The following is a 54,625-nucleotide window of genomic DNA, read 5'->3' as shown; positions in this document are numbered from 1 at the left end:
GAGCGTGCCGAAGCCGGTGACCACCGCGTCGCCGGGCACCGGCTTCTCGCGCCGGATCTCCGGCTCGGCCAGCGCACCGATCTCGAACCAGGTGCCGGCGTCGACCAGCGCCCCGACCCGCTCGCGCACCGTCAGCCGGCCCGACGCGTGGTGCCGCGCGATCGCCTGCTCGCCGCCCATGGCCTCGGCGGCGGTTCGGCGGCGGTCGAGCTCGGCCTGGGCGGCGTCCATGCCCGCGCGTGAGGTGGACACGCCGTTCGCGCGCCCCCCGGCGTGCTCGACCGGCACGATGGCCTCCCGCGTGACGTGACGTGGCTCTCGTAGCGACGGTAATCTACCATCCGGCCGTTTGGTAGATGAGTCCTCTGGAGGTCCGGATGACCCGCACCGTCCTCGTCGCCAACCGGGGTGAGGTCGCCGTGCGGATCGTGCGCGCCTGCCGTGAGCTGGGCCTGCGCTCGGTCGCGATCCACACCGACCCGGACGCGGGGTCGCTGGTCACGCGGCTCGCCGACGCCGTGGTGCGGGTGCCCTCCTACCTCGACGTCGACGCCGTCGTCGCGGCCGCACGGGGCGCCTGGGCGGTGCACCCGGGCTACGGCCTGCTCGCCGAGGACGCCGGGTTCGCCCGCGCGGTGACCGGGGCCGGGCTGGCGTTCGTCGGTCCGCCGGCCGAGGTCGTGGCGGCGATGGGTGACAAGGTGCGGGCGCGGGCGCTCGCGCGCGACGCCGGGGTACCGGTGCTGGACGGGACCGACGCGCCCGTGTCCGCGGGACACGCCCGCGAGGCCGCCGCGCGCATCGGCTTCCCGCTGCTGGTCAAGGCCGCCCACGGCGGGGGCGGGCGGGGCATGCGCGTCGTCGCCGGCCCGGACGGGCTCGACGACGCCCTCGCCGCCGCGGAGCGCGAGGCGACCGCGGCGTTCGGGCGTGGCGAGGTGTTCCTCGAGCGCCACGTCGCCCGCGCGCGCCACGTCGAGGTGCAGGTCCTCGCCGACCACCACGGCGCGGTGGCCGTCCTCGGCGACCGCGACTGCACCGTGCAGCGCCGCCACCAGAAGCTGCTCGAGGAGGCCCCGGCGCCCGACCTGCCCGACACCGTGCGCGCCGAGCTGCACGAAGCGTCCCGGCGGCTCGCGGCGGCGGTCGGCTACCGGGGCGCGGGCACCGTCGAGTTCCTGCTCGACCGCGACACCGGCGCGCCGGCGTTCCTGGAGATGAACACGCGCCTGCAGGTGGAGCACGGGGTCACCGAGCTGGTCACCGGGGTGGACCTCGTGGTGGCGCAGCTGCGGCTGGCGGCCGGGGAGGCGCTGGCGGCCGTGGTCGGCGACGTCGCGGTGCGGGGCCACGCGATCCAGGCCCGCATCGCCGCCGAGGACCCGGGTGCGGGGTTCGTGCCCGCGCCGGGGCGGGTGCACGAGCTCCGGGCCCCGACCGGCCCGTGGGTGCGCGCCGACCTCGGCGTCGAGGCCGGCGACGCCGTGCCCGGCGAGTACGACTCCCTGCTCGGCAAGGTCCTGGCCTGGGGCCCGGACCGCGCGACGGCCGTGACCCGCCTCGCCGGCGCGCTCGACGACCTCGTCGTCGCGGGCGTGCCCACCACGGGGCCCTACCTGCGCACGGTGCTCGACCGCCCCGGGTACGCCGCGATGGCCCACGACACCGGGAGCGTCGAGCGCGACTGGGCGCCCGCTCCGACACCCGCGACGACCGCCCCTGCGACCGTGGCAACGCGCCGAGTCCGGCTCGCCACCGACCGCGGCACCCTGGCGCTGCGGGTCCCGCGGCACCGGGGCGAGGCCGTGGTCGAGGAGGCGGCGGCCTCGGCGGTCGCCGCCCCGACCACCGCCCCCGCGACCGGCGACCCCGTCGCCCCGATGGACGCCACGGTCGTCGACGTGGCCGTGAAGTCCGGCGACGACGTGGCCGCCGGCGCGGTGCTCGTCGTGCTCGAGGCGATGAAGATGGAGCTGCCCGTGCGGGCGCCGCACGCCGCCCGCGTCGACGCCGTGCACGTCGCGCCGGGCGACCGCGTCACGGCGGGCAGCGCGCTCGTCGTCCTGGCGTGACCGGCATGGTCCGGGCCACCGCGCCGGAGATCACGAGCACCTCATCGACGTCGCACGGCGCCGCACGGTGCACCCCGCGCCCCTGATCGCCGCGGGGCGAGGGACGCGGAACCCGGGACCGCCCTCCCCAAGATCACGAGCACCTCATCGACCTCGCACGGCAGCGCACGGTGCACCCCGTGCCCCCTGATCACCGGCGCGCCGGGCCGACCCGATCACCGCCCCGTGATCAACGGGGACTACGGACGCCTAGAAGCAGCGAACAGGGCGTTCGTTGCGACCCCTCACGCGCCGACCGCCGCACCCCGCGCGGCGAGGGCGTCGGCCGTCGCGACACCGTGCACGGCCATGGCCGCGAGTTGCACGCCGATCTCCTCGGGGGTCGAGGGGCCGTCGGGGCGGAACCAGCGGTACACCCAGTTCGTCGACCCGAGGATCGAGAGCCCGGCGACGCGGGGGTCGACGTCGGGGCGCGCGAGGCCTTCGCGCTGGGCCTCGGCGACGAGGTCGCGGAAGACGCCCTGGTAGGCGTGCCCGGTGCCGAGGATCTCCGCGCGGCGCGCCGTCGGCAGCGACTCGAGCTCGTGCAGGAACACCGCGGTCGGCACGAGGTTGCGGCACGCGTGCTCGACGTGGGCGCGGATGGTGCGCTCGAGGCGGTCGAGGGGGTCGCCCGGCCCGGCGGACGCGGACGACACGACCGCGAAGCCCTCGCGGTGGACCTCGCTGATCACCTCGAAGAGCAGGTCCTCCTTGGACTGGATGTAGTAGTACAGGCTGCCCTTGAGCATGCCGAGCCGGTCGGCGATGTCCTGCAGGGAGGCGCCGTCGTAGCCCTTCTCGTAGAACATCTGGGTGGCCACCTCGAGGAGCTGGGCCCAGCGTTCCTCCCGGGGCTTGCGCTCCCCGGCGGCGCGGCGCTCGCTGCGCCCCGCCGGGCGGCGGTCCTGTGCCATGTGCTGCTCCCGGTGCTCGCTCTCCGTGACCACCATACGGTCGGTAGGTGGACCCCGCGCAGCTCACCCCGCCGTCAGGTGACGACGCGACAGCCGCGGCGCCTCGGTGATCCCCCGCGACACGAGGTCGGCGGCGATCCGCTCGCGCAGCACGCCCTTCTGGACCTTGGTGCCCGACATCGGCCAGCTGTCGACGAACTCGACGTAGCGCGGTGCCTTGAACGTCGCGAGCGTCGCCAGGCAGTGGTCGACGAGTTCGCGACCGAGCTCCTCCCGGTCGGCGCCCCGGAACGCCGGCGCGAGCTCGACGTACGCCGCGGCGACCTCGCCGAGCCGCGCGTCCGGCGCGCCGACCACCGCCACCACCCCGACGGCCGGGTGCTCGGCGAGCCGGCCCTCCACCTCGGCGGCCGCGACGTTCTCGCCGCCGACCTTGAGCATGTCCTTGAGCCGGCTGACGAAGGTGTACCGGCCGGCGGCGTCGCGGCGCACCAGGTCGCCGGTGTGGAACCAGCCCTCGGCGTCGATCCGCTCGGCCGTGGTGTCCGGGTCGCCGTGGTAGTAGGCCATGCGGGACACCCCGCGGTGCAGGAACTCCCCGATCTCCCCCGGCCCGCACTCGCGGCCGGTCTCCGGGTCGCGCACCGTCGCCTCCATGTCCCGCAGCGGCACGCCGCTGGTGCCGGCGCGGGCCTCGGGCGGGTCGTCGACCGACCCCACGCAGCAGAACCCGGCCGCCTCGGTGCCCCCGAGGCACGAGATCTGGATCGACCCGGGCATCCGCGCCTGCATGGCCGCCATCCGCTCGGCCGGGCCGACGTTGATGACCGTGCGCAGGTCGGGCACGCGCGCCGGGTCGTACCCGGGGTGGTCGAGCACCGGCAGCCAGATCGTGTCGAACGCCGGGAACGCGACGCTCGCGCGCTCGTCGACCAGCTGACGCCACGCCGTGTCCGGCGTGAACGCCCCGACGTGGACGAGCGTGCAGCCCGCGGCGAGCGACCCCACGAGCAGGTCGATCCCGCCGCAGTGGTGCATCGGCAACGGCGTCCAGAAGCGGTCGTCGGGCGTGAGGCGCAGGCGCTCGACGAGGTTCTCGCCCAGCGCGGTGTACGCGCCGTGGGTGTGGACGCAGCCGCGCGGACGTGACGTGGTGCCCGACGTGTAGAGCAGGATCATCGGGTCGCCCGGCGCGACGTCCACGACCGGCGCCGCGGACGGCTCCCCCACGACCTCCGCGGGCGTGACCGCACCGGGCCCCGCGAGGTCGAGCAGCTCCGGCGACGCGACCACCACGGCCGGGTCGGCGTCGCCGCGCAGCCAGGCGGTCTCGTCCCGGGTGCCGCGCGGGTTGAGCGGCGTCGGGATCGCCCCGAGCATCGTCGCCGCGACGATCCCGACGACGACGTCGAGCCCGCCCGGCAGGACGAGCAGGACGCGGTCGCCGCGGCCCGCCCCGCGCGCGTGCAGCCCGGCGGCCCAGGCCCGCGCGGCGTCGCGCACGGCCGGCCACGACGCCCGCTCGTCGGGGAACGCGACCTCCCGCGTCGGCGACCGCGCCACCGCGTCGTCGAGCAGGTCGGGCAGGGTGCGCAGCACCCTCACGCCGACACCTCCTGGCCCGGCATCGTCACCGTGCCGCCGAGCGCCTCGACGAGCGTGACGGGGTCGAAGTACTCGGCGAACCACGCGATCGCCCCGCCGCGCACGCGGAACCGCGCGATGTAGGAGTTCCGGTAGGGCCGGTCGGTGGTCAGGATGCGGGCGTCGCTCGCGTACTGCGCGAGGACCGAGCCCGGGTCGTCGGCCAGCACGTCGAGCCGGTAGTCGTGGAAGCGCAGCGGCGTGATCATCGCCGGCAGCCCGGCGAAGAACGCGGTGACGTCGGCCTTGCCCTCGACCCGCCGCGGGAAGCCGGGCGGGGCGTAGGGCAGGTCCATGACGACGTCGTCGGCGAACGTGTCCGCCAGCGCCTCGAGGTCCAGCGCGCCGACCGCGTCGAGGTACGCGCGCACGACCTCCTCGGGATCCCTCACGCCTCGAACCCCTCCATCTGCGGGGTCGTCAGCGGCGTGATCACGCGGCTGGCGATCTTCCACCCGTCCGCCGTGCGCCGGTAGGTGTCGACGTTGAACGCCGCCGCGCGGATCGACGCCCCGCCCGTCGTCCGGCCCTCGGCGAGCACGTAGTTCGTGCCGTGCGCGTGGTCGTCGTCGTCGAACTCGACGACGTGGTTGGTCATGATGTGGAACTGCTCGGACATCGACCCGGCGTCGCGCTCGAAGAACGCGAGGACCTGCTCGCGGCCCTCGTAGCGCTCCAGGCCCACGCCCGTCGCGTCCCACACGGCGTCGTCGGTGTAGGCCGACAGCGCCTCCTTCGGGTCGAAGCGGTCCAGGCCCCGGGCGTAGAGGTGGGTGGCCTGGACGATCTCGGCGCGGTCGTCCGCGTTCGGCATGGTCGCCCCTCAGTCGTAGATGATCACGCCGCGCACGTTCTTGCCGTCGTGCATGTCGCGGAAGGCCTGGTTGATGTCGTCGAGCGCGTAGGTGCGCGTGATCAGCTCGTCGAGCTTGAGCTCGCCGCGCAGGTAGAGGTCGGCGAGCAGCGGGACGTCGGTGCGCGCGTTCGTCGTCCCGTAGAGCGAGCCCTGGATCCGCTTGCCCGAGAGCACGACGGTGAAGATGTCGAGCTTCACCTCGCGCTGCAGCGCCGGCGACACCCCGGTCAGGACGAGCACCCCGCCCCGCGTGACGAGCTGCTGGGCCTCCTCGAGCATGTCGCCCTCGACGACGCCGACGGTGAGGATCACCCGCTCCGCGCCCTGCCCGTTGGTCAGGCCGTCGACGACCTCGCGGGCCTCCGCCCAGTCCGATGCGCTGTGGGTGGCGCCGAACTCCATGGCCTTCTCGCGCTTGAAGGCGACCGGGTCCACCGCGACGATGTTGCGCGCACCCTTGAGCCGGGCGCCCTGCACGGCGTTCATGCCCACCCCGCCGGTGCCCACCACCACGACCGTGTCGCCGAGCTGGATCTCCGCGGCGTACACCGCCGAGCCCCAGCCGGTGGGCACGCCGCAGCCGATGAGCGCGGCCTTGTCCAGCGGCATGTCGTCGGGGATCTTCACGACCGCGTCGAGCGGCGCGCACACGTACGGGCTGAAGGTGCCGAGGTAGGACATGCAGCCGACGCCCTTACCGCGCGCGTGCACGCGGTGGGTGCCGTCGGGTGCGACGCCGGAGAGGACGCCCGCGGCCAGCTCGCAGAGGCTGCCCTTGCCCTTGACGCACATCGCGCAGCGCCCGCAGGACGGCAGGAACGACAGCACCACGTGGTCGCCGGGCTTCACGTACGTGACGCCGGGACCGACCTCCTCGACGACACCCGCTCCCTCGTGCCCGCCGAGCAGCGGGGCCCACGGCAGCGGGATGTCGCCGGTGTCGATGTGGTCGTCGGAGTGGCAGATGCCCGAGGCCGCGAGCTTGATCAGCGCCTCGTGCTCCTTGGGCGGGTCGATCTCGATGTCCTCGACGCTCCAGCCCGAGCGCGTACCGGGCTCCCAGAGCAGCGCACCTCGTGTCTTCATGATCGTCCTCCCGGGGTCACTTGATCGCGGCACCGGCGTCGACGGGCAGCGTCGCGCCGGTGATGTAGCGGGCCTCGTCGGAGAGCAGGAAGAGCACGGCGTTCGCGACGTCGACCGACTCGATCCACGGGATCTCGAGCGCGTTGAGCGAGGTGAACCCGGGGATCGCCTTCTCCTGCGTGGGTTCCGGGTCGCCGGGCGCGAACATGCCCCAGGTGCCCGGGTTCTGGATCATGTGCGTGTCGACGTTCGTCGGGTGCACGGTGTTGACGCGCACGCGGTAGGGCGCCAGCTCGTTGGCGAGGTTGCGCATGAGGCCGACGACCCCGTGCTTCGCCGACACGTAGTGCCCGACCTGCTGGATGCCCTTGAACCCGCCGATGGAGCTGGTGAACACCATCGCCCCGCCGCCGGCCTCGATCAGCTGCGGGATCGCCGCCTTCGCGGTGTGCCAGACGCCGGTGAGGTTGACGTCGATCATGTCCTGCCACGTGGTCTCGTCGAGCTCCCACGCGCGGCCGTAGCTCGCGATGCCGGCGTTGGCGACGACGCCGTCGAGGCGCCCCAGCTCGGCGACGCCGTCGGCCACCGCGCCGTCGAGCGCCGCCTGGTCGCGCACGTCGGCGACGCGGGCGACGATGCGCCGGTCGTGCTTCTCGACCAGGGCAACGGTCTCGTCGAGGTCCTCGCGGGTCGCCGGCGGGTACTTGCCGACGACGGTGTCGATGCCGTCGCACAGGTCGACGGCGACGACGTCGGCGCCCTCCTGCGCGAGGCGCACCGCGTGGGCGCGGCCCTGTCCGCGGGCGGCCCCGGTGACGAGGACGACCTTGCCCTCCATGCGTCCGGTCACGGTGTGCTCCTGATCTACACGGAGCGCCCCTGCTCGCCCCAGTACGGGGCGCGCAGGTCGCGCTTGAGGATCTTGCCGGTGGGCGCCTTCGGCAGGGCGTCGACGAACTCCACCGAGCGCGGCTTCTGGTACGACGCGAGGTGCGCGCGGGCGGTCTCGACGATGTCGGCCTCGGAGGCGGTGGTGTCGGGCTTGAGCACGACGAACGCCTTGACGCTCTCGCCCCACACCTCGTCGGGCACGCCGATCACCGCGCACTCGAGCACCGCCGGGTGGTGGTTGACGGCCTCCTCGACCTGCACCGAGTAGATGTTCTCGCCGCCCGAGATGATCATGTCCTTGGCGCGGTCGACGATGAACACGTAGCGGTCGGCGTCCCAGGTGGCGAGGTCGCCGGTCCACATCCAGCCGTCGCGCAGGGTGTCGGCGGTGAGGTCGGGCCGGTTCCAGTAGCCCGCCATGTTGGCCTCGGAGCGCACGACGATCTGGCCGACGGTGCTGCCGTCGGTCGGCACCGGGTTGCCGTCGACGTCGACGATCCGCACCGACGTCACGAACCCCTCGCGCCCGCACGACTGCAGCCGTTCGGGGTGCACCCCGTTGACCGCGGCGTGGTGGTCCTCCTGGGAGAGGAAGCACATCGTGGTGCCCTCGGTCTGCCCGTAGCCCTGGATGAGCGTGCACGGGAAGGCCTGCAGCGCGTTCTTCACCACGGCCGAGGGCATCGGCCCGCCGCCGTACTGGATGTTGCGCAGGCTGGCGATGTCGTACCGGTCGAAGCCGGGGACCGCCATCATCCAGTTGAGCATCGTCGTGATGCCGAGGAAGGCCGAGACGCGCTCCGCCTCGATGATCTCCAGCGACCGCGTGGCCTCGAAGTTCATCAGCACCAGCGGGCAGCCGTGGCGCATGTAGTTCATCGAGAGCACGACCGGGATGTGGTACATCTGCCCGGTCAGCATGTAGACGTCGGTCGGGACGATGCGCTCGGCGACGGTCTGGTTGAGCATCCCGAACGACGCGCTGCGGTGGGTGTGCAGCGCGCCCTTGGACGCCCCGGTCGTGCCGCCCGTGTAGAGGATGAAGAACGGGTCGTCGTCGCCGACGCTCGCGCTGTCGGCCGGCTCGGCGTCCGACGCGGCGGCCAGCAGGTCCTCGTAGCTGCCGTCGCCGCCCGGCCCGTACGAGAGCCAGTGCTCGACGTCGACCAGCCCGCCGAGCTCGCGCCCGACCTCGGCCCACTCCCCCGCGACGACGATCGCCCGCGGGCCGCCGTCGGCGACGATCCGGGCGAGCTCGCCGGCCCCGAGACGCCAGTTCAGCGGCTGCACGACCAGCCCCGCGCGCCCGGCGGCGTAGTAGATCTCCTGGAACTCGGTCGAGTTCTTCGCCAGCACCGCCACGCGGTCGCTGCGCTGCAGCGCGAGCCCGTCGGGGCGCGGGCCGCGCAGCCCGTTGGCCAGCCGGCGCACGCGCTCGTCCAGCTCGGCCCAGCTCGTGCGGCGCTCGGTGGTGGTGTCGACGACGGCGTCCCCGCGCGGGGTCAGGGCCGCCCACTTCTCGGGGATGCGACCGATGTTGACCATCAGTACGGCAGGTCCAGGTAGACGTACCGGTCGGCGATCAGCCAGGTGCCGTCGCGGTGGACGAGCTGGTCGCGGTACCAGCCGCTGGAGAGCACCGTCACCGTGCCGTTCTCGATGGAGAGCAGCGTGAGGTTGGTGGTCGCGACCGCCTCGTCGTCGCTCTCCTTCTCGAACCAGAGGTTGGAGAGGTTGTGGCGGCGCTGGTCGGTCTGGGCGGCCATCGAGTCCGCGTGCAGCTTGCGGATGGCCTCGCGCCCCTCGAACGGCCCGATCAGCTGACCGTCGCGGCCGATGCGCAGGCTCATGCGGGCGTCGGCGGTGAAGCAGGACGCGATGAGGTCGGGGTCGGCCTCGTCGTAGCCCCAGGAGGCCTTGCCGAGGAGGTTCTCGATGTGGGGGCGAACGGGCACGGGAGGTCCTCCTAGCGGGGGGTGAACTCGAGGAGCAGGCGGCCGGGGGCGCGCGTGAACACCCCGGTCTCCGGCGGCGCCTCGCCGCCGGCGAAGCGGATGTCGGCCATGGCGTCGAGGAGGTCGTTCATGCCGACCTCGATCTCGAACAGCGAGAGCAGGGCGCCGACGCAGAAGTGCCGGCCCAGGCAGAACGCGAGGTGGTCGGCGGCGGCGGAGAAGGCGCGCGAGTGGTCGAGGTCGGCGCGCAGGACGTCGAAGACGTCGGGCCGGTCGAACCGCCGGTCGTCGCGGTTGGCGGCGCCGATGAGGCAGGTGACCGTGCGCCCGGCCTCGACGACCCCGCCCGAGAGCGTCACGTCCTCGGAGGGCTGCCGCATGATCATGTGGACCGGCGGCGACCAGCGCAGCGTCTCGGCGAACGCCGCCGGGATCAGGGAGCGGTCCCGCCGGACCGCCTCGAGCTGCTCGGGGTGGGCGACCAGGTCGGCCATCAGGCTGGTGATCGCCTTGTCGGTGGTCTCGCCGCCCGCGGTGAGCAGCAGGCTGCAGAACGCCTTGATCTCCTCGTCGGTCATCGACTCGCCGTCGATCTCGGCGGCGCACAGCGTGGAGAGCAGGTCGTCGCCCGGGTTCTCGCGGCGCTCCCGGATGCGCGGGATCATGTAGTCCTCGAACTCGGCCTTGGTGCGCAGGCCCTCCGCGGCCACGGCCTCGTCGCCGGCGAGGTTCCCGAGGAACCCCATGATCGACGTGTACCAGCCGTGGAAGCGGTCGTGGTCGGTGCGCGGCAGCCCGAGCATGTCGACGATGACGTTGATCGGGAACCGCGTCGCGTAGGCGTCGACGAGGTCGACGTGGCCGTCGGCGCGGAACGCGTCGACCAGCTCGCGCGAGTTGCGCCGGATCGTCGGCCCGAAGTGCTCCTGCAGCTCCTTGCCGCGGAACGCGGGGGCGACGAGCGAGCGGTGCGTGGAGTGCTCGCGGCCCTCCATCTGCAGGATCGTGCGCCCGTGCACCGGCTCGAGCTGCCAGGCGTAGTTCTCGCTCGTGAAGACCGGGTCCTTGAACGCCCGCTGCACGTCCTCGTAGCGACTGATCACGTACGTCTGCATGCCCTCGTGCCACACGAGCGGGAACTCGTCGCGGAGCAGCCGGTAGGCGCTGTAGGGATCGCGCGCGAACTCCGGCGAGAGGATGTCCGGCGGTTCGAGTGTGGCCGTCATGGGTCCCCCGACCTGCGAAGACGTCGTTGGCGGCGCACCTACCGATCGTTTGGTACGCAGGGGGAGACTAGCATCACACCCGGTCGGGTCAAGGGCGTCGGCGGCGGTCTCGGGTCCGTCTCGCGGGCTCGGTCCGGGCGGTCCGACGCGACCCGGGGCCCGGCTCGCCGTGCGGGTCGGCGTCCGGGCGCTCCGGTGATCACGAGTACGTGGTGCACGTCCGGCGGGCTACCGGGGTGGACGAGGTGCCCCTGATCTCCGGGACCGGAGGGCGCCCGAGGTGGACGTCGGCGTGGCGGGAGATCACGAGCACTGGGTGCACCGCGGGTGGCCCGGCGAGGTCGATCAAGTGCTCGTGATCTCCAGGATCGAGTCCGGGGGAACCGTGAGCGGGGCGCCGGCCTCCAACCAGGTATGGACCTCACGAAACCCTTCCGCGGCAGCGCCGCCGTCCGCGCCGGCGCGACCACGTGGCGCCGGCTCGACGGGCCCGGCTTCGACCGCCTCGACCACGACACCTACGTCGCCGCCGGCACGGTGCTGGACCTGCGCGGACGCGCCACCGCCGCCGCCCTCGCCGTCCCGGACGCGGTGGTGGGCGGCTATGCGGCCGCGACGATCCTGGGCGCCGACTGCGCGCCGCGGGAGGCGGTCATCGATCTCGTCGTCGGTCGCCGACGGGTGCGCCCCCGCGACGGCGTGCTCATCCACCAGGACGTCCTCGGCGACGAGGAGGTCTGGTTCCACGAGGGCGTCTCGGTGACCTCGCCGCTGCGCACGGCGTACGACCTCGCCCGCGCGCTCGACCACGACGACGCCGTGGTGGCCGTCGACGCCCTCGCGCACGCGCACCGTCTCGACGTCGGCGCGCTGCTCACCTACCCGGCGGGCCGGGACAACCCGCGCTGGAGCCTGCGGGTTCCCCGCGTGGTCGCGGACGCCGACGCCCGTGCCGAGTCCCCGCCGGAGACCCGGGCGCGGCTCCTCATGCGCCGTGGCGGCCTGACGCCCGTCCCGCAGCTGCCGGTGTACGACGAGGTGGGCGTGTTCGTCGGCCGCCTGGACTTCGCGTGGGAGGACCTCAGGCTCGGCGCCGAGTACCAGGGCGACCACCACCGCACCGACCGCGACCAGTGGCTGCGGGACGTCTCCCGTGTCGCCGAGTTCGCCGCGTGCGGGTGGACGATCCTGCCGATCACGTCCCGCGACGTGTACCGGCACCAGGCGGAGTTCGTGCGCCGGATGCACGGTGCCGTCGACGCCCGCCGCCGCGAGCTCGCCACCCGGGCCGCGTGATCACGAGCGCGTCAGCCACCTGGCGGGCGCTCTCGCCGCGCACCAGGTACTCGTGATCACCGGCGGCGACCGGGCGCGCCCCAGCGCACGCCGGCCCCCGGAGATCACGAGCACCTCAGGCACCTCACACGCAATCTCGGCGTGCACCAGGTACTCGTGATCACCGGCGGCGACCGAGCGCACCCGAGCGCACGCCGCCCGCCCGAGGCCCCGGAGATCATGAGCACGCCAAGCACCTGGCGGGCGCTCCCGACGTGCACCACGTACTCGTGATCACCAGGCGCCGGGCCGGGCCGGGTCGGGCCACCGAGCGCGACGCCCCGCGACGCGCCGCCGTCACGCCCGCAGCGGCGCGATGACCTGTTCCGCGAAGCGCAGCACCGGGTCCACCGACGCCGGGTTGCCGAAGTCCATGACGAAGTGGTCGACGCCGACCTCGCGCTTCGCGGCGAGCTCGTCGACCAGGCGCTCGGAATCCGAGTCGCTCTCGGGCAGGGCGCGCTCGAGGGTCACCGAGACCTCGATCGCGTCCGGGTCGCGGCCGGCCTCCTCGGCGGAGCGGCGCACGATGTCGCGGCGCCGGACGAAGTCCTCCGCCTCACCCTTGAACGGGCCGTTCCACATGTCCGCCAGCCGCCCGACGAGAGGCAGCCCGATCTGCTCGCCGGCGGCGCCGATGCAGACGCGCGGGGGCGGGTCGGTCAGCGGCGGGGCCGCGGCGCCGGCGATGCGGAAGTGCCGGCCCTCGAACGACGGGTCGGCCTCGGTCCACATCCGCCGGCAGATCGTGATCGCCTCCTCGAGCTGGGCGAAGCGCACGGCGGGGCGGGGGAACTCGTAGCCGTAGGCCTCGTACTCGGGCTCGCGCCAGCCGGCGCCGATGCCGAGCACGAAGCGCCCGCCGGACAGGTACTGCAGCGTCGCGGCCATCTTCGCCAGCAGCGGCGGGTGGCGGTAGCCGACGCCGAGCACGTGGTGGCACAGGTCGACCGAGGGATGGCGCGCCGCGAGCCAGGTCAGCGTCGTCCACGCCTCGAGGAAGGGGTCGGTCTTCTGGTCGAAGCCGTAGAAGTGGTCGGCGATCCAGAGCGAGTCGAAGTGCGGGAGCGCCGTCGGGAGGATCGCGGTGTCCTGGTCGGCGGCGATGGGGCGGTGGTCGCTCCACCTGTTCCCGATCACCGGGGAGAGCCAGCCGAACTTGGGGGTGGTCGCCACCGCGGCATCATGCCAAGCCGCTTGACCGCGAGCACGACGACTTGCCACGCTGTCGAACGGTCGTTTGGTAGACGGGAGGCCCGGGTGGCGAAGTACGACGTCGTGGTCATCGGAGCCGGCGCGGCGGGGCTGACGGCCGCGTCGCTGCTCGCCGTCGAGGGCAAGAGCGTCTGCCTGCTGGAGCGCTCGCCCTACCTCGGCGGGCGCGGCATGGCCGTGCCCGACGAGGGGTTCACGGTCAACGTCGGCGGCCACCTCGTCGAGGACCCCGGGTCCGGGCTGACCAAGGTGTTCGAGCACGTCGGCAAGACGCTGCACCACGGCGAGGTCTCCGCCGAGATGCCCGTCTGGGACCACGAGAAGAACCGTTGGGGCTCCATCCGCGACCGCTACTCGGGCAGCAAGGGCGAGCTGAAGAAGGTCATCAAGGCGCTGCTGGACACCGAGTGGGACGAGCTCGACCGCTGGGACGACAAGCCGCTGCGCCAGTGGCTGCACCAGTACACCGACGACCAGGGCGTGATCGACCTCTTCGAGTTCATCACCGTCCTCGAGTGCATGACCGACAACTGGTGGGACCACTCCGCCAGCGACAACCTCTTCCCCCGCAAGATGCACTTCACCGAGCGGAATACCGCGGCCTACTCGTGCTGGCCCGGGCAGGGCTGGGACGGCATGTGGGCCGACCTCGCCGACGCGTTCCGCACCGCCGGCGGTGACCTGCGCCTGTCCACCCCCGTCGAGCGCGTCGTCATCGAGGACGGCGTCACGAAGGGCGTCGCGATCGCCCGGCAGCCCCGCGTGCTGCCCAACGAGTTCTTCGAGGAGGAGATCCTCGAGGCCGACCACGTCATCTGCACCCTGCCGGTCTGGCACGTGCTGAACGTCGTCGACGAGACCGACCTGCCCGACTGGTACGCCGAGCAGATCAAGTTCCTCGCCCAGGACAAGTTCCGCATCGCCTGGCTCGGGCTCTATCTGGCGACCGAGGAGCCCGTGCACCAGTACGACCCGCGCGAGCTCTCGACCTGGCTCAGGACCCCGAACACCGAGCTCGGCGGCTTCATGTTCAACCAGACCGCCATGGACCCGACGTGCTCGCCCGAGGGCACCCAGCTGCACGTCATGGGCGGGGTGTTCCCTGGCGAGAAGGGCCGCGACCGGGCCTGGCTGCGCCGCGAGATGGAGCGCTTCGAGGCCGACGTCGTGACGATGTGGCCGGGGTTCGCGAAGACGGTCTGGCGCCGCCGCCACCTCGTCTTCGAGCCCAGCTTCGGTGTCATCCAGAAGCCCGGGCTGGTCGGGCGCTACCGCCCGCACTGGCGCCCGCCGCGCCCCGAGGGCCTGTGGTTCGCCGGCGAGACGTTCCGCAGCCGCGGGGTCGGCACCGACCGGGCCGCGCGGGCCGCCCTCACCGTCGTCGAGGAGTACCTGGGCCGCCGCCTCGCGACCTTCGGTGACGGGTGGCGGTACTGATGCCCATCGAACTGGGCGTGCCCGGCCAGATCATGCCGCCGGCACAGGCGGCGGTGAAGTTCGCGAAGCGCAGCGAGGACGAGGGGTTCGACGCCGTCTGGTGGCCCGACCACCTCATGGGCTGGCACCCCGACACCATGTGGACGCCGGACCTCACCCCGCTCGCCGAGCACCAGCCCAACCCGCACGTCTACTTCGACCCCGCGGTGATGATGGGCGTCGTCGGCGCGGCCACCGAGCGGATCAGGGTGGGCGTCTGCGTCACCGACCTCATCCGCCGCCACCCCGCGATGGCCGCCCAGACCGCGCTCACCCTCGACCACGTCACGCAGGGCCGCGCGATCATCGGGCTGGGCAGCGGCGAGCAGCTCAACGCGACCCCCTACGGGATGCCGTTCGACCGGCCCGTCGCGCGGCTCGAGGAGGGCATCGACGTGATGCGCCTGCTCATGACCGCCGACGGCCCGGTCGACCACGAGGGCCGCTTCCACCGCCTCGACAGGGCGGTCCTGGGCCTCCAGCCCTACGGCGCGGCGCCGCCGGAGATCTGGACCGCCGCCCACGGCCCGCGGATGCTGCGCCTCACCGGGCGCAAGGCCGACGGCTGGCTGCCCACCAAGCTCGGCCCGGCGGAGTACGGCGACGCGCTGGCCACGATCCACCGGTCCGCCGAGGACGAGCAGCGCGACCCCGACGCCATCACCCCGGGCATGCTCGGGTACGTCCTCATGGGACCCGACGCCGAGACCGTGCAGCGGCTCACCGAGGCCCCGCTCGTGCGCGCGCTGTGCGTGCTGCTGCCCGCCCAGGTGTTCCGCGACCTCGGCGTCGAGGGGCCCTACCCCGACGGCTCCGGGTTCCACGACTTCATCCCGACGGCGATCGACCGCGCCGAGTCGCTGCGGATCATCGACGCGATCCCGCCCGCCGTGGTGCGCCACTACGCGTTCTGCGGCACGCCGGACGAGGTCGCCGAGCAGGTCGAGGAGTACGCCGAGAAGGGTCTGCGCCACCTCGTCATGTGGAACATCACCGCGTTCGGCGACCCGTCGCTGGCCCGCTGGTCGTTCGGCGCGATGTCGGAGCTGCGCAAGAGACTCGGCGCATGACCCCGCCCGCGATCGAGCGCTACTTCGCGGCGGTGAACGCCGAGGACTGGGCCGCGATCCGCGAGGTCTTCGCCCCCGACGCGGAGCTGCGCACGGTCGGCGCCCCGACGCGGCGGGGTCGCGACGAGATCGCCGCCCACTTCCCGCAGGTCCTGGCCGCGCTGCCGGTGCACCACGACGAGGTCACGAGGGTCGTCGTGGCGGACACCGTCGTCACCGTCGAGATCCGGTTCGTGGGCCGGACGGCGGACGGCCGGGACGTCACGTTCGACGCCGTCGACGTCTTCGACCTCTCCGGCGACGGCACGACCATCGAGAAGCTCTCCACCTGGTACGACACGGCCGCCGTGGCGCGGATGACCAGATGACCGTCCTGCGCGGCCTGGGCGTCACCCTGCCCGTCGACGAGGGCCTGTCCGCCGGGCAGTACCTCGACCTCGCGCGGCTCGCCGAGGACGCCGGGTGCACCGACGTGCTGGTCGGCGAGGTCGCCGGCCCCGAGGTCTTCGCGATGCTCGGCATGATCGCCGCCTCGACGAGCCGCATCCGGCTGGGCAGCGGGATCGTCGGGGTCTACCCGCGCACCGCGGTGCTCACGGCCATGGGCTTCACGACGCTGGCCTCGCTCGCGCCGGGACGCGTGCTGGCCGGGCTCGGCGCCTCGAGCCCGATCATCGTCGAGCAGTGGCACGGCCTCGGGTTCGACGCGCCCCGCGCGCGCCTCGAGGAGTACGTGGCCGCGCTGCGCACGGTCTTCCGCGGCGAGCGCACCGACCTCGACGGCCCCCACGTCCGGTCCCACGGGTTCCGCGCCGGCCTCGCGCCCGTCGACGTGCCGATCCTCGTCGCCGCGATGAACCCGCGGATGCTGCGCCTCGCCGGGGCGATCGCCGACGTCGCGTTCCTGACCTGGACCCCGCCCGACGAGTACGGACCGAAGATCGCGCTGGTGCGCGAGGGGGCGCGGGCCGCGGGTCGCGACCCGGACGAGGTCGGGATCGCCGCGTCCTTCTGGGCCTACGCCGGCGACCGCGTCGACGAGGCCCGGGAGCGCCTGCGCCGCTTCGTGCTGCAGTACGCGATGGTGCCGACGCACCGGCCGTCGTTCCGGGCCAGCTTCGCCGGGCTCGACGAGGCCGCGGACGCGTGGGCCGGCGGCGACCGGAAGGCCGCGCTGCACCTCGTCGACGACGACGCCGTCGCGGCGATGTGCGCGCTGGGGTCCGGCGACGACGTGGCCCGCCGGGTCGCGGCGATGCGCGCCGCGGGCGTCGACCTGCCCATCGCGCTGACCCCGGGCGCGGTGCCCGGCGACCCCGAGGGACCGGCTGCGACGATCGAGCGGATGGCCGCCGGCACGAAGGAGCACGCGTGACCGAGGGCGTCACCTCCCCGATCCCGACGGACATCCCGTCCGACGCCGGCGTCCTGCGCCTCGACCACGTCGCCGTGGCCGTCCGCGACGTCGGCGCCGCCGCCGCGCTGTTCTCCGGCGCGCTGGGCGGGCGGTTCCTCTTCGGCGGCGACAACGACCACCAGGGCATCCGCGTCGCCCAGTTCGTCCTCCCGGGCGGGATGAAGATCGAGCTGATCTCCCCGCTGCGCGACGACGCCCCGGTCGCGCGGTTCCTGGAGCGCCGCGGCGAGGGCGTGCACCACCTGACCCTGCTCGTCGAGGACGTCGAGGTGGCGGTCGCGCGCCTCACCGGCCTCGACTACGAGGTCGTCGACGTCGACCTGACCAGCAGGCACTGGCGCGAGGCGTTCGTCCGCCCGCGCTCGGCGTTCGGCACCCTGCTGCAGCTGGCGGACACCACGACGCGCTGGGACGAGCCCGCCGCCTCGGGGATCACGCTCGACGACGTGGTCGCCGGCCGGGTCGTGTTCACCGAGGACGAGCGGGCCGTCCTGCGCGAGGGGTGAGCTACTCCCAGGTCTGCTGCCGCTTGTACTGCGCCATGATCTCGTGGGGCAGCGGGCCGTTGGCCGGCACGGCCATGCCCTTCTGACGCGCCCACATCCGGGCGGCCTCGACGAGACCGTGGACGTTGCCCTGGCGGACGGGCTCGTCGGCGTCGTGCCGCTCGCGGGGGGCGGTGGGTTCGCGCTTGGCGTCGGTCATGCGAATACCTCCGATGACGTCGCTGTCACCGTTGCGTCGCGTCCCGGCGGTCGCCGGACCGCTGTGACCCACGTTACGCCCCCGTCCTCGCCGCGCTCGCGCGGTGCCGCCGCACCGCGTCCCGGTTGGCGCAGGCGGGCGTGCAGTAGCGCTGCCGGCCCGTGCGCGAGACGTCGGCGAACACCTGGTCGCAGCCGTCGGTGGCGCAGCGGGCGAGCCGGTGCATCCCGCGGGCGGTGAGGTGCAGCGCGGTGCCGACGCTGACGAGCGAGCGCAGGAGCCCGGCCAGCGTCATGTCGTCGTCGCGGTAATGGATGTGCCACCCCGTGCCGGCGTGGTCGGTGAGACGCGGGTGCGCGCTGGAGGTCGCCAGCAGGACGTTCACCAGGGCCGCCCGCGCCGGGGGCTCGGTGGTGTCGACGACCGCCGTCCAGCGCTCGAGATACGCCCGGACGGCCGTCAGATCAGCGTCGACGGCGGGGCGCTCGACCACCAGCCCGGCCTCGCGGCACCGCTCCTCGAGCTCCGCAGCGGTCGCCGGCGGGCGGTTCACGAGGTCCGTGGCGAGGAGGACCGCGTCACGCCCGTAAGGGTTGAGGTGCACAAGACCATGACACCACGGTGGAGCGCATGAGAGAACACCAGTGGTCGACCGTGTCCACCCACCGCAGCGCCGAGGGGCTCGTGCGCTACCAGCGCTGCCGGTGCGGGCGGTGGCGCACGCTGCAGGGCGCCGAGGTCCTCGCCGCGCCCGTCGCGACGTGCCGCCCGCTCGGGCGCGCGGCCTGATTCAGACGCCCGCGGGCGGCCGCCACCCCGGCGGACGCAGCACGTACCCGACGCGCTCGCGCCACCCCCGGGCCGTGCGCACGTCGCGCGCGATCGCCCCGAACTCGCGGTACTGCAGCCCGAGGATCGAGCGCGTGCCCACGGGGTGGGTCAGGCCGTAGGTCGGGCGGTGCGCCTCCTCGGCGAACGTCCCGAACAACCGGTCCCAGACGATGAGGATGCCGCCGTAGTTCCTGTCGAGGTACTCGAGGTCGCTGGCGTGGTGCACGCGGTGGTGCGAGGGCGTGTTGAACACGAACTCGATCGGCCGCGGCAGCCGCCCGACCCGCTCGGTGTGCACCAGGAACTGGTAGACGAGGTTCACCGAGAACGCCGTGAAGATCATCCAGGGCGGCACGCCGAGCAGCGGCAGCGGCGTCCAGAACAGCACCTCGAACCACGGGTTCCACTTCTGGCGCACGGCGGTGGAGTAGTTGAAGTAGGTGCTGTTGTGGTGCGCCTGGTGCGCGGCCCACAGCAGGCGGATGCGGTGCGAGCTGCGGTGATAGGCGTACCAGAGCAGGTCGACGGCGAGCAGGACGCCGACCCACGTCGTCCAGTGCGCCGGGTCGAGGCGCAGCGGGGTGACCTCGTAGAGCGCCGCGTAGCCGATCAGCGCGAGCCCGCGCGCGATCGCGGTGAAGACCAGCGAGCCGAGGCCCATCGTGATGCTCGTCGCGGCGTCGCGGCGCTCGTAGCCGCGCAGGTCGTTGTCGGAGAAGACGTGGAACGACACGGCCCTCGAGCACGATGAAGACGACGAAGACGGCGCCGCCACGACCACGGGGTCCCGCAGGGTCTCCGCCAGCATCGCGCCACGGTGATCGTCGGCGGGTCGCGGGGCAAGACCGATGACTCGGGGCGCCGCGCGGCGTCACACCGTCATGACGCCCGATCTGACGCCCGCCGCCCTCGCCCTGGGGGCGCTGGTCACCGACCTCGACGACGACCGGCGGGCCCGTCCCACCCCGTGCACGGGCTGGTCGGTGGCCGACCTGCTCGACCACCTCGACGTCGTCGCCACCGGCTTCACCGCCCTCGCGCGCGGCACCGAGGGCGACGGGCGGCACCGGCCGCTCCCCGACGCCCTCGACGAGATGGCGGTGGCCTGGCGCGACCCCGCGGCGTGGACGGGCACGGCCGGCGCACCCGGGCCCGAGCTCCCCCGCGCGACCTGGGGCCGCATCGGGCTCACCGAGCTCCTCGTGCACACCTGGGACCTCGCGCGCGCCCTCGGGCGCCCGCTGCCCGCCCTGCCCGACGACCTCCTGCGCGTGGCGCTCGACCACGTCCTGGTGTTCGTGCCGCGGGCGCCGCTGCCCGAGCTGTGGGGCACGCCGGTCGCCGTGGCGCCCGACGCCCCGCTGTGGGACCGCCTCGTCGGGGGCACGGGCCGTACACCCTGATCACGCCGATACCTCCGGACTGTCAGGATCGTCGGCGTGGACGTCGTGCTCGAGCTCGGGCTGGTGCTGGTCTTCGTGCTGATCGGCGGCTTCTTCGCCGCCGCCGAGATCGCGCTGGTCTCGCTGCGCTCCGGGCAGGTCTCGGCCCTCGCCGAGCGGGGGAAGCGGGGCCGCGCGGTCGCGCACCTGCGCGGTGACTCCAACCGCTTCCTGTCCGCGGTGCAGATCGGCGTGACCTTCACCGGCTTCTTCGCCTCGAGCTACGGCGGCGCGACGCTCGCCGGGCGCCTCGAGCCGGGACTGACCGGGATCGGCCTGCCGGTGGCGCTCGCCGCGACGCTCGCCCTCGTGCTGGTCACCGCGCTCGTGTCCTACCTGTCGCTGGTCGCGGGCGAGCTCGTGCCCAAGCGGCTGGCCCTGCAGAACCCGGAGGGCGTGGCGCTGACGACCGCGCCGGTGCTCGACCGCCTCGCCTCGCTGACCCGCCCGCTGATCTGGCTGCTCTCGGTCTCGACGAACGCCGTCGTGCGCCTGCTGGGCGTCGACCCCCGGCACACCGAGGACGAGGTCAGCGAGGACGAGCTGCGCGACATGGTGCGCACCACCAGCACGCTCACCGACGACGAGCGCCGCCTGCTCACCGACGCCTTCGCGGCGACCGACCGGGTGATCAGCGAGGTCATGGTGCCGCGCACCGAGGTCGACTTCCTCGACGCCGACCTCACGGCCGCCGAGGCCGTCGCGCAGATCTCCGACCGCCCGCACTCGCGCTACCCCGTGATCGGGGAGTCGGTCGACGACGTCCTGGGCTTCGTCCACGTCCGCGACATCCTCACGGCGCACGTCACCGCGGAGGGCACCTCGCCCCCGCTGCGCGACGTGGTCCGCCCGATCACTGTGCTGCCCGGCAGCAAGCCCGTGCTCGACACCCTGTCGCTGCTGCGCCGCGGCGGCGGCCACCTGGCCGTGGTCATCGACGAGTACGGCGGCACCGACGGCATCGTCACCGTCGAGGACCTCGTCGAGGAGATCGTCGGCGAGATCCGCGACGAGTACGACCCGAAGGCGGTCGCCACGCGGGAGTCCGACGGCGCCTTCGAGGTCGACGGGCTGCTGCACCGCAGCGAGGTCGCCGAGCAGACGGGCATCGAGCTGCCCGACGGCTCCTTCGACACCCTCGGCGGCTTCGTCCTGCAGCTGCTCGGGCGCACGCCGGAGGTCGGCGACGCCGTCGACGACCTCGACCACCGCTTCGTCGTCACCGCCGTCGACGGGCTGCGCGTGTCCCGCGTGCGGATCACGCCGCTGGTGCGGGAGGGGACCGGGTCCGGCGAGCCGTGATCCCGGTGCGCCGGCTCACCGGCACCGGTGGCGCCCGAGGAGCAGGATGGGGAGCGGGTCGGGGACCGGGCACGCGGGAGGAGACGGATGGACGACACGGGTGAGGTGCGGGAGGACCCGGAGCGCGGGGCCTTCGTCCTGACCGTCGACGGCGCGGAGGCGGGCCACGTCGACTACCGGCGCCGCGCGGCACCGGCCGCGCTCGTGCTGCTCCACACCGAGGTCGACCCGGCGTACGGCGGACGGGGTCTCGGCGGGCGGCTGGTGCGCGCGGTGTTCGAGGCCGCGCGGGCCGAGGAGATCCCCCTCGTGCCGCTCTGCGAGTACGCGCAGCGGTGGGTCGGCCTGCACCCCGAGTACCTCGCCGACGTCCCGGCGCACGATCGCCAGAAGCTCGGCCTTCCGGAGCCCCAGATGGCGGGAGAGGACCAGTGACGAACACCCAGGAGATCGACCCGCACGCCGAGCCCTCGGGCACCGGCTGCCTCGAGTGCGACCAGGCCGGCGGCTGGTGGTTCCACCTGCGCCGGTGCGCGGCCTGCGGCCACATCGGCTGCTGCGACTCGTCGCCGAGCCAGCACGCGACGCGCCACGCGCGCGAGCAGGGCCACCCGATCCTCACCAGCTTCGAGCCGGGCGAGGACTGGTTCTTCGACGACCGCGACGGGTCGGTCGGGCACGGGCCCGTCCTCGCCGGCGCCCAGAACCACCCCGAGGACCAGACCGTGCCGGGACCGGCCGGCCGCGTCCCGAAGGACTGGCAGCGCCGGCTGCACTGAGCGGGACTAGCCCGTCGGGCCGAACCGCTCCACGCGGATCGTCCCGGCGGGCTGGCCGGCGTCGACGAGCAGCGTCTCCATGGCGCCGGTGAAGCGCGCCGAGCCGCAGAGGAAGACGGTCACGTCGGGGTCGACGAGCGCGGCGATCGCGGCCATGTCGAGACGGCTCCCGCCCGGCGCGCGGGTCAGCGCGATCCGGGCGCCGGCGGCCTCGAGCTCGTCGGCGTAGGGCAGGCGGTCGCGCGTCGTCGCGCTCACCGCCAGCCGCAGGCGCTCCGGGTGGCCCAGGTCGGTCGCGTGACGCAGCATCCCGACCAGCGGGGCGACGCCGCTGCCGCCGCCGATCGCGACGGCCGGGGCGCGCCCGTTCCACACGAACCAGCGCCCGATCGGCCCGCGGACCTCGAGCTCGTCGCCGGGCTCGACGACGTCGGCGAGGTAGCCCGACACCTCGCCGTCGGAGATGCGCTCGACGAACAGCTCGACGAGGTCGTCGGCCGGCGCCGAGGCCACCGAGTACGACCGCTGGGCGGTGTAGCCGTCCGGCGCGCGCAGGCGCACCACGTAGTGCTGCCCGGGGTGGTGCTGCACGCGCTCGGGCACGGCGAGGCGCAGCACCACGGCGTCGGTCGACGGGTGCGCCACCTCGACGACCCGCGCGTCGCGCCACTCCGCCGCCGCCCGGCGGTCGTTCGGCCCGCCCGCGCGGTCGTCGGGGACGGCGTAGCGACCGTCAGTCCCCGTCGAAGCGCTGCTCACGCCAGGGGTCGCCTCGCTCGTGATAGCCGTTCACCTCCCAGAAGCCGGGCTCGTCGTGGTCGAGCAGCGTGATCCGCTCGATCCACTTCGCGGACTTCCAGAAGTACAGGTGCGGCACGAGCATCCGCACCGGCCCGCCGTGGTCGCGCGTCAGGGGCTTGCCCTCGTGCTCCCACACCAGCCACGCCTTGCCGCCGCGGACGTCGTCGATCGGGAGGTTGGTGGTGTAGCCGGTGGTCGACGTCTCGACGATGAACTTCGCCCCGGGCTGCACGCCGACCGCGTCGAACAGGGTGTCGAGCGAGATGCCGGTGAAGTTCGTGTCGAGCTTCGACCACGTCGTCACGCAGTGGATGTCGCCGGCGTAGACCGACGGGGGCAGCAGGCGCAGCTCGCGCAGCGTCCACGTCGTCGGGGTGTCCACCAGGCCGTCGACGGTGACGCTCCACCGGTCGGCGTCGACGCGCGGCGTCGCCTCGGCGGTGAGCACCGGCCACCCGGCCCCGACGTCGTACTGCCCCGGTGGCAGGCGCGGGTCGCGCTCCCGCCGCCGCCCGAGGAACCCCCGCGTGGTCGCCACGATGATCACTCCGTCCCGCGTCCGGGCCCTGCGCCCTCGGTGACCTTAGCCAGCCCGACCGCCCGGCGATTCCCGCGAACGGCGCAGCGCGCTCGTGACACGGGCGACCTCGGGCGGGGGAAGGCACCCGTGCTGGACGCACGTGGACCGCCACGACCACGATGGAGGGCCCTGCCGCGAGGAGCCCGCCATGCGCTCGATCGAGACCGTGACCCTGGACGACGCCCGCCGCGTGATCGCCGCCGGCGAGCAGGAGGCGGCCGACCAGGGCCAGCCGATGAACATCGCCGTCGTCGACGCGGGCGGCAACCTCGTCGCGCACATCCGCCAGGACGGCGCGTGGATCGGCAGCGTCGACGTCGCGATCAACAAGGCGTTCAGCGCGCGGGCGTTCGACGTCTCCACCCAGGGCCTCGGGGAGAACGCCCAGCCCGGCGGGCAGTTCTACGGCATCCAGGACTCCAACCACGGCCGCGTCATGATCTTCGCGGGGGGCGTGCCGCTGATGTCCGGCGACGCCGTGGTCGGGGCCGTCGGGGTCAGCGGCGGCACCGGCGAGCAGGACCAGGCCGTGGCGGCCGCGGCGGCCGCGGCGCTCTGACGGGGAACACCGCGCGCCGGGCGGCCGTTGCGACGACCAGACCGGCCGACCGCCAGGAGGACCCGCCGTGCCCACTCCCGACGTCCCGCTCGAGAAGCTGGGATTCCTGACGCTCGGACTCTTCGACGGCGACGACCCGGGTCCCGGCATGGAGAGCACGCTCGAGGTCATCGAGCTGGGCGAGCAGCTCGGCTTCGACAGCGCCTACCTGCGCCACCGGCACTTCCAGACCGGCATCTCCTCGCCGATCGCGATCATGGCGGCGGCGTCGCAGCGGACGTCGACGATCGCGATGGGCACCGCGGTGACGCCGCTGGGCTGGGAGAACCCGCTGCGCATGGCCGAGGACCTCGCCACCGTCGACATCCTCTCCGGCGGCCGGCTCGAGCCCGGCTTCAGCGTCGGCCCGCCCATCCACTGGGACGACGTCAAGGGCGCCCTGTACCCCGACACCGCCGACACCGAGGACCTGACCTACGAGCGGGTCGCCCGGCTGTTGCGCATGATCCGCGGCGAGGCGGTCAGCACCTTCTCGGGCACCGCGGGCTTCGAGGAGTTCTCGGCCCGGGTCGAGCCGCACTCCCCCGGGCTGGGCGACCGCATCTGGTACGGCGCGGGCAGCGGGCGCTCGACGCGGTGGGCCGCCGAGCAGGGGCTCAACCTGCTGACGAGCAACATCATCAAGCCGGAGCAGAGCGACCTCGAGACCGACGGACGGTGGGACTTCGCCGCCATCCAGCAGCGCCAGATCGCCCTCTTCAAGGCGCACCACCCCGACGGGGACGCCGCGCGCGTCTCGCAGGGGCTCGTCGTCATCCCCACCGACTCGGCCACCCCCGAGCAGCGCGCCAAGTACGAGGCCTACGTCGAGAAGCGCACGCCGCGGACGGCCGCGCCCATGGGCCCGCCCGGGCCGGGGCTGCTCGCCGCGCCCGACGTGCTGGGCACCGCCGAGGAGGTCGCCGAGAAGCTCTACGCCGACGCGGCGTTCCGCGAGGTGCGCGAGGTCGTGTTCGCGCTGCCGTTCACCTTCGAGCACGAGGACTACGTGCAGATCCTCACCGACATGGCGACGAAGCTGGGGCCGGCGCTGGGCTGGAAGCCGGGGGCGTGACTGGCCACGCCGACGAGGTGGGCCTCGGCCCGCTGCTCGCGGAGCTGACCGCGCCGGGCGGGGAGTTCGCGATGGTCCCCGTGACCGTCGACGGCGTCGCGATGCGCGTCCACGCGCGGGCGCCGCACACGCTGCGGGAGCTGTACGCGACGTCCCCCGCCCCGGACGACCGGGTGGCCACGGTCTACGGCCACGAGCGGTGCACCTACGGCGGGCACCGCCGCCTCGTCGCCGGTCTCGCGGCGTGGCTGGCCGACCAGGGCCTGCGCCCCGGCGACCGGGTCGCCGTCGCCATGCGCAACGTCCCCGAGTGGACCGTGGCGTTCTGGGCGGCGATGGTGTCGGGTCTCGTCGTCGTGCCGCTCAACGCGTGGTGGACCGGCGATCAGCTCGCGGGCGCGATCGCGCACGCCGGCGCGCGGGTGGTGATCGCCGACCCGGAGCGGGTCGCCGCGCTCGACGGCCACCGGGGCCTCCCGCCGATCGTGCGGGTGCGGGGCGAGGGACCGGCCGGTGTCGTCGCGTGGGACGACGTGGTGCAGCCGTCGGACGCGCCGTTCCCCGACGTGACCGTGACCCCCGACGACACGGCCACGATCATCTACACCTCCGGCACCACCGGGGCGCCCAAGGGTGTCGTCGCCAGCCACCGCAACCACGTGGCCAACGCGCTCAACGTCGCGTGCCTGGGGCGGGCGAACCAGCTCGCCGCCGCGCGCCGGGGCGAGCCGGCGGCGGCCCCCGCCCGGCCCGGCACGCTGCTGGCCTACCCCCTGTTCCACATCGCGGGGCTCAACGGGCTCTACGGCGCCGCGCTGTCCGGTGCCACGCTCGCGCTGATGCACCACTGGGACCCCGACCAGGCGCTGCGCCTCATCGCGACCGAGCAGCTCACGAACGCCTCGGGCGTCCCGGCCGTGCTGCGCGACGTCGTCGAGCTGGCCGTCGACCACCCCCGCAAGACCGCCTCGCTCACCCGGATCGCGATGGGCGGCGCGCCCGTCCCGCCGTCGCTGGTGCGGCGGGTGGCCGCGGAGCTCGCGGGGCGCGCGTCGGCGGCCAACGGGTACGGCGCGACCGAGACGACGTCCGCGGTGTGCGCCAACACCGGCGCCGACTACGCCGCGCACCCCGACAGCGTGGGCCGGCCGGTCCCGGGCACCGAGCTGCGGATCGTCGACCCCGCGACGGGCGCCGAGGTGCCCGAGGGCGAGGTCGGCGAGCTGTGCTTCCGGGGCCCGCAGATCATGCGCGGCTACTGGCGGGCGCCCGAGGCCACCGCGGCGGTGCTGCACGACGGGTGGCTGCGCAGCGGCGACCTGGGGCTGCGCCGCGACGGGTGGGTCCACGTGGTCGACCGCGCCAAGGACGTCGTCGTGCGCGGCGGCGAGAACGTCTACTGCGGGGAGGTCGAGGCGGCGCTGCTCGCGCAGCCCGGCGTCCTCGAGGCCGCGGTGGTCGGGATGCCCCACCCGCGGCTCGGGGAGGACGTGGCCGCGGTGCTCGTGGCCGCGCCGGGCGCCGCCCCCGACACCGCGGCGCTGCAGGCCGCCCTGGGCGCGACGCTGCCCGGGTTCGCCGTGCCGGGCACGATGATCTGGCGGGACACGCCGCTCCCCCGCACCGCCACCGGCAAGATCCTCAAGGACAGCCTGCGGCGCGAGCTGGCCGGCTGATCACACGAGCGCCAGCCCCAGGGTGCGGCGCACGTGCAGGTCGGCGAGCGCGGTGCTGTACGGCGCCCGGCGCACCGGTGCGGGCAGCCGGTGCACGACCGTCCCGAGGCGACGCATCCACGCCACGAACCGCTGTTGGTCGCTCGCCGACCACTCGAGGCCCAGCAGCGAGCGGAACGGTTCGTGCAGGTAGCCGGTGGTGAGGAACGTGCGCGAGCCCTCCGTCGCGCGGCGGACCGGCCCGGGCAGGAAGTCGCCGCGCAGCAGCCGGTGGAAGTACGCGCCGACGGCGCCGTCGATCCGCACGTGCGCGAGCCCGTCGTCCCAGGCGTCGTCGAACGCCGCCCGGTCGGCGGGCCACTGCTCGGGGCGCATCTGCAGCGTCGTGCCCAGCGGCGCGCAGTCCCGGTACACCGCGTCCGGCAGCCGCATCCCGGGCTCGCCGGCGAGCAGGCCCCAGGTGTCCTCGAACGCACGGTAGAGGCACATCGCGACCCAGCGCTGCAGCTCCGGGTCGAACGCGTCGTAGTCGACCGGGCTGTCCGCGGTCGCGTGGACGCGGGCGTGCGAGCGGCCGACGGCCCGCCGGTAGTCCGCGCGCTCGGCGTCGGTGCCGAGCAGGGCGACGGCGAGGTAGGCGGTGGTCGTCCGGAAGCGGTGCAGCGGGTGGAGCATGACGTTGCCGGAGTCGACCCGGCTCTCGGCGACCCCGTGCCCGACGCCGGGCCACGAGAGCTCCATGATCACGTTCGCGGTCGCCGAGAGCACGACCGGCCCGAGCACGAGGTCCCGGGCCGACCGCGGCGCGCTCACAGGCCGTACGACTTGCCGATGATGTCGCGCTGGATCTCGCTGGTCCCGCCGTAGACGGTGGACACCACGCTCTGGCGCAGCAGGCGCTCCATGCCGTACTCGGTGGCGTAGCCGTAGCCGCCCAGCATCTGCATGCCCTCGAGCGAGAGGTGCTTGGCGATCTCGGTGGCCTTGAGCTTCGCCATCGAGGCCTCGCGCGGGAAGAGCGCACCCGGGTTGGCGTCGATGGTGCGCGCGGTGTCGTGCACGAGCAGCTTGGTGGCCGCGAGGTCGGTGGCGTTGTCGGCGATCCGGTGGCGCATGGCCTGGAAGCTGCCGACCGGCCGGCCGAACTGGTGGCGCTCCTTGACGTAGGCGACGGTGTCGTCGAACGCGCGGCGCGCGAGCCCGAGCATCAGCCCGGCGAGAATCATGCGCTCGAGGTTCAGCCCGGCCATGAGCTGGCGCCAGCCCTGGCCCTCGGCACCCACGACGGCGTCGGCGGGCAGGTGGCAGTCGGTGAAGTAGAGGTCGTTGACCTCCTTGCCGCCCATCGTCTCGATGCCGTGGATCTCCAGGCCCGGGGCGTCGGTGGGCACCACGAACATCGTCAGGCCCTCGTGCTTGCCGCCCTCGGTGGAGGTGCGCGCGACGAGCAGGATCGTCTTCGAGATGTGGGCGTTGGAGCACCACGTCTTCTGGCCGTTGACCACCCAGCCGTTCTCGGTCTTCTCGGCCTTGCAGGTCAGGCCGCCGACGTCGGACCCGGCGCCCGGCTCGGACATCGAGATCGCCAGCAGCTCCCCGTTCACGACGCCGCCGAGCAGCTCCTGCTTCTGCTCCTCGCTGCCGTTCCGCTCGATCGCGGCCGCGGTGATGATCGTCGTGCCGAAGCCGCCGATCGGGATCTGGTGGTACGAGGTCTCCTCGAGGAAGACGAGCAGGTCGGTCATCGACCCGCCGGAGCCGCCGTACGCCTCGGGCAGCGCGATGCCGAGCCAGCCCTGGTCGGCCATCTTGCGGTAGATCTCCATCGAGTGCGGGCCCTCGGCGGTCAGCTCGTCGCGGCGCGCCTTGTCGGGCACCTCGCGGCGGCCGAACTCGCCGATGGCGTTCGCGAGGTCCTGCTGCTCCTCGGTCAGGGTGACGGGCATCGTCGGCTCCTCCTGCTCAGCGGTCGTCGTCCCAGAAGCCGACGGCCTCGAGGTGGGCGACGAGCAGGTCGCGTCCGTCGAGGACGTGCCCCTCCATCGCCGCCCGGGCGGTGTCGGCGTCGCCCGACGCGAGCGCGTCGAGCAGCGTGCGGTGGGCCGCGACGGTGGCGGTGCGCCACGCCTCGCGGTCGGTGTAGAAGCGCGGCGGCAGGTAGTGGGCGGCCCGCCCCACCAGCCAGGCCAGCTTGCGGGCGCCGGCGGCGCGGTTGAGCGTCGCGTGGAAGCGGCGCTCGGCCTCGGCGAGGTCGCCGGGCGCGCCGTCGGCGATCAGCGCGTCGACCTGGGCGGCCTTCTCGCGCAGCGTGGCGAGCCCGGCGGCGTCCAGCGACGCCGCCGCCCGGGCCGCGAGCTCGCCCGTCATCCGGGCCTGGACGGCGAACAGGTCGGCGACGTCGCCGCGCTCGAGCGGGGCGACGACGAAGCCGCGGCGGGGCAGCGCGCGCACCATGTCGTCGGCGCGCAGGGCCTGCAGCGCCTCGCGGACGGGGGTGGGGCTGACCCCGAGCTCGACGGCGAGACGGTCGGGGCGCAGGAACGTGCCCGGGCGCAGGACGCCGGACAGGATGCGCTCGCGCAGCTGCAGCGCCACCTGCTCGGGCAGCGCCGGAGCGTCGCCGAGCAGCGCCGTGTCGGACCCGCTCACCCAGCGGACCATATCCTATGGGATTTGGCGCGACCAGGGTCGAGCTCGGGGTCAGGCGGGTGCCCGCGCCGGTTGGCGCGTCCCGGCGCGGCGGACGAGACGGTCGGCGGCGAGCGCGCCGAGGCCCGAGATCAGGGTGATCAGGACGAGGTAGGCCGCCGCGCCCGGCATCCCGAGCGGCGAGGCGAGCAGCAGCGTCGTGAAGATCGGGGCCAGCGCGCCGCCGACGATCGAGCCGAGCTGGTAGCCCACCGACGCGCCGCTGTAGCGCACCTCGGTCGGGTAGCACTCGGCGGCGAGCGCGGCGGACGGTCCCCACATCGGCGCCGACGCCCAGCGCGCCGCGGCGACGGCGACCGCGATGAGCAGCAGCGACCCGGTCGCGAGCAGCGGCAGGAACACGGCGGCCACGACGGCGGTGGCGAGGCTGCCGGCGAGGATCGTGCGCGACAGGCCCCACCGGTCCGCGCCGGCGGAGACCCACAGGATCAGCGGCACCTCGAGGACCGCGACCACGAGCACGATCGCGATCAGCGGCGCGCGCGGCAGGTCGAGGGCGTTCGTGCCGTACTGGATGGTGTAGGTCGCGGCCATGTAGCCGATGCCCGTGATGCCGGTGAACATCGCGATGCCGCACAGCACCTGGGGGAAGTGGTGGCGCAGCACCGAGGCCAGCGGCAGCGCCATCGACCCGGCGCGGCGCACGGCGACGAATTCCGAGCTCTCCTCGATGCGCAGCCGCACCCACAGCCCGACGATCACGAGGAACGCGCTGAGCAGGAACGGGATGCGCCAGCCCCACGTCGCGAACGCCTCGGCGGACATCGAGGCCGCGAGCACGAGGAAGATCGCGTTCGACGCGATGAGCCCGATCGGCACCCCGAGCTGCGGGAAGCTGCCGTAGAAGGCGCGCTTCGACTCCGGCGCGTGCTCCACGGAGATCAGCACCGCCCCGCCCCACTCGCCGCCGACCGCGAACCCCTGCACGAGGCGCAGCACGACCAGCAGGATCGGGGCGAGCGCGCCGACCGCGGCGTAGGTCGGGAGCAGGCCGATGAGCGTGGTGGCGACACCCATCGTCACCAGCGTCGTGACCAGCGTGGCCTTGCGCCCGATGCGGTCGCCGAGGTGCCCGAACACGACCCCGCCGATGGGTCGGGCGATGAACCCGACCGCGAACGTCGCGAACGCGGCGAGCGTGCCGGTCAGCGACGAGACCTGCGGGAAGAACTGCGGCGCGAACACCGTCACGGCGGCGAGGCCGTAGATGTAGAAGTCGTACCACTCGATCGACGTGCCCACGAGGCTCGCGAGGGCGACCTTGCGGACCTCGCGGCCGGAGCGGGCGGGGGCCTCTTCGGCCATGGCGGACCTCCGGGTCAGTGGGTGCGGCGCCGGCGGCCGGCGGCCAGGGCGTGCGAGACGCCGGCGGCGCTCGTGCGCACCAGCGGGGCGAGCACGGAGACGGGCGGGTTGCCGTGGTGGGCGACGACGGACAGCGCCGCGACCACCTCGCCCGCGGCGTCGCGGATCGGTGCGGCGACCGACGTGGCGTCGTCGGTGATCTGGCGCTCGCTGACGGCGTAGCCGCGGGTGCGGATCGCGGCGAGCATCTCGCGGATCCGCACGGGGTCGGTCAGCGTGTAGGGCGTGTGGCGGGTGAAGGGCCCCTCGAGGACGCGTTCGACGACGTCGGCCGGGGCGTGCGCGAGGAGCACCAGCCCGACCCCGGTCGCCGTCATCGCCCACCGGCCGCCGACGCGGGTCAGCACGCCGACCGCGCGGGTGCCGGCGAGGCGCTCGACGTAGACGATCTCGTCGTCCTCGCGGACCGCGAGCTGGACGTTCTCGCGGGTGACCGCGCAGAGGTCCTCGAGGTAGGGCAGCGCCCGCTCGCGCAGGCCCGGCCCGCGCGGCGCCAGTGCGCCGACCTCCCAGAGCCGCAGCCCCACCTGGTAGCGGCCGCTCGCGTCGCGCTCGACCGCGCCCCAGGCCTCGAGCTCGGCGACCAGGCGGTGCGCCGTGGACAGCGGCACCCCCGAGCGCCGGGAGATCTCGCTGAGCGTCAGCGTCGGGCGGTCGTCGGAGAACGCCTCGAGCAGGCGCAGCGCGCGGGCGACGACCGGTCCCGTCGACACCCGCTCCGACCGGTCGACGGCGTGCGTGACCGTCATGGATCCTCCGATGACGTCGGCGGCACGGATCGGGAGAGTGTGCGGCGGGTCACGCGCCGTGCCCAACGGCGGTTTCCGGATGCCGGAAGGGTGTTGCGTCAGGCGGCGACGAGACGGACGGGGACCGTGGCGAAGCCGCGCAGCCAGTTCGACAGCCGCGGCCGCGACTCCCCCATCGGCTCCAGCCGCACCACCCGGCGCGCGAGGGCACCCAGGAGCGCCTCGGCCTCCATGCGCGCGATCACCTGCCCGACGCAGTTGTGCACGCCGGCGCCGAACGCGGTGTGGCCGGCGGTGCGCCGGTGCAGGTCGTAGGAGTCGGGCGCGTCCCAGCGGCGCGGGTCGCGGTTGGCCGCGCCGAGCATCATCAGCAGCTTCTCGTCGGGGCCGACCGTCGCGTCGCCGACGGTGACCTCGCGCGTCGCCGTCCGCCCGATCACCGGGCTGGGGGTGTGCAGGCGCAGGCCCTCCTCGAACGCGGCCCGCGCGAGGCCCGGGTCGGCGTGCAGCGCGGCCCACTGGTCGGGACGGCGCGCGAGCTCGTGCACCACCGAGCCGAGCGCGAGGATCGTCGTGTCGATCCCGGCCGACAGGAACGAGCGCACGAGCAGGGCGGCGTCGTCGACGCCGATGTCGCCGGCCTCGGCGTAGGCGTAGATCGCGGCGCCGATCCCGTCGTCGGTGAGCGCCTCGCGACGGACCTGCCAGGTGACGTACTCCCGCGCGCCGCCGGCCCGGCGCTCGGCCTCGGCGCGCAGCACGTTGTGGGGACCCATCGACTCGAAGTTCAGCGCCGCGTAGGGCAGGAGGTGCTCGCGGCCCTCGGGAGCCATGCCGACCGCGTCGGGCAGGACGGTCATCGGGAAGCGCTCGGCCAGCGCCGACGCGGCGTCGACCTCCCCGGCCGACACCGCGTCCTCGACGACCTCGGCGGCGACGGCCGCGAACCGTGCCTCCAGGTCGGCGAGCGCCCGCGGCGCGAGCACCCGCTTCATCACCCGGCGGGCGGCGGTGTGCGCGGGCGGGTCGGCGTCGAGCAGCACGCTCGGCGGGCGCCAGCCCTCGCCGCGGCGGATGTCGGCGAGCCCCGTGCCAGCGGCCGAGGACCACGTCTCCCAGTCGCGGAAGACCGCGCCGACCTCGGCGTGCCGCCCGGTGGCCCACACCCCGTGCGCGGGCAGCCACACGACCCGGGCGGCCTCGCGGATCGCGGTGTCGGCGGGGACCGGGTCGGCCAGGACGTCGAGGGCGAAGGGGTCGACGTCGAGCTCCACGCGCCCATCGGATCACTCTCGCGACGCCGGGGGCAGCCTCCTCCCGGATGCCGGGAGACCTACCCGTCGTCCTCCGCGGCGACCAGCGCGAGACCCAGGAGCAGGCGGTCCCGGGCGTCGGCGAGCCGGCGGCCGGTGAGCGTCTCGAGGCGCGCGAGCCGGTACATGACGGTGTTGCGGTGGCAGTACAGCGCGGTGGCGGCGTGCGAGGGCGAACCGTCGGCGTCGAGCACCGCGCGCAGGGTGGCGAGCAGCGTCCCGCGCTCGGCGGCGGGCAGGTCGAGCAGATCGCCGAGGGCGGCCCGGCGCAGGCGGGGCACGAGGTCGGCGGCCTCGGCGAGCAGGGCCTCGGGGAGCCGGTCGTCCAGGTCGGCGACGGCCCCGGCGCCCGCCGGCAGCGTCCGGGCGGCCAGGCGCGCCCAGCGGTAGGCGACGTCGAGCTGGCCGAGGCCGGGCACGGGCGGGGACACGCCCACCGGCCCGGCGGCGTGCGGCGCCAGCACGGCGACGACCTCGCCCGCGCTCTGCGCGCCGACCGCGACACCCACGATCTCCCCCGACCGGACGTGCCAGAACGCGCCGGCGAGCGCCTCGGTGTCCGGCAGCGGGTCGTCCTCACCCGCGGGCGCGACGACCACGACGACCGGGGAGTCGGGGTCCACGTCGAGCAGGCGGGCGGCGTCGAGCGCGGCCGCGGGCTCGTGACCCCGCCCGGCGAGCAGTCCCTCGAGCACCGCCCAGCGCCGGCCGATCTCCACACCGCGCAGCCGGGTCTCCTCGCGGCGGTAGGCGTCGACGAGGCGGTCGGAGCTCGCGTCGAGGATCCGCCACACGTCGTCGGCGACGACGAGCAGCGCGCCGTCGTGCTCGCCGCCGAACCGCTCGCGCGACACCGCCCGCATCCGCTCCCACACCAGCCGCCCGCACTGGCGGTAGGCGCGCAGCACCACCTCGAGCGGCACGCCCTGGCGCGCGCGGCGCCGGCCGGCGTCGACGGTGAGGGCGCCCGCGTCGACGTCGGGCGGGAGGTCACCGGCGAGCTGGGTGAGCAGGCGTTCCAGGCTCGCCCGGCACGTCGAGCGCAGGTCGTCGTGCACCGGGACGCCGAGCACGCCGTACACGTCCTCGCGCTCCAGGATGCGGGCGGTGAGGCGGTCGGCGAGGTCGTCGACCTCCTCGAGCAGCGCCCGGCACAGCGCCGTCAGCGAGTCCCGGGCCGTCCCGGCGGGCGCCACCATCGACAGAGCATGCCGTGCGCGGCGCGGTGGGTCCACGTCACACTTCGTGCTCGCCGCCTCGCCCTGACCGCCGGTCCCGGGCGCCGTGCTCTCAGGCCGAGGTCAGCTTCATCCGCATGGCGCCCGACAACGTCCCCACCCCGTTGAACTGCTCCCACTCGTCGCCGGTGAAGGTCAGTTCCTGGACGACGCCGCCGCTCTGACAGGTCATGTGCGTGGTCGACCCGGCGCGCGAGACCGTCGTCGTGAACTGCGCCATCGAGCCCGCGCTGTCCGCCCACAGGAACACGTTGCCTCGGTCGTAGTACTGCTCCACCGGTTCGACCGCCGACACATCCAGACCGCAGGCGATGTCGACGATCGCGGTCCGGGTGCACACAGGGTCGGTGAAGGTGATCTCGCCCCCGGACTCCATGGCCGTCACCTCGCACCCGAGGGCCGAGGTGCCCAGTCGCTCGCCGGCGACCGGCACGTGAGACGACGAGGAGGACGAGGGCGAGGACGAAGGATCCGGCGCCCCGCCGACTGCTGTGCACAGCGCCACCATCGCGAGCGCGCCGGCGAGCCCCCACCGGGTCTCGCGATCCTTTCCGGCGGACGCCTCCGGCGCCGGAGCGTCGACCGGCGCGTCCGGGAGGGCGTGGCGGCCGGGAGGCGTCGACGCGACGACCGCGAGGACGTCCGTGGGTGCGTCGAGGGCCCACGAAGTGTGGCGGCGGGCGTGCCGGCCGCCGCCCACGGTGGGAGCGGGCCCCGGCGAGGCCGGCGGTGTCCGCATCCCGAGCCGGGCGGCCGAACGCGACGGACGGGCAGGAGCAGGCAAGTGTTGCGGCACGAAGTCCCCCGAACGGACGTGCGATGAGGTCCGGACGGACCTGTCGCTCCGTTCATCGCCCGGCGAGCGACTGCGTTACGAGCGCTTGGGGGACTTCCCCCGCCAGGAGAGCGAGCATGCGTCCAGCGCGCGGACCAGCGGGTCGCCCTCGGCCAGCATCCGCTCCCCCTGCACGACGGCGTGGGCGAGGCGGTCGTCGTCGAGCTGCCGGTACGCGGCGCCCGCCCGGCGGTCGAGCACGTCGTACCAGCACGCGCCCACCGCGTCGTCGAGCAGCACGCGACCGAAGCAGTGGTCGTTGCGGATCACCCACCGGTCGCGGGCCGCCGCCGCGGGCAGCTCGCGGTCGACGAGCTCGCGGTACCGGGCCAGGAGCGCCTCGCGGTCGGCCATGGGCGCGGTTACCCCGGCCGGCGCGGGCCCACGAGCCGGCGCCGGAGATCAGGAGCGCGTCCTCCACCTCGCCGGCGCGACCCCGGGGGAGGACGTGCTCCTGATCACCACGAGTGCCGGCCCCGGCCTCCACGAGCCCGCCCCGTCACGCATTACTGGCTGGTATCGCTCGCCGAGCGAGAGATACCAGCCAGTAACCGCACCTCAGCGCCGCTTGCGCGCCTCGTCCGTCGCCTCGGCCAGTTCGAGGGCCTCGGCCTTCTTCTCCGCGGCCTCGCGCTCGGCGACGACGGCCTCGGACTCCTCCTGCACGCGCGTGCGGCGCGCCTCCTGGGCGTCCTGGTCGATGCGCTCGTGGGCCTTCGCCTCGTCGCGCGCGGCCTGCTCCTTGCGCTGCTGCTCGCGCTCCTGGGCCTGCTGCTCGCGCTGCCGGCGCTCCTGCTCGAGGCGCTCCTTCTGCTCGGCGGTCTGCTCGCGGACCTGCTCGCGCTGCTGCTGGTCGCGCTCGCGGCGCTGCTGCAGCCGGTCGTCGGCCACCTCGCGCCGGGCGTCCGCGGCCCTGTCCCGTTCCGCGGCGTCGGCGCGGCGCTCCACGCGGGCGTCCTTCAGGTGGCCCTGCGCGGCGAGCTCGGGGTCGCCGAGGACCGAGCCGAGCAGGCCGCGCACGGTCGCCTCGACGCTGTCGAAGGCCAGGGTCGGCCCCCACTCGCGGTTGCCGCCGTTGCCGGTCACCTGCGCGAGCAGGTCGACCGGGACCCGGGCCACCCCGAACCCCAGCGACACGACCGTGCGGGGCACTCCTGCCAGCGGTGCCATCTCAGCTCTCCTCCATGTTCTCGATCGCCCGGGCGTCGCGGCGTGCCTGCTCGGCCCGGACCTCCTCGTCCCGGGCGCGGGCCTCGGCCGCGGTGCGCTCGCGCACGGCGTCCGCCTCGTCGCGGCGCAGCTCCTGCTCGCGGGCCTGCGCGACCTGCTCGGTCGCCTGCTTGCGGGTCGCGGTGTCCTGCGCGGCCCGCTGCTCGTCGGCCTGCCGGTCGCGCTCGGCGCGCTCCTCGCGCGCGACCGTCGCGTCCTGCGCGGCCAGCCGCTCGCGCTCGACCGCCAGCTCCTCCTCCTTGGCCCGCGCCTCGGCCTCCTCGCGCTTCTGCTGCGCGAACTCGTCGGCGCGCTTGGCCTCCTTGGCCGTGTCGGCCTTCTCCTGCTGCAGCTCGCCCTCGGCCCGCAGGTCCTGGTTGTCGGTGATCGCGCCGGCCGCCTGCTTCACGGCGCCGGCGACGCGTTGGCCCGCGCGGGTCGCCTTGCTCGACTCGCTGGGATCGGCCATGGGACTCCTCCTCGTACGGCTCGGGACGGCAGGACGCCGTGGTACCCGATCCGCCGCGCGCCTGATCACCCGCGTGGTCGCCCGTGCTCGCCCGTGCGGCGGTGCCGCCGCGTAGGGCGACGGCGGGCCGGGCACGCTCCGGGATGAGCACCACCACCGCGGTCACCCCGCGCGCCCCCGACCCCGAGCAGGTCCGCCACAGCGGCCCGGAGGGTCTGAGCCTGCCCATCCCGCTGCTCGGGACCATCGAGCTCTCGAAGCCCGAGCTCGCCTACGTCGGTGGCATCGCCGGGCTGACGGCGCTGGGCCTGCTGGAGTGGCCGATCGCGCTCGTCATCGCCGGCGGCCACGTCCTCGCCGCCGACCGGTCCAGCAGGACGGTGCGCGACCTGGGTGATGCCATGACGCAGGCGTGAGCGTCACCGCGGGGTCGGCACGCCCTCCCCGCCCGAACGGTGCTCGGCCCGCAGGCGCTTCGCCGCGTCGGCGAGCGAGCGCATCTTGCCGAACGCCGCGTCGCGCGGCAGATACTTCAGCCCGCAGTCGGGGGCGAGCACGAGCTGCTCGGGCGGGATGCGCTCGAAGGCCCGGCGCGCCCGCCCGGCCACGACACCCGGGCTCTCCACCGCCGGGTCGGACAGGTCGAGCACCCCGAGGATGATCGTCTTGTCGGTGAGGTCGGTGAGCACCCCGAGGTCGAGGCCGGACTGCGCCGACTCGATGGAGATCTGCTTCACCGGCGACCCCGCCAGCTCGGGCAGGAACGAGTAGCCCTCGGGGCGCTCGTGGATGATCGCCGCGTAGCCGAAGCAGATGTGCACCGCGGTGGTGCCGGTGATCCCGTCGAGCGCGGCGTTGAGGGCCTCGAGCCCGTAGGCGCGCGCCGCGTCGGGCCGCGCCTGCATGTAGGGCTCGTCGATCTGCACGACGTCCGCACCCGCGGCGAAGAGGTCGCGGATCTCGGCGTTGACCGCCGCGGCGTAGGCCATGGCCGCCGCACCCGGGTCCCCGTAGTGGTCGTCCTGGGCCTGCTGGGACATGGTGAACGGCCCGGGCACGGTCATCTTGATCGTGTGGTCGGTCGCCGCGCGCAGGAAGTGCAGGTCGTCGACCTGGACCGGCGCCGGCCGACTGATCGGCCCGGTGATGCGAGGGACCGGGTTGGGGTGCCCGCTGCGGTCCAGCGCCGTGCCGGGGTTGTCGACGTCGACGCCCTCGAGCGCGGTGGCGAAGTGGTTCGAGTAGCTCTCCCGGCGGATCTCGCCGTCGGTGAGGACGTCGAGCCCCGCCCGCTCCTGCGCGCGGACCGCCAGCAGCGTCGCGTCGTCCTGGGCCTGGTCGAGGAGCTCCGGCGCCACCCGCCACAGCTCCTTCGCCCGCACCCGGGGCGGGAAGCGGTCGGCGAGCCGCGCGCGGTCGATGAGCCAGTCGGGCTGGGCGTAGCTGCCGACGAGCGAGGTGGGCAGGAGGGGGAGCGTCGCCATCGGGGGTCCTCTCAGCGGGGCTGCAGCACGAAGTCGTAGGCGGCCTCGCACCACGGGACGTCACTGTGGCCGCCGTCGGGCGTCGGGCCCGGGTCGCGCTCGGTGAACGTGACGACGAGCTCGCGCTTGACGCCGAACACGACGTCGCTGTCGAGGTACTGCGCACCCTCCCGGAACAGGTGGGTGATCAGCGGCTCGAAGCCCGGCACGTTGAGCAGGAAGTGCACGTGGGCGGGCCGGTAGTGGCTGATCTCGGTCTGGGAGATCAGGCGCCCGACCGGCCCGTCCATGGGGATCGCGTAGCCCAGCGGGGCGATGGTGCGCACGCAGTAGGTGCCGTCCTCGCGCGCCGTGTACTTCCCCCGCAGGCGGGCCTCGTCGACGTCGAGCTGGGACTCGTAGGCGCCGTCGGAGTCGGCCTGCCACACGTCGAGCACCGCACCCGGGATCGGCGACCCGTCGAGCGACCGGACGGTGCCGTGGACCCAGAGCGGCGTGCCGGGCAGGCCGTCGGACATGTCCGCGCCGTACCCGAGCTCCGGCGAGCCCTCGATGTGGAACGGGCCGAGCACGGTCGCGGGTGTCGCGCCTTCGGCGAACCGGTGGTTCTGCTGCACGACGAGCATCGAGAGACCGAGGACGTCGGAGGCGAGGATGAACTCCTCGCGCTTGTCGTCGCTGATCTGCCCGACCTCGGTGAGCCAGCGCACCGCGGCCATCCACTCCGCCTCGGTCAGGCGGGTCTCGCGCGCGAACGCGTGCAGGTGGCGGACGAGCGCGGTCAGCAGCTCGGCGGTCCGCGGGTCGTGCGCCGTGCCCCAGCGGGACGCGGCGAGGTCGGTGATCGTGTCCTCGGTGACGACGGTGGGGGTGACCGGCTGCGCCATCGCGAGCCCTCCAGTGGTGGCTAGAAGCTTTCCGGGACGTACGGATCAGGATCGACCGGCCGGTTGTTCAGGTCCACCGACAGGAAGATGTCGTTCGCGACCGGGTGGCGCAGCTCCTCGGCGAGCTGGCCGATCAGCCCCGCGGTGCGGGCGAGGAGCGCGAACGCGCGCAGCAGCTCCAGCGGCAGCCCGAGATCGGCCAGCGCCGCCCCGCACACACCGGCGCCGTTGAGCGGCAGCGTCTTCCCGAGCACCTCGGGGTGCACCCGCCCGATCGCGGCGAACAGCGCGAGGTGGGGGCCGGTGACACCCTCCTCGGCGGCGATCGCCATGAGTCGCGGCGTGCGGGGGTCGCCGTCCTTGTGGACGTGGTGGCCCAGGCCGGGGACGAACCTCTTCGCCTCGCGCTGCGCGCGGACCGTCTCCAGCGCCAGTGCGTCCCACCCGGCGTCGTCGGTCGGCAGCTGCTCCTGGGCCGCGAGCACGTCGTGCAGGAAGCGCCCGCAGTCCTCGGTGACGCCGAGGAACCGCGACCCCCCGGCGAGCAGGCCCGCGGCGAGCGCGCCCTGCACGGAGTCGGGCGCCGACAGGTGGGTCAGCCGGCTGATGATCGCGGTCGGCGTGTAGCCGTGGTCGGCCAGCGCGGCGAGGACCGCCTCGAACACCCGGGTCTCCCCCGGCGTCGGACGGCGCTGGGTCGCGAGCCAGAACGCCAGCTCGCCGAAGGAGACCTCGCCCATGACGTCGTTCGCGAGGTCGTGGCCGAGCAGGGTGATCGTGTCCTTGGAGGCGGCACCCAGCGCCGTCGGGTACTCAGGCATCGGTGCTCAGCCACTTCCGGAGCTCGGCCCCGTGCTCGTCGAGCTCGGGCGGCGGCAGCTCGTAGGTCACCGGGGTGTCGGAGAAGCGGATCGGGTTGCGGGTGGTCGGCACCTCGCGGTCGCCCTCGCCGACGGGCACCACGGGGTCGAGGCCGAAGCGCTCGGCGATGGCGAAGCCGCCGGCGACGCTGTTGATCGGCCCGGCCGGCACGCCCGCGGCGACGAGGAGGTCGAACCACTCGTCGGCGCCCTTGGCCGACAGCGCCTCGACGAGGATCGGGCGCAGCTCGTCGCGGTGCTCGGTGCGGTCGGCGTTGCGCACGAAGCGGGGGTCGTCGGCCAGCTCGGGCATGCCGAGGACGCCGCACAGCTTGCGGAACTGGCCGTCGTTGGCGGCCGCGACGATGAGGTCGTTGTCGGCGGTGGGCAGCGGCTCGTAGGGCACGACGCTGGGGTGGGCGTTGCCCATGCGGGTCGGGACGACGCCGCCCGCCGCGTAGGCCGAGCTCTGGTTGACCATCCCCGACATCGCCGAGGCGAGCAGCGAGAGCTCGACGTGCTGGCCGCGGCCGGTGGCGTCGCGGTGGCGCAGCGCGGCGAGGATGCCGATGAGCGCGTCCTTGCCCGCCATCACGTCGAAGATCGAGATGCCGGCGCGGAACGGCGGTCCGTCAGGCGCGCCGGTGAGGCTCATCAGGCCGGACACCGCCTGGACCATGAGGTCGTAGCCCGGGACGTGGCCGCCGCCGGTGGAGCCGAAGCCGGAGATCGAGGCGTAGACCAGGCCCGGGTTGTCGGCGGCGACCGACGCGTAGTCCAGCCCGTACTTGGCCATGCCGCCGGGTCGGAGGTTCTCGATGAGGACGTCGGCGCGCCGCGCGAGCTCCTTGGCCACCGCGACGTCGGCCTCGTCGCGCAGGTCGAGCGCGATCGAGCGCTTGCCGCGGTTGATCCCGAGGTAGTAGGTCGACGTCTCGCCGCGGGTCGGCGGCATCCAGGTGCGCGTCTCGTCGCCCTGCGGCGACTCGACCTTGATCACCTCGGCGCCCAGGTCCGCCAGCAGCATCGTGGCGTAGGGCCCGGCCAGCACGCGCGAGAAGTCGGCGACGAGGAGCCCGGCGAGCGGACCGCCTCCCGAGCCCTGCGCGGTGGGGTCCTCCGGCGCCATGCGTCCTACCTCTCCGTCCGCTCTACGGACACGTGTCCGTGTTCGAGGGGAGCCTGCTCCGCGGCGACCGAGATCGTCAAGTCCGGGGGGCCGGCGACGTCTCGACGACGCGCAGCGCCGCCACCGGGCAGACCGCGGCCGCACCGCGGGCGGCGTCCTCCAGCCCGGCGGGCAGGTCCCGGCCCTCGTAGTGGTGGGTCAGGTAGCCGTCGTCGTCGAGCTCGAAGACCTCCGGGGCGCGCTCCTCGCACTGCCCGTGTCCCTCGCACCTGTCGTAGTCCGCCTCGATGCGCATCGTCCGCCTCCCTGCCGCCCCGGTCAGTCGGTGTGCACCGTGACCGGGACCGAGGCGAACGCCCGGATCAGGTTGTTGAGCGCGCGCTCCGGCTCGCCGACCTCGAAGCGGCGCACCGTGCGGGCCAGCGCGGTGAGCAGCGCGGCGATCTCCAGCTTGGCCAGCCCCTGCCCGGCGCACCCGTGCTCGCCGAAACCGAACCCGAGCTGCTCGAGCGCGTCGGGGCGCGCCACGTCGAAGCGGTCCGGGTCGGCGAAGTGCCGCTCGTCGCGGTTGGCCGACGCGTAGAGCACGAGCACCCGGGAGCCCGCGGGCACGGCGACGCCGCCGATCTCGGTGTCCTGCGCCGCGAGCCGCCCGAACCCGCGGATCGGCGACTCGAGCCGCACGACCTCCTGCACCGCGTTCGGGATGAGCTCGGGCTCCGCGCGCAGCCGGTCCCACTGCTCGGGGTGCGCGCCGAAGAGCCAGATCGCGCTGCCGACGGCGCTGATCGTGGTGTCGAGCGAGGGCGCGAGGTAGTCGAGCATGAGCATCATGGCCTGCTCGTCGGTGATCTCGCCGCCGTCGCGCGCCTCGAGCACGCCGGCGCCGAGGCTGCCGGGCAGCACCCCGCCCTCTCGCACCAGGCGGGCGCCGTAGGCGGCCATCTCGCCGCACTGCGGCAGGGCCGCCTCGGTCCGGGCGTTGAGCGGGCCGAAGGAGTCGAAGTTCGCGCCGGCCCAGCGCAGCAGGTGCTCGCGGCCCTCCTCGGGCCAGCCGATGAAGTCCGGCACGATCGACAGCGGCAGGGCGCGGGCGAGGTCGCCGACCGCGTCGAACGACCCGCGGGCCACGAGGTCGGCCACGAGGGCGTCGGCGGCGTCGGTGACGACCTGGCGCATGGGCCGCAGCGCGCGCGGGGTCAGCCGGTGCGCGACGATCCGCCGCAGGTGGGCGTGGCGCTCGCCGTCGCTGGCCAGCGTGCAGCCGAGGATCGCCGCGTTGGCGGGCTCGTTGAGCGCGATGCCGTCGGCCGACCGGAACACCTCCGGGGTGGCCAGCACGTGCTTGGCGTCGTCGTAGCGCGCCACCGCGTAGGCGCCGTGGGCGCTCAGCCACACCGCGGGCCCGAGGTCGCGCAGGGCGCGGTAGTGCTCGTAGGGCTCGCGCAGCGCCTCGTCGGCGTAGATGTCGGCGTCGAAGTGCGGTGCGGTCGCGACGGTCGTCATCGGCGGCGGCATCCCCCGGTCACAGTGGCGGACAGGTGTCCGCTGGACGAACGACCTTCACCGACGGGGCGTGGCGGTGTCAACCGCTGCCGGCCCGTCCACGAGCCTCAGCGGCGGCGACCAGCCGGCGCAGCAGGGCCGCGGCCGCGTCCAGCTCGTCGTCGGCCACCTCGTGGTCGCGCCCGGGCTGGACGCGCAGCTCGACCTCGGCCCCGCGCGCGCGGAGCGCGGCGCACATCTCCTCGGTGGCCGCGAGCGGCACCCACGCGTCGGCGTCGCCGTTGGTCGCGAGGACGGGGAGCCCCTCCAGCGGGCGGGGATCCTCCGCGGGCGGCGTGCGGTCGGTCCCGGGCGGGCCCGCGGCGGCGCCGGTCCAGATCAGGGCGCCCGCCCAGCGCCGGGGGCGCCGCAGCAGGTGGTCGGCGACGAGGCAGGCTCCCTGGGAGAACCCCGCGAGCACCGTCGAGCGGGCGTCGTGGCCGTGGGCGGCGAGGGCGTCGGCGAGCCCGTCGACGACGTCGGCGGCGCGGTCGCGCTCGGCGAGGGTCTCCTCGGGCGGGTCGTGGACGCGCCCGGCGTACCAGGTGCGGCCCGGCGCGGCCGGGAGGACCCAGGTGACCGCGCCCTCGGGCAGGCGCGGCGCGAGCCTGCCGACCACGTGCTCGTGCATCCACGCCGGGTCCTGGTCACGGCCGTGCAGCAGCACGACGGCGAGCGCCGCGGTGCCCGGCGGGGCCCCGAGGACCGCCACCCCGGGCTCCTGCAGCGCGTCGGCCCGAGCCGTCATGCGGACCCCTCCGTCATGGCACCGACGGTAGGGCACGGGCGTGCGCCCCGTCGTGATCTCGACGGGCCGGGCCGGCCCCGTGCGTCCTCGCGCTCGGCGCCGGCCCGGCGGTGGCCGCCGAGCCCGTCGTTCGGGAACCGGAAGACAGGCTGCGGAGGCCCTCGCCGCTCACTAACGTCGCCGCGGAGCAGCAGCCGCCACGAGGAGGTCCCGTGTCCCACATCCGCGGTTCCCACCACACGACGCTGTCGGTGAGCGGCGCCCAGGAGGACGTCGACTTCCACGTCGGCACGCTGGGCATGCGCTTCATCAAGCGCACCGTGCTCTTCGACGGCTCGCTGCCGATCTACCACCTGTACTACTCGAACGCGGCGGGCGACCCGTCCGCGGTGCTGACGACGTTCCCGTGGCGCCAGGCCGGGCTCGTCGGGCGCCGGGGCACCAACCAGGCCCGCGAGGTGCTGCTCGCCGCGCCGGCCGACTCGCTCGACTTCTGGGAGCGGCGGCTCACCGAGCACCGCGTCGAGGTCACCAGCACCGAGGTCTTCGACCGGCGCCGCCTGGAGTTCCGCCACCCCAGCGGCATCGAGTACGCGCTGGTCCCCGTCGACGGCGACCCGCGCGTCGGCCACCCCGGCCGGGGCGTGCCGCCGGAGTACGCGATCCACGGCATCCACGGCACCGGCATCCACGTCGCCACCCCCGAGCGCATGGTCGAGTTCTCCGAGGAGGTCTTCCACTCCCAGGGCAAGCTCGTCGAGGACGGCGACCGCGCGGCCTACCAGGTCGGGCAGGACAGCCACGGCAACCACGTGGAGCTGATCGCCGACAACTCCGACGACCAGGGCACCTGGCGCTACGGCGCCGGGACCTTCCACCACGTGGCCTGGAACCTGGAGACCCTCGAGAACCAGGACGACCTGAAGTTCGAGATCGAGGGCAACGGCTACACCGACATCTCCGAGCTCAAGGACCGCAAGTACTTCAAGTCGGTCTACGTGCGCACCCCGGGCGGTGCGCTGTTCGAGCTGGCCGTGACGCACGCCGAGGGCGGCTGGACCTGCGACGAGTCCCCGCACGAGCTGGGCACGCGCTTCCAGCTGCCCGAGCAGTTCGAGCACCGCCGCGACGAGATCTTCTCGAAGCTCGAACCGATCGAGGCGCCCGCGGACCCCGACGAGGAGGAGTCCTGACCGACCAGCTCGTGCGCGTCAGGAGGCCGGCAGCGTCCGCCGCGGCAGCGCGGCGCGGCGGGCGAAGTCGGCGGAGATGTCGCCGGCGGCCTGCAGCAGCAGCGGCAGGTGGTGGCCCACCAGGTGGTCGACCGACGTCTCCGCCGCGTGGCAGTTGACGTTGACGCCGGCGATCACCCGCCCCTCGCCGTCGCGCAGGGGCGCGGCCACCGACCGGATGCCCGCGGCCAGCTGCTCGTCGGTGAGCGCCCAGCCGCGGGCGCGCACCTCGCGCAGCACCGCGTCGCGCTCCTCGGGCTCGGGCCGCCAGCGCGGGGTCAGGCCCGACCGGGTCGGCTCGGCGAGCACCCGCTCGAGCTCGTCGGGCGGCAGCGCGGCGAGCTGGACCTTGCCCAGCGACGTCGGCAGCGCCGGGAACCGCGTCCCGATCTGCACGCTCAGCGCGACGATCTTCGGCACGGCGACGCGCGCGACGTAGACGATGTCCGAGCCGTCGAGCTGGGCGATCGAGCACGACTCGCCGGTGCGCTCGACGAGGCGCTCGAGGTGCGGGCGCGCCACCTCCCAGAGCCCCAGCGCGTCGACGTAGGCCACGCCGAGGTCGAGCACGCGCGGGGTGAGCACGAACCCGCGCTCGACCGCCCGGACGTAGCCGAGCTCGGCGAGCGTGAGCAGGATGCGGCGCGCGGTCGGGCGGGCGAGCCCGGTCGCGGCCGCCACCTCGGCCAGGGTCATCACCGGGCGCGCGGCGCCGAACGCGGTGATGACGTCGAGCCCGCGCGCCAGGGCCTCGATGAAGTCGGGCCCCGCTCCGTCTCGCGGCACGGCGACTCCCTCCCTCGCGACGCGGTCGGCCGGACTGTAGCCGCTGCGACCGCTGGGCGGACAGCACGACCACCGCGGTCCCCACGGCGTCGCGCACGCAGGTCGTTGACAACGTGACCATCTCGGGACGAGGGTGACCCACGCCATCCGACCGTCTGCCGGACGTCCGTCCGCCGTCGAGCCACCGATCGAGGAGCGCTCCATGAGCCAGCCCGCCGCCGAGCGGCGTCCCGTCGTCCTGCGCGGCGGCACGGTCATCACCGTCGACGACGCCCACACCGTGCTCGAGGGGCACGACGTCCTCGTCGTCGACGGCCGCATCGCGGCGATCGGCGTCGACCTCGAGGTCCCGGCCGGCACCGACGAGATCGACGCCCGCGGCGGCGTCGTCATGCCCGGCATGATCGACACCCACCGCCACATGTGGCAGACGGCGCTGCGCGGCTACGGCGCCGACTGGACGCTCACCCAGTACTTCGTCTGGAACTACCTCGACCACGGGCGGCGGTTCCGCCCCGAGGACATCCACGCCGGCGACCTGCTCGCGGCCCTCGAGGCGATCGAGGCGGGCGTCACCACGTGCGTGGACTGGTCGCACAACCTGCAGACACCCGAGCACGCCGACGCCGCGATCGACGCGCTGGCCGCCGTGCCCGGCCGCTTCCTGCTCGCCTACGGCAACATCCAGGACGCGCCCGCGAACTGGACCGCGAGCCCCGGGTTCCGCGACGTCCTCGAGCGGCGCCGCGGCGACGTCGAGGGCTTCCAGCTCGCCTTCGACGTCACCGGCGACCCGACCTTCCCCGAGAAGCCCGCGTTCGAGGTCGCCCGCGAACTCGGGCTGCCCGTCACCACCCACGCCGGGGTGTGGGGCGCGACCAACGACGACGGCATCCGCCTCATGCACGAGCACGGGTTCATGGGCCCGGAGACGGTCTACGTGCACGCCGCGACCCTGTCCGCGGACTCCTACCACCGGATGGCGGCCACCGGCGGCTCGGTGTCGGTGTCCACCGAGAGCGAGCAGAGCGCCGGGCAGGGCTACCCGCCCTCCTGGGTGCTGCGGACCCACGCCATCCCGATGTCGCTGTCGATGGACACCTCGATGTGGTGGAGCGGCGACCTGTTCTCCGCCATGCGCTCGACGCTGAGCGCCGACCGCTCCCGCGAGCACCTCGAGGCGCACGCCAAGGGCGAGACCGTCACCCACCACGCCCTGCGCGCCGAGCACGTGGTCGACATGGCCACCATGGGCGGCGCCCGCGCCCTGGGCCGCGAGGCCGAACTCGGCAGCATCGAGGTGGGCAAGAAGGCCGACCTGGTCCTCGTCCGCAACGAGCACTCGCCGGTGGGCTTCCCGGTGCTGCACCCCTACGGGCACGTCGTGTTCCAGGCCCAGCGCGGCGACGTCGAGGCCGTGCTGATCGACGGCCGGATCGTCAAGCGCGACCACCGCCTCGTCGGCGTCGACCTCGCGGCCGCCCGCCGCACGGTCGAGCGGACCGTCGACCACCTGCGCGGCGAGCTCGGCGAGGACGCCTGGCGCCAGGGGATGAACCCCGACATCCCGGAGACCAAGGTCCTCGACAACCCGTACACCTACACCGAGTACCGCTCGGCCTCGACGCACGGCGCCTGAATCCCCCGAGGGCGCTGACGCGCACCGGCCCCCGTCCCGGGTCCTCCGGGCCGGGGGCCGACGTGTTCACCACCTGGTACATCCCGCCGGCGTGGTGTACTCGGTCGGTGGCGGCTGGCGGGGACACGCGGCAACGGGATCCGGAACGCACCCGCGCGGAGATCCTCGCGGTGGCCACCGAGGAGTTCTCCGCCCGCGGTCTGGCCGGCGCCCGCGTCGACGAGATCGCCGCGAAGACCCGCACCACCAAGCGGATGCTCTACTACTACTTCGGCAGCAAGCAGGGCCTCTACCTGGCGGTGCTGGAGCGGGCCTACCGCGGCATCCGCTCGCTGGAGCAGGGCGTGGACGTCGAGCACCTCCACCCCACGGCCGCGATCCGCGCGCTCTCCGACGTCACCTTCGACCACCACGAGGCCCACCCGGACTTCATCCGCCTGGTCAGCATCGAGAACATCCACCACGCCGAGCACCTGCGGACCTCGTCGGTCCTGTCCGGCCTGGCCGCGCCCGCGGTCGACGTCCTCGACCGGATCCTCGCCCGCGGGCGGGCGTCGGGGCTGTTCCGCGACGACGTCGACGCCGTCGACGTGCACATGGTCATCAGCGCGTTCTGCATCTTCCGCACCGCCAACCGGCACACGTTCGCGGCGGTGTTCGACCGGGACATGCTCGACCCCGCCCGGCGCGACCACTACCGCCGCATGCTGGGCGAGCTCGTCGTCGAGTACCTCACCGCCCACGTCGGGCGCGACTGACACGCCCTTGACACCGCGTGACGGCTAACTCACCATCCGGTACGTAACCAAACGGTACATTCGCGGCCCGCTCGCGGATGTCGTGCACCGCCGCACGAGCCGGGAGCCCGCCCATGACGACGCAGCCCGCGATCACCGCCCAGCCCCGCAAGGCCGCGCTGGCCGCCTGGATCGGCAGCGCGCTGGAGTACTACGACTTCTTCATCTACGGCACCGCCGCCGCGCTGGTGTTCGACGACGTGTTCTTCCCGTCGTCGAGCCCGGCCACCGGGACGCTGCTCGCGCTCGCGACGTTCGGCGTCGGCTACGTGGCGCGCCCGCTCGGCGCGATCGTGCTCGGCCACATCGGCGACCGCGTGGGCCGCAAGCGCGTGCTCGTCGCGACGATCCTGCTGATGGGCGTGTCGACCTTCGCCATCGGCTGCCTGCCCAGCTACGAGACCGCCGGCGTGGTCGCGCCGGTCCTGCTCGTCGTCGCGCGCCTGGCCCAGGGCTTCTCGGCCGGCGGCGAGCAGGCCGGCGCCAGCTCCATGACCCTCGAGCACGCCCCGGACGGCCGGCGCGCGTTCTTCACCAGCTTCACCCTCGGCGGCACGCAGGCCGGCCTCGTCCTCGCGTCGGCGGTGTTCCTGCCGTTCGCCGCGCTGCCCCAGGAGGACCTCCTGAGCTGGGGCTGGCGGGTGCCGTTCTGGCTGAGCGTGGTGGTCGTGGTCGCGGGCCTCGTCATCCGCCGCACGCTCACCGAGACCCCGGTGTTCGCCGAGACCGACACCACCCAGGACGGCGCACCCCTCGTCGTGCTGCTGCGCCGGCACTGGGCGGCCGTCCTGCGCGTCGTGCTCGCCGCGCTCGTGTCGTCGGTCAGCACGCTCGTCAGCGTGTGGGCCCTCTCGTTCGCCACCGGCGACCGCGACCTCTCCCGCACCGCGATGCTCTGGGTCGGCATCCTCGCCAACATCGTCGCGCTCGCCGCGATCCCGCTGTGGGCCCGGCTGGCCGACCGGATCGGGCGCCGGCCGGTGTTCATCGGCGGGGCGCTGGCCAGCGGCGTCGCCTTCGCGCTCTACCTGTGGTCGATCTCGTCGGGCGGCTACGTGCTGGTGTTCCTCACCGGCATCCTGCTGTCCGGGATCGTCTACAGCGCCTCCAACGGCGTGTGGCCCGCGCTCTACGGGGAGATGTTCCCGACCCGCGTCCGCCTCACCGGCGTGGCCCTGGGGACGCAGATCGGGTTCGCCATCGGCGGGTTCGTCCCGACGATCGCCGCGGCCATCGCGGGCGACGGCCCGAACGGCTGGGTCCCGGTCGCCGTCCTCGGCGGCGTGCTGTGCCTCGTCGCCGCGGCGTCGGCGGCGACCGCCCGCGAGACCGCGCACGTGCCGACCGCGCAGCTCGAGACGTTCCACGACGCACCCGTGGCCGCATCCCGGTGAGGTCCCCGAACGGCGCCGTCGTCACGACCTCGCGGGTCCTGGTCGGCCTCGTCGGGTCGGGCATCGGCCCGTCCCTCACGCCGGCGCTGCACGAGCGCGAGGGCGACGCGCAGGGGATGCGCTACCTCTACCAGCGCCTGGACCTCGACGAGCTCGGTCTCGGGGCCGGCGAGGTCGGGCGCGTGCTCGACGCGGCCCGCCTCGCCGGGTTCCGCGGCCTCAACCTCACCCACCCCGTCAAGCAGACCGTGCTGCCCCACCTCGACGGGCTTTCCGCGGACGCCGCCGCGCTGGGCGCGGTGAACACCGTCGTCCTCTCCCCCGACGGCCGCGCGACCGGCGACAACACCGACTGGTCGGGGTTCGCGACGGCCCTGCGCCGCGGGCTGCCGGACGCCGCGCTCGAGCACGTCGTGGTCCTCGGGGCCGGCGGAGCGGGGGCGGCCGTGGCGCACGCGCTGGTCCGGCTCGGGGTCGGTCACCTCACCGTCGTCGACGCCGACCCCGGGCGCGCGACGGCGCTGGCCGCGGGGTTGCCGTCGGCCGCGGCGGTGCCGGTGGCGGCACTGGCGACCGTGCTCGCGGCCGCGGACGGGCTGGTGCACGCGACCCCCACGGGGATGCGCGCGCACCCCGGCTCACCCGTCCCCGCCGAGCTGCTCGACCCGCGCCTCTGGGTCGCCGACGTCGTGTACCGGCCGCTGGAGACCGAGCTGGTGCGCGCGGCCCGGGCCCGCGGGCTGCGGGTGCTCGACGGCGGCGGCATGGCCGTCTTCCAGGCCGTGGACGCGTTCCGGCTCTTCACCGGTGTGGAGCCCGACGCCGACCGGATGCTCGCGCACTTCGCCGAGCTGGTCGCCGTCTCCCCCTGACCCGTCCTTCCAGGAGGTCGCCGTGCCCCGTCACGCCCTCGCCACCGTCTGCCTCTCCGGACTGCTCGAGGACAAGCTGGCCGCGGCCGCCGCAGCGGGCTTCGACGGCGTGGAGATCTTCGAGCCGGACATGCTCGGCTCCCCCGAGCGACCCGCGGAGATCGCCGCGCGGTGCGCCGACCTCGCCTCGCGATCGAGCTCTTCCAGCCCGTCCGCGACGTCGAGGCGCTGCCGCCCGACGACTTCGCGGCCGTGCTCGCTCGCCTCGACCGCAAGTTCGCGGTGATGGAGCAGCTCGGAGTGCGCACCGCCCTCGTGTGCTCGTCGGTGCACCCGCGGGCGGTGGACGACGACGACCTCGCCGCGGCCCAGCTGCACGAGGTCGCCGCGCGGGCGGCCGACCGGGGTCTGCGGCTCGCGTACGAGGCGCTGGCGTGGGGCCGGCACGTGAACACGTGGGACCGGTCGTGGCGCATCGTCGAGGCCGCCGACCATCCGGCGCTGGGCGTGTGCCTCGACAGCTTCCACATCCTGTCGCGCGGCGGCGACCCCGCGCCGATCCGCGACGTCCCCGGCGAGAAGGTCTTCTTCGTGCAGCTCGCGGACGCCCCGGAGCTCGCCATGGACGTGCTGCCGTGGAGCCGGCACCACCGGCTCTTCCCGGGGCAGGGCTCCTTCGACCTCGAGACGTTCACCGCCGCCGTCGCCGCCGCGGGCTACACCGGGCCGTGGTCGCTGGAGGTGTTCAACGACGTCGTGCGCCAGGCCGACCCGTGGCGCGCGGCCCGCGACGCGCGGCGGTCGCTGCTGGCGCTCGAGGAGGCGGTCGGCGCCCCGGCCGCCGGCCTGCCGTCGCGGCCGCCCGTGCACGGCCCGGCGTTCGTGGAGCTCGCGGTCGACCCCGCGACCGCGGACGAGGTCGGCACGGTCCTGCACGCGCTCGGGCTCGACGCCACCGGCCGCCACCGCACCAAGCCGGTGACGCTGTGGGAGGCGGGCGACGCGCGGGTGGTGGTGAGCGAGGAGCCGGTGTCGACCACCTCGGTCGCCGGCCTGGCCGTGCGCACCGACGACCCGGAGGCGCTGGCGTCGCGGGCGGAGGCGTTGCTCGCGCCGCGCCGGCCCCTGCCGCACGCCGCGGACGAGGCCGACCTGCGCGCGGTCGCGGCGCCCGACGGCTCGCTGCTGCTGTGCTGCCCGCGCCGCCCGCAGCCGGGCCGGCCGGACTTCTGGCCCGGCGACTTCGTCCCGACCGACGTCCCACGGCGTCCCGGGCACGTCGAGGGCATCGACCACGTCGCGCTGACCCCGCCGTGGGACGACGTGGGCGAGACCTCGCTGTTCCACCGCGCCGTGCTGGGCCTCGGGCCGGTCGGCGAGTGGGAGGTCGCCGCGCCCTTCGGGCTGGTGCGCAGCCGCCTGCTCGGCGGCGGCCCGCTGCGGATCGTGCTGTCGTCCTCGGTGGTGCGCCGCGGGGGCTGGTCGCCCGGGGTGCCGGCGCCGCAGTCGCTGGCGCTCGCCGTCGACGACGTGCTCGCCGTCTCGCGGGCGGCGGCCGCGGCCGGGGTACGGCTGGTCGACGTCGGCCCCAACCACTACGACGACCTCGTCGCCCGCGGCTGGGTCGACGAGGACACCGCCGCCGAGCTGCACGCCCACCGCGTCCTGCTCGACCGCGACGAGCACGGCGAGTACCGGCACGTGGTCACCGAGGTGCTCGGTGGGCGGGTGTTCCTCGAGGCCGTGCAGCGCATCGGCGGCTACCGCGGGCACGGCGCGGCCGACGCCCCGGCCCGGATGGCGGCGCACCGCCGGGCGCGGGCGGCGGATCAGTCCTCGGGATCGACGCCGGCGTAGGCGTGGGCGAACCAGCGGCGCAGCAGCGGGTCGCGCTGCAGCGACGACACCCAGCCCTCGCGCAGCCCCAGGCCGAAGCCGTCGCGCGCATCCCCTGCGCCGGGCGGGGCGGTCATGATCCGCAGGAACCAGTCGGAGAACGCCTGGGTGCGCCAGATCGCGGGCAGGCGGGTGGCGCTGTAGCGCTCGGTACGCGTGGGGTCGGCGTCCGGGCCGAACCGCTCGATCAGCCCGTGGGCGAGCTCGACGGCGTCGAAGATCGCGAGGTTCATGCCCTTCCCGCCCGCGGGCGTGATCAGGTGCGCGGCGTCGCCCACGAGGAAGACCCGCCCGTGCTGCATCGGCGTCGTCACCCGCGTCCGCAGGTCGAGCACGTCGACCTCGGGCAGCTCGACGCCGTCGAGGGAAGCGCCGAGACGCCGGCCGACCTCGTCGCGGATGCGGTCGTGCGGCCAGTCGGCGGGCGACTGGTCGCCGGGGACCTCGAGGTAGAGCCGCGTGACCTCCGGCAGCCGGCGCATGTGGGCGGCATAGCCGCGCGGGTGGGCGGCGTAGATGGTGTGGTCGACCAGCGGGGGCATCGCGGCGCTGATCACGAGGAAGCGCTGGGGATGACGACGGTCGTGCTGGGTGACGACGCCAGCCAGCGACCGCGCCACCGCGCTCCCCGCGCCGTCGCACCCGATCACCACCTCGGCCTCCAGCTCGCGCGGCCCGTCGGGGCCGGTGGCGTGGACCGTGGCGCCCTCCGCGTCCTGCTCGACGCCGGTGACGCGGTGACCGAACAGCACCTCGCCGCCGCGCTCGAGCAGCGACGTCGCCACCCGGTCGACGAGGGCGTGCTGGGGGAACACGTAGTGCGGGCGGCCCCCGGTCAGGGCGCCGTAGTCGACGAGCACCGACTCGTCGGCGGTGCGGAACTCGCAGCGGTGGTTCTCGGCCGCGAACTCCAGCACGGTGTCGCCGAGCCCCTCGGCGGTCAGCAGCTGCACGGTGCGGTACTCGACGATGCCGGCCTTGGGCAGCTTCCCGAGCTCCTCGCGAGGCTGGGACTCGATGACCGTCGTGGCCACACCCGCCCGCTGCAGCAACCACGCGAGGATCAGCCCCGCCGGCCCGGCCCCCACGACGACCACGTCCGTCCGCACCCTGCCAGCCTCGCCCGCGGCGGGCCCGGTCCGCAGCGCGACTCCCGGCGAGCGGGAAGAAGATCGCCCGCCGGGCCGGGGTCACACGGCGCGCCGTCGCCACGGGTCACCGGGAGGTGGGTGGGCCTCGCGGCGTCGCCACGAGTCGATGTCGCGGGGCCAGTCGTCCTGATCATGACAGGTGCTGTCAGCGTCGGCCCGCTCCCACCAGGGCGGATCGAGCTCGGGCGAGCGCACCGACCAACGATGACCGGACGGGGAGGTCCAGACGATCACCGGCGCGCCGCCGCCATCCGGGTCGGGAGCGAGCGCCGCCGACCACTCCCCGTGGGTCTTCACCCGGTGATGTCGCCGGCAGGCGGGCTTGAGCTTGTCGGCGCGCGTCGGCCCGGCGCCGCCGCCGGGGCGGTGGTGCTCGTAGGGCGCGACGTGGTCGAGGTCGCAGCGCGACGCGGGCACCCGGCAGCCGGGCGCCGCGCACGTCATGTCGCGGGCGCGCACGAGGTCCTGCATCGCGGCGGGTGGTCGGTAGCGCCGGGCGTCGAGATGTGACGCGGTGCCGGTGACGGGGTCGGTGAGCAGGCGCCGCCACCACGCCTCGGGATGGCTCGCCCGGCGCCGCGCCATGGCCGCGGGGATCGGGCCGTGGCCCTCCAGCTCGCCAGGGCGGTCGGAGAACCCGGCCAGCACGTCCCACCCGATCGTCACCCGCACCTCGGTGCGTACCGGCGACCGCACCCGTCGCCGCACACCGCGCACCGGGTCGCGCGCGTCATCGGGGTCCTCGGGGTTCTCGCCGGTCGTGTCGCCGGCGGTCGTGTCGCCGGCGGTCGTGTCGCCGGCGGTCGTGTCGCCGGCGGTCGTGTCGCCGGCGGTCGTGTCGCCGGCGGTCGCGTCCCCGTCGGCCGCGTCCCCGCCGGCCGTCTCCCCGCCGCTCGGGTCGTCGGCCGGGTCGCCCGCCCCGTCCTCCCTGCCCTGGTCTCCCGGATCTCCCCCGTGGCACGCGCCGTCGCCGAGGGCGCCGGACGCAATGGCACCGTCGAGAAGGAGATCGCGGGCGGTGTCGCCGCGCTTCTGCTCCATGTCGCGCGGCGCGCCGTCCGGGGCGTCGCCCGCACGACGCGCGATGGCGTCGACGACGCTGTAGACCCCGCGGGCCTCGTCGGCGGGCAGGCGGAGCTGGAGCACGCCGGTGGCGCCGTGGTCGTCGGACCAGTAGCGCAGCCCGCGCTTCTTCTCCGCCTGCTCGGGCCGGCGTCGGATCATGTCCGGGGCGAGGCGGGTGATGATGCGTCGCACGAGGTCGCGCAGCTGGGTCGGCGTGCGGTCGCGGTGGGGCCGCGACCAGAGCTCGGCGTCGACCATCCGG

General features: G+C 74.4%; 59 protein-coding genes (2 of these 59 cut by a window edge). 22 read left to right on the top strand and 37 right to left on the bottom strand.

The window, feature by feature from the left end; translation table 11 throughout:
• A protein-coding gene (locus tag ACFPK1_RS07370; protein ID WP_378020243.1) for an acyl-CoA carboxylase subunit beta crosses the window boundary here: on the bottom strand, nt 1-288 show its 5' portion. Its footprint begins 1,305 nt before the window's first position; only the first 288 of its 1,593 coding nucleotides appear in the window; its start codon is at nt 286-288; its stop codon lies off the left edge, out of view.
• Nucleotides 289-377: 89 nt separating this feature from the next.
• Here ACFPK1_RS07370 and ACFPK1_RS07365 point away from each other — a divergent pair, with 89 nt between their 5' ends.
• Nucleotides 378-2,072 (top strand): acetyl/propionyl/methylcrotonyl-CoA carboxylase subunit alpha, encoded by a 1,695-nt coding sequence (locus ACFPK1_RS07365; RefSeq protein ID WP_378020242.1) that lies wholly within the window; start codon nt 378-380, stop codon nt 2,070-2,072.
• Between the two features lie 284 nt (nt 2,073-2,356).
• Here ACFPK1_RS07365 and ACFPK1_RS07360 read toward each other — a convergent pair whose 3' ends face one another.
• The 9 genes from ACFPK1_RS07360 to ACFPK1_RS07320 form a co-directional block, all read right to left on the bottom strand.
• The gene (locus ACFPK1_RS07360) at nt 2,357-3,028 is read right to left on the bottom strand and encodes a TetR/AcrR family transcriptional regulator (protein ID WP_378020241.1); all 672 of its coding nucleotides are present in this window, start codon (nt 3,026-3,028) and stop codon (nt 2,357-2,359) included.
• Nucleotides 3,029-3,091: 63 nt separating this feature from the next.
• Nucleotides 3,092-4,633 carry a class I adenylate-forming enzyme family protein gene (locus tag ACFPK1_RS07355; RefSeq protein WP_378020240.1) on the bottom strand — a complete coding sequence of 514 codons (1,542 nt, stop codon included), beginning with the start codon at nt 4,631-4,633 and terminating at the stop codon, nt 3,092-3,094.
• Nucleotides 4,630-5,064, bottom strand: coding sequence for a nuclear transport factor 2 family protein (locus ACFPK1_RS07350; RefSeq protein ID WP_378020239.1), 435 nt, complete (start codon nt 5,062-5,064; stop codon nt 4,630-4,632). Before ACFPK1_RS07350 ends, ACFPK1_RS07355 begins: the two co-directional genes overlap by 4 nt.
• Nucleotides 5,061-5,486, bottom strand: a complete 426-nt coding sequence (locus tag ACFPK1_RS07345; protein WP_378020238.1) for a nuclear transport factor 2 family protein — start codon at nt 5,484-5,486, stop codon at nt 5,061-5,063. The genes ACFPK1_RS07350 and ACFPK1_RS07345 overlap by 4 nt, the downstream gene beginning before the upstream one ends.
• A 9-nt stretch (nt 5,487-5,495) precedes the next feature.
• A complete protein-coding gene (locus ACFPK1_RS07340; protein ID WP_378020237.1) occupies nt 5,496-6,614 on the bottom strand; it encodes an NDMA-dependent alcohol dehydrogenase in 1,119 nt (372 codons plus the stop codon).
• Nucleotides 6,615-6,630: 16 nt separating this feature from the next.
• Nucleotides 6,631-7,467 (bottom strand): mycofactocin-coupled SDR family oxidoreductase, encoded by an 837-nt coding sequence (locus tag ACFPK1_RS07335; protein WP_378020236.1) that lies wholly within the window; start codon nt 7,465-7,467, stop codon nt 6,631-6,633.
• 14 nt (nt 7,468-7,481) lie between these two features.
• Nucleotides 7,482-9,053, bottom strand: a complete 1,572-nt coding sequence (locus ACFPK1_RS07330) for an AMP-binding protein (RefSeq protein WP_378020235.1) — start codon at nt 9,051-9,053, stop codon at nt 7,482-7,484.
• Nucleotides 9,053-9,463: a nuclear transport factor 2 family protein gene (locus ACFPK1_RS07325; RefSeq protein ID WP_378020234.1), complete on the bottom strand. Its 411-nt coding sequence runs from the start codon at nt 9,461-9,463 to the stop codon at nt 9,053-9,055. Before ACFPK1_RS07325 ends, ACFPK1_RS07330 begins: the two co-directional genes overlap by 1 nt.
• A gap of 11 nt (nt 9,464-9,474) precedes the next feature.
• On the bottom strand, nt 9,475-10,689 hold the full coding sequence (locus ACFPK1_RS07320; protein WP_378020233.1) for a cytochrome P450: 1,215 nt from the start codon (nt 10,687-10,689) through the stop codon (nt 9,475-9,477).
• 414 nt (nt 10,690-11,103) lie between these two features.
• Between ACFPK1_RS07320 and ACFPK1_RS07315 the strand changes: the two genes are divergently transcribed.
• Nucleotides 11,104-11,985 carry an endonuclease domain-containing protein gene (locus ACFPK1_RS07315; RefSeq protein WP_378020232.1) on the top strand — a complete coding sequence of 294 codons (882 nt, stop codon included), beginning with the start codon at nt 11,104-11,106 and terminating at the stop codon, nt 11,983-11,985.
• A 336-nt stretch (nt 11,986-12,321) separates the two neighbouring features.
• Here the strand turns inward: ACFPK1_RS07315 and ACFPK1_RS07310 are convergent, their stop codons facing one another.
• Nucleotides 12,322-13,200: an LLM class flavin-dependent oxidoreductase gene (locus ACFPK1_RS07310; RefSeq protein ID WP_378020231.1), complete on the bottom strand. Its 879-nt coding sequence runs from the start codon at nt 13,198-13,200 to the stop codon at nt 12,322-12,324.
• An 84-nt stretch (nt 13,201-13,284) separates the two neighbouring features.
• Here ACFPK1_RS07310 and ACFPK1_RS07305 point away from each other — a divergent pair, with 84 nt between their 5' ends.
• Genes ACFPK1_RS07305 through ACFPK1_RS07285 form a run of 5 tightly spaced genes read left to right on the top strand, consistent with a single transcriptional unit; the run spans nt 13,285 to nt 17,708 of the window.
• The gene (locus ACFPK1_RS07305; protein WP_378020230.1) at nt 13,285-14,676 is read left to right on the top strand and encodes a phytoene desaturase family protein; all 1,392 of its coding nucleotides are present in this window, start codon (nt 13,285-13,287) and stop codon (nt 14,674-14,676) included.
• The gene (locus ACFPK1_RS07300; RefSeq protein ID WP_378020229.1) at nt 14,676-15,785 is read left to right on the top strand and encodes an LLM class flavin-dependent oxidoreductase; all 1,110 of its coding nucleotides are present in this window, start codon (nt 14,676-14,678) and stop codon (nt 15,783-15,785) included. Before ACFPK1_RS07305 ends, ACFPK1_RS07300 begins: the two co-directional genes overlap by 1 nt.
• A complete protein-coding gene (locus tag ACFPK1_RS07295) occupies nt 15,782-16,153 on the top strand; it encodes a nuclear transport factor 2 family protein (RefSeq protein ID WP_378020228.1) in 372 nt (123 codons plus the stop codon). The genes ACFPK1_RS07300 and ACFPK1_RS07295 overlap by 4 nt, the downstream gene beginning before the upstream one ends.
• Nucleotides 16,150-17,160, top strand: a complete 1,011-nt coding sequence (locus ACFPK1_RS07290; RefSeq protein WP_378020227.1) for an LLM class flavin-dependent oxidoreductase — start codon at nt 16,150-16,152, stop codon at nt 17,158-17,160. The genes ACFPK1_RS07295 and ACFPK1_RS07290 overlap by 4 nt, the downstream gene beginning before the upstream one ends.
• Entirely contained in the window at nt 17,157-17,708 is a 552-nt protein-coding gene (locus tag ACFPK1_RS07285; RefSeq protein ID WP_378020226.1) for a VOC family protein, read from the top strand. Before ACFPK1_RS07290 ends, ACFPK1_RS07285 begins: the two co-directional genes overlap by 4 nt.
• Nucleotide 17,709: 1 nt before the next feature.
• Here the strand turns inward: ACFPK1_RS07285 and ACFPK1_RS07280 are convergent, their stop codons facing one another.
• Together ACFPK1_RS07280 and ACFPK1_RS07275 are read right to left on the bottom strand one after the other, a co-directional pair.
• Entirely contained in the window at nt 17,710-17,907 is a 198-nt protein-coding gene (locus ACFPK1_RS07280) for an Lsr2 family DNA-binding protein (RefSeq protein ID WP_378020225.1), read from the bottom strand.
• 73 nt (nt 17,908-17,980) lie between these two features.
• The gene (locus tag ACFPK1_RS07275; protein ID WP_378020224.1) at nt 17,981-18,460 is read right to left on the bottom strand and encodes a CGNR zinc finger domain-containing protein; all 480 of its coding nucleotides are present in this window, start codon (nt 18,458-18,460) and stop codon (nt 17,981-17,983) included.
• A gap of 77 nt (nt 18,461-18,537) precedes the next feature.
• Between ACFPK1_RS07275 and ACFPK1_RS07270 the strand changes: the two genes are divergently transcribed.
• Nucleotides 18,538-18,696 (top strand): hypothetical protein, encoded by a 159-nt coding sequence (locus ACFPK1_RS07270; protein WP_378020223.1) that lies wholly within the window; start codon nt 18,538-18,540, stop codon nt 18,694-18,696.
• Nucleotide 18,697: 1 nt separating this feature from the next.
• Here the strand turns inward: ACFPK1_RS07270 and ACFPK1_RS07265 are convergent, their stop codons facing one another.
• Entirely contained in the window at nt 18,698-19,546 is an 849-nt protein-coding gene (locus ACFPK1_RS07265) for a sterol desaturase family protein (RefSeq protein WP_378020222.1), read from the bottom strand.
• Nucleotides 19,547-19,619: 73 nt separating this feature from the next.
• Here ACFPK1_RS07265 and ACFPK1_RS07260 point away from each other — a divergent pair, with 73 nt between their 5' ends.
• The 4 genes from ACFPK1_RS07260 to ACFPK1_RS07245 all read left to right on the top strand — a co-directional run bounded on the left by ACFPK1_RS07260 (nt 19,620) and on the right by ACFPK1_RS07245 (nt 22,261).
• The gene (locus tag ACFPK1_RS07260) at nt 19,620-20,141 is read left to right on the top strand and encodes a TIGR03086 family metal-binding protein (RefSeq protein WP_378020221.1); all 522 of its coding nucleotides are present in this window, start codon (nt 19,620-19,622) and stop codon (nt 20,139-20,141) included.
• Between the two features lie 36 nt (nt 20,142-20,177).
• Complete coding sequence (locus tag ACFPK1_RS07255) at nt 20,178-21,482, top strand: hemolysin family protein (protein ID WP_378020220.1); 1,305 nt, start codon at nt 20,178-20,180, stop codon at nt 21,480-21,482.
• Nucleotides 21,483-21,569: 87 nt separating this feature from the next.
• Nucleotides 21,570-21,917 (top strand): GNAT family N-acetyltransferase, encoded by a 348-nt coding sequence (locus ACFPK1_RS07250; protein ID WP_378020219.1) that lies wholly within the window; start codon nt 21,570-21,572, stop codon nt 21,915-21,917.
• Nucleotides 21,914-22,261, top strand: a complete 348-nt coding sequence (locus tag ACFPK1_RS07245) for a UBP-type zinc finger domain-containing protein (RefSeq protein ID WP_378020218.1) — start codon at nt 21,914-21,916, stop codon at nt 22,259-22,261. The genes ACFPK1_RS07250 and ACFPK1_RS07245 overlap by 4 nt, the downstream gene beginning before the upstream one ends.
• Nucleotides 22,262-22,267: 6 nt before the next feature.
• Here ACFPK1_RS07245 and ACFPK1_RS07240 read toward each other — a convergent pair whose 3' ends face one another.
• Entirely contained in the window at nt 22,268-23,020 is a 753-nt protein-coding gene (locus ACFPK1_RS07240; protein ID WP_378020217.1) for an FAD-binding oxidoreductase, read from the bottom strand.
• Complete coding sequence (locus ACFPK1_RS07235; protein ID WP_378020283.1) at nt 22,995-23,603, bottom strand: sulfite oxidase-like oxidoreductase; 609 nt, start codon at nt 23,601-23,603, stop codon at nt 22,995-22,997. Before ACFPK1_RS07235 ends, ACFPK1_RS07240 begins: the two co-directional genes overlap by 26 nt.
• Before the next feature lie 187 nt (nt 23,604-23,790).
• Here ACFPK1_RS07235 and ACFPK1_RS07230 point away from each other — a divergent pair, with 187 nt between their 5' ends.
• From ACFPK1_RS07230 to ACFPK1_RS07220, 3 genes are all read left to right on the top strand, one after another.
• Nucleotides 23,791-24,201 (top strand): GlcG/HbpS family heme-binding protein, encoded by a 411-nt coding sequence (locus tag ACFPK1_RS07230; RefSeq protein WP_378020216.1) that lies wholly within the window; start codon nt 23,791-23,793, stop codon nt 24,199-24,201.
• A gap of 67 nt (nt 24,202-24,268) precedes the next feature.
• Complete coding sequence (locus ACFPK1_RS07225; RefSeq protein WP_378020215.1) at nt 24,269-25,315, top strand: LLM class flavin-dependent oxidoreductase; 1,047 nt, start codon at nt 24,269-24,271, stop codon at nt 25,313-25,315.
• Nucleotides 25,312-26,991 carry a class I adenylate-forming enzyme family protein gene (locus tag ACFPK1_RS07220; RefSeq protein ID WP_378020214.1) on the top strand — a complete coding sequence of 560 codons (1,680 nt, stop codon included), beginning with the start codon at nt 25,312-25,314 and terminating at the stop codon, nt 26,989-26,991. Before ACFPK1_RS07225 ends, ACFPK1_RS07220 begins: the two co-directional genes overlap by 4 nt.
• Here the strand turns inward: ACFPK1_RS07220 and ACFPK1_RS07215 are convergent, their stop codons facing one another.
• The 11 genes from ACFPK1_RS07215 to ACFPK1_RS07165 form a co-directional block, all read right to left on the bottom strand.
• Entirely contained in the window at nt 26,992-27,804 is an 813-nt protein-coding gene (locus ACFPK1_RS07215) for an oxygenase MpaB family protein (protein WP_378020213.1), read from the bottom strand.
• On the bottom strand, nt 27,801-28,937 hold the full coding sequence (locus ACFPK1_RS07210) for an acyl-CoA dehydrogenase family protein (protein WP_378020212.1): 1,137 nt from the start codon (nt 28,935-28,937) through the stop codon (nt 27,801-27,803). The genes ACFPK1_RS07215 and ACFPK1_RS07210 overlap by 4 nt, the downstream gene beginning before the upstream one ends.
• Before the next feature lie 16 nt (nt 28,938-28,953).
• Complete coding sequence (locus ACFPK1_RS07205; protein WP_378020211.1) at nt 28,954-29,640, bottom strand: GntR family transcriptional regulator; 687 nt, start codon at nt 29,638-29,640, stop codon at nt 28,954-28,956.
• 51 nt (nt 29,641-29,691) lie between these two features.
• Entirely contained in the window at nt 29,692-31,005 is a 1,314-nt protein-coding gene (locus ACFPK1_RS07200; RefSeq protein WP_378020210.1) for an MFS transporter, read from the bottom strand.
• A 14-nt stretch (nt 31,006-31,019) separates the two neighbouring features.
• Nucleotides 31,020-31,814, bottom strand: coding sequence for an IclR family transcriptional regulator (locus ACFPK1_RS07195; protein WP_378020209.1), 795 nt, complete (start codon nt 31,812-31,814; stop codon nt 31,020-31,022).
• Between the two features lie 98 nt (nt 31,815-31,912).
• A complete protein-coding gene (locus tag ACFPK1_RS07190; RefSeq protein WP_378020208.1) occupies nt 31,913-33,088 on the bottom strand; it encodes a cytochrome P450 in 1,176 nt (391 codons plus the stop codon).
• Between the two features lie 59 nt (nt 33,089-33,147).
• Nucleotides 33,148-34,326: a PucR family transcriptional regulator gene (locus ACFPK1_RS07185; protein ID WP_378020207.1), complete on the bottom strand. Its 1,179-nt coding sequence runs from the start codon at nt 34,324-34,326 to the stop codon at nt 33,148-33,150.
• Nucleotides 34,327-34,417: 91 nt separating this feature from the next.
• Nucleotides 34,418-34,741, bottom strand: coding sequence for a hypothetical protein (locus ACFPK1_RS07180; RefSeq protein WP_378020206.1), 324 nt, complete (start codon nt 34,739-34,741; stop codon nt 34,418-34,420).
• Nucleotides 34,742-35,236: 495 nt separating this feature from the next.
• Nucleotides 35,237-35,554: a hypothetical protein gene (locus tag ACFPK1_RS07175; protein WP_378020205.1), complete on the bottom strand. Its 318-nt coding sequence runs from the start codon at nt 35,552-35,554 to the stop codon at nt 35,237-35,239.
• Nucleotides 35,555-35,758: 204 nt separating this feature from the next.
• Complete coding sequence (locus ACFPK1_RS07170) at nt 35,759-36,370, bottom strand: hypothetical protein (RefSeq protein WP_378020204.1); 612 nt, start codon at nt 36,368-36,370, stop codon at nt 35,759-35,761.
• Between the two features lies 1 nt (nt 36,371).
• Entirely contained in the window at nt 36,372-36,878 is a 507-nt protein-coding gene (locus tag ACFPK1_RS07165; protein ID WP_378020203.1) for a hypothetical protein, read from the bottom strand.
• A gap of 143 nt (nt 36,879-37,021) precedes the next feature.
• Here ACFPK1_RS07165 and ACFPK1_RS07160 point away from each other — a divergent pair, with 143 nt between their 5' ends.
• Nucleotides 37,022-37,294, top strand: coding sequence for a hypothetical protein (locus ACFPK1_RS07160; protein WP_378020202.1), 273 nt, complete (start codon nt 37,022-37,024; stop codon nt 37,292-37,294).
• 3 nt (nt 37,295-37,297) lie between these two features.
• On the opposite strand, the gene ACFPK1_RS07155 is transcribed toward ACFPK1_RS07160, so the two are convergent.
• The 7 genes from ACFPK1_RS07155 to ACFPK1_RS07125 form a co-directional block, all read right to left on the bottom strand.
• Nucleotides 37,298-38,362 carry a 5-methyltetrahydropteroyltriglutamate--homocysteine methyltransferase gene (locus ACFPK1_RS07155; protein ID WP_378020201.1) on the bottom strand — a complete coding sequence of 355 codons (1,065 nt, stop codon included), beginning with the start codon at nt 38,360-38,362 and terminating at the stop codon, nt 37,298-37,300.
• Nucleotides 38,363-38,373: 11 nt separating this feature from the next.
• Nucleotides 38,374-39,249, bottom strand: a complete 876-nt coding sequence (locus tag ACFPK1_RS07150; protein ID WP_378020200.1) for a dioxygenase family protein — start codon at nt 39,247-39,249, stop codon at nt 38,374-38,376.
• 20 nt (nt 39,250-39,269) lie between these two features.
• Nucleotides 39,270-40,070 carry a citryl-CoA lyase gene (locus tag ACFPK1_RS07145; protein WP_378020199.1) on the bottom strand — a complete coding sequence of 267 codons (801 nt, stop codon included), beginning with the start codon at nt 40,068-40,070 and terminating at the stop codon, nt 39,270-39,272.
• A complete protein-coding gene (locus ACFPK1_RS07140; RefSeq protein WP_378020198.1) occupies nt 40,063-41,238 on the bottom strand; it encodes a CaiB/BaiF CoA transferase family protein in 1,176 nt (391 codons plus the stop codon). Before ACFPK1_RS07140 ends, ACFPK1_RS07145 begins: the two co-directional genes overlap by 8 nt.
• A gap of 76 nt (nt 41,239-41,314) precedes the next feature.
• Entirely contained in the window at nt 41,315-41,533 is a 219-nt protein-coding gene (locus tag ACFPK1_RS07135; protein ID WP_378020197.1) for a ferredoxin, read from the bottom strand.
• Nucleotides 41,534-41,556: 23 nt separating this feature from the next.
• The gene (locus tag ACFPK1_RS07130) at nt 41,557-42,744 is read right to left on the bottom strand and encodes a cytochrome P450 (protein WP_378020196.1); all 1,188 of its coding nucleotides are present in this window, start codon (nt 42,742-42,744) and stop codon (nt 41,557-41,559) included.
• A 79-nt stretch (nt 42,745-42,823) separates the two neighbouring features.
• Complete coding sequence (locus tag ACFPK1_RS07125) at nt 42,824-43,531, bottom strand: alpha/beta hydrolase (protein WP_378020195.1); 708 nt, start codon at nt 43,529-43,531, stop codon at nt 42,824-42,826.
• A gap of 212 nt (nt 43,532-43,743) precedes the next feature.
• On the opposite strand from ACFPK1_RS07125, the gene ACFPK1_RS07120 reads away from it, so the two are divergent.
• Nucleotides 43,744-44,724 (top strand): VOC family protein, encoded by a 981-nt coding sequence (locus ACFPK1_RS07120; RefSeq protein WP_378020194.1) that lies wholly within the window; start codon nt 43,744-43,746, stop codon nt 44,722-44,724.
• Between the two features lie 18 nt (nt 44,725-44,742).
• Here ACFPK1_RS07120 and ACFPK1_RS07115 read toward each other — a convergent pair whose 3' ends face one another.
• The gene (locus tag ACFPK1_RS07115) at nt 44,743-45,549 is read right to left on the bottom strand and encodes an IclR family transcriptional regulator domain-containing protein (RefSeq protein ID WP_378020193.1); all 807 of its coding nucleotides are present in this window, start codon (nt 45,547-45,549) and stop codon (nt 44,743-44,745) included.
• A gap of 202 nt (nt 45,550-45,751) precedes the next feature.
• On the opposite strand from ACFPK1_RS07115, the gene ACFPK1_RS07110 reads away from it, so the two are divergent.
• The 5 genes from ACFPK1_RS07110 to ACFPK1_RS07090 all read left to right on the top strand — a co-directional run bounded on the left by ACFPK1_RS07110 (nt 45,752) and on the right by ACFPK1_RS07090 (nt 52,108).
• Nucleotides 45,752-47,188 carry an amidohydrolase family protein gene (locus ACFPK1_RS07110; RefSeq protein ID WP_378020192.1) on the top strand — a complete coding sequence of 479 codons (1,437 nt, stop codon included), beginning with the start codon at nt 45,752-45,754 and terminating at the stop codon, nt 47,186-47,188.
• Nucleotides 47,189-47,295: 107 nt separating this feature from the next.
• Entirely contained in the window at nt 47,296-47,946 is a 651-nt protein-coding gene (locus tag ACFPK1_RS07105; protein ID WP_378020191.1) for a TetR/AcrR family transcriptional regulator, read from the top strand.
• A 113-nt stretch (nt 47,947-48,059) separates the two neighbouring features.
• Entirely contained in the window at nt 48,060-49,379 is a 1,320-nt protein-coding gene (locus ACFPK1_RS07100; protein WP_378020190.1) for an MFS transporter, read from the top strand.
• Nucleotides 49,376-50,251: a shikimate dehydrogenase gene (locus ACFPK1_RS07095; protein ID WP_378020189.1), complete on the top strand. Its 876-nt coding sequence runs from the start codon at nt 49,376-49,378 to the stop codon at nt 50,249-50,251. Before ACFPK1_RS07100 ends, ACFPK1_RS07095 begins: the two co-directional genes overlap by 4 nt.
• Nucleotides 50,252-50,422: 171 nt before the next feature.
• Nucleotides 50,423-52,108 carry a sugar phosphate isomerase/epimerase and 4-hydroxyphenylpyruvate domain-containing protein gene (locus ACFPK1_RS07090; RefSeq protein ID WP_378020188.1) on the top strand — a complete coding sequence of 562 codons (1,686 nt, stop codon included), beginning with the start codon at nt 50,423-50,425 and terminating at the stop codon, nt 52,106-52,108.
• Here the strand turns inward: ACFPK1_RS07090 and ACFPK1_RS07085 are convergent.
• Together ACFPK1_RS07085 and ACFPK1_RS07080 are read right to left on the bottom strand one after the other, a co-directional pair.
• The gene (locus ACFPK1_RS07085; RefSeq protein ID WP_378020187.1) at nt 52,081-53,256 is read right to left on the bottom strand and encodes an FAD-dependent monooxygenase; all 1,176 of its coding nucleotides are present in this window, start codon (nt 53,254-53,256) and stop codon (nt 52,081-52,083) included. The genes ACFPK1_RS07090 and ACFPK1_RS07085 overlap by 28 nt on opposite strands.
• Before the next feature lie 81 nt (nt 53,257-53,337).
• Nucleotides 53,338-54,625, bottom strand: the 3' portion of a protein-coding gene (locus ACFPK1_RS07080) for an HNH endonuclease signature motif containing protein (protein ID WP_378020186.1). The gene runs 470 nt beyond the window's last position; only the last 1,288 of its 1,758 coding nucleotides appear in the window; its start codon lies off the right edge, out of view; it ends in the stop codon at nt 53,338-53,340.

Source organism: Actinomycetospora rhizophila (genome assembly GCF_042657905.1).
GTDB lineage: Bacteria > Actinomycetota > Actinomycetes > Mycobacteriales > Pseudonocardiaceae > Actinomycetospora > Actinomycetospora rhizophila.
This window is presented reverse-complemented; position numbering and strand designations above follow the sequence as displayed.

Coding starts and splice junctions, on each gene's coding strand:
- ACFPK1_RS07365 (WP_378020242.1), top strand. CDS start 378: ATGACCCGCACCGTCCTCGTCGCCAACCGGGGTGAGGTCGCCGTGCGG.
- ACFPK1_RS07360 (WP_378020241.1), bottom strand. CDS start 3,028: ATGGCACAGGACCGCCGCCCGGCGGGGCGCAGCGAGCGCCGCGCCGCC.
- ACFPK1_RS07345 (WP_378020238.1), bottom strand. CDS start 5,486: ATGCCGAACGCGGACGACCGCGCCGAGATCGTCCAGGCCACCCACCTC.
- ACFPK1_RS07340 (WP_378020237.1), bottom strand. CDS start 6,614: ATGAAGACACGAGGTGCGCTGCTCTGGGAGCCCGGTACGCGCTCGGGC.
- ACFPK1_RS07330 (WP_378020235.1), bottom strand. CDS start 9,053: ATGGTCAACATCGGTCGCATCCCCGAGAAGTGGGCGGCCCTGACCCCG.
- ACFPK1_RS07320 (WP_378020233.1), bottom strand. CDS start 10,689: ATGACGGCCACACTCGAACCGCCGGACATCCTCTCGCCGGAGTTCGCG.
- ACFPK1_RS07315 (WP_378020232.1), top strand. CDS start 11,104: ATGGACCTCACGAAACCCTTCCGCGGCAGCGCCGCCGTCCGCGCCGGC.
- ACFPK1_RS07300 (WP_378020229.1), top strand. CDS start 14,676: ATGCCCATCGAACTGGGCGTGCCCGGCCAGATCATGCCGCCGGCACAG.
- ACFPK1_RS07295 (WP_378020228.1), top strand. CDS start 15,782: ATGACCCCGCCCGCGATCGAGCGCTACTTCGCGGCGGTGAACGCCGAG.
- ACFPK1_RS07290 (WP_378020227.1), top strand. CDS start 16,150: ATGACCGTCCTGCGCGGCCTGGGCGTCACCCTGCCCGTCGACGAGGGC.
- ACFPK1_RS07280 (WP_378020225.1), bottom strand. CDS start 17,907: ATGACCGACGCCAAGCGCGAACCCACCGCCCCCCGCGAGCGGCACGAC.
- ACFPK1_RS07270 (WP_378020223.1), top strand. CDS start 18,538: ATGAGAGAACACCAGTGGTCGACCGTGTCCACCCACCGCAGCGCCGAG.
- ACFPK1_RS07265 (WP_378020222.1), bottom strand. CDS start 19,546: ATGCTGGCGGAGACCCTGCGGGACCCCGTGGTCGTGGCGGCGCCGTCT.
- ACFPK1_RS07260 (WP_378020221.1), top strand. CDS start 19,620: ATGACGCCCGATCTGACGCCCGCCGCCCTCGCCCTGGGGGCGCTGGTC.
- ACFPK1_RS07250 (WP_378020219.1), top strand. CDS start 21,570: ATGGACGACACGGGTGAGGTGCGGGAGGACCCGGAGCGCGGGGCCTTC.
- ACFPK1_RS07230 (WP_378020216.1), top strand. CDS start 23,791: ATGCGCTCGATCGAGACCGTGACCCTGGACGACGCCCGCCGCGTGATC.
- ACFPK1_RS07210 (WP_378020212.1), bottom strand. CDS start 28,937: ATGCCCGTCACCCTGACCGAGGAGCAGCAGGACCTCGCGAACGCCATC.
- ACFPK1_RS07200 (WP_378020210.1), bottom strand. CDS start 31,005: ATGGCCGAAGAGGCCCCCGCCCGCTCCGGCCGCGAGGTCCGCAAGGTC.
- ACFPK1_RS07195 (WP_378020209.1), bottom strand. CDS start 31,814: ATGACGGTCACGCACGCCGTCGACCGGTCGGAGCGGGTGTCGACGGGA.
- ACFPK1_RS07185 (WP_378020207.1), bottom strand. CDS start 34,326: ATGGTGGCGCCCGCCGGGACGGCCCGGGACTCGCTGACGGCGCTGTGC.
- ACFPK1_RS07180 (WP_378020206.1), bottom strand. CDS start 34,741: ATGGAGTCCGGGGGCGAGATCACCTTCACCGACCCTGTGTGCACCCGG.
- ACFPK1_RS07175 (WP_378020205.1), bottom strand. CDS start 35,554: ATGGCCGACCGCGAGGCGCTCCTGGCCCGGTACCGCGAGCTCGTCGAC.
- ACFPK1_RS07170 (WP_378020204.1), bottom strand. CDS start 36,370: ATGGCACCGCTGGCAGGAGTGCCCCGCACGGTCGTGTCGCTGGGGTTC.
- ACFPK1_RS07165 (WP_378020203.1), bottom strand. CDS start 36,878: ATGGCCGATCCCAGCGAGTCGAGCAAGGCGACCCGCGCGGGCCAACGC.
- ACFPK1_RS07160 (WP_378020202.1), top strand. CDS start 37,022: ATGAGCACCACCACCGCGGTCACCCCGCGCGCCCCCGACCCCGAGCAG.
- ACFPK1_RS07155 (WP_378020201.1), bottom strand. CDS start 38,362: ATGGCGACGCTCCCCCTCCTGCCCACCTCGCTCGTCGGCAGCTACGCC.
- ACFPK1_RS07150 (WP_378020200.1), bottom strand. CDS start 39,249: ATGGCGCAGCCGGTCACCCCCACCGTCGTCACCGAGGACACGATCACC.
- ACFPK1_RS07145 (WP_378020199.1), bottom strand. CDS start 40,070: ATGCCTGAGTACCCGACGGCGCTGGGTGCCGCCTCCAAGGACACGATC.
- ACFPK1_RS07140 (WP_378020198.1), bottom strand. CDS start 41,238: ATGGCGCCGGAGGACCCCACCGCGCAGGGCTCGGGAGGCGGTCCGCTC.
- ACFPK1_RS07135 (WP_378020197.1), bottom strand. CDS start 41,533: ATGCGCATCGAGGCGGACTACGACAGGTGCGAGGGACACGGGCAGTGC.
- ACFPK1_RS07130 (WP_378020196.1), bottom strand. CDS start 42,744: ATGACGACCGTCGCGACCGCACCGCACTTCGACGCCGACATCTACGCC.
- ACFPK1_RS07125 (WP_378020195.1), bottom strand. CDS start 43,531: ATGACGGCTCGGGCCGACGCGCTGCAGGAGCCCGGGGTGGCGGTCCTC.
- ACFPK1_RS07110 (WP_378020192.1), top strand. CDS start 45,752: ATGAGCCAGCCCGCCGCCGAGCGGCGTCCCGTCGTCCTGCGCGGCGGC.
- ACFPK1_RS07100 (WP_378020190.1), top strand. CDS start 48,060: ATGACGACGCAGCCCGCGATCACCGCCCAGCCCCGCAAGGCCGCGCTG.